The following is a 49,060-nucleotide window of genomic DNA, read 5'->3' as shown; positions in this document are numbered from 1 at the left end:
GCGAGTCGCAGCGCGAACGAAGTGAGCGACCGTCTCGCGTGGTGAGTGGTGCGCGAAGCGCACCCGAGCGGAAAAAAGGTGGTGGACGACCTCGATCTGGAGGGTTCCAATCCCGTAGTGGGTTTCTGCCCTACTGCAACCCTGCGAGATCGCGGCCACAGTTCTCGCAACGATGGTTTCAATCCCGTAGTGGGTTTCTGCCCTACTGCAACGATCCACGATCCGAAGCCCTCCGGAAGCGCCCCAAAGTTTCAATCCCGTAGTGGGTTTCTGCCCTACTGCAACAGTTTGATTATCAGCAACGTAAAACCGTATCAAATGTTTCAATCCCGTAGTGGGTTTCTGCCCTACTGCAACTTCGTGCAATCGTCGTGTGTGCAAGTCGTCATCACTGGTTTCAATCCCGTAGTGGGTTTCTGCCCTACTGCAACAGGGGGTGAATATTCGCGGATAGGTCCTATAAACATTTCTCATTCAGTGAGAGCATCACCGATCTTCATGGACCCCCCCTGTACACAGATGGTATAAAGGTCCACGTAGATCCGGCCCGATAACGTTCCCTTCGATGACCGTTCCAGCATCGATCGCAGCTGATGCGGCCGGATCGATTGCCGTGAATCAGTGTACGGGCGGCTCCGTTTTGAAACGTTCGCAGACAGCACCACGCCGCAGCGCGAAACCACAGTCATCGGGGGTCTCGCTGCCAACTCCACGACGCAGAGCCGGGAGCGGTCGCCTCCGGAGCGATCACCCTCCTGTTCCCAGCCGATCCGCAGGTCCGACTCGGTGGCACACTACAGACACGCCTCTGTCAGCCGCCAACAGCGGTTCAAGCGCTCTCACTCGATATCGTCGCTGACTCTGGAGACACTCGGTCCGTTTCTCACTCCGCGTCGAGTTGCTCGATCAGGCAACCGAGCGTTTCGAGGTCGTACTGGCCGGGAGCAATCGCGTGATCGAGATCGACCGGCGCGTAGCCGATCCGGGAGCCATACAGCGGTGCGACGGCACGGGAGTGGCGACCCACGGCTCCCATCGCCACCGTTGCCACTCGCTGACCAGCCTGCGTGCGCGCTCGCGTGACAGCAAGCAACCGGAGCACGTCGTCGAGCGTCGAAGCAGTCACCGCCAGCTTCCCCACGTCGCCGTACTCGCTGGCCCGAGAGAGCAGGCGCTGCATCTCCGGCCCGCTGGGCGTTTCTTCAAAGTCGTGAATTGAGACGATCACCGACACGTCCCGCTCCCGTGCGTCCTCGATCACCGCCAACCCATCGCCCGCCGCAATGGTCGACAGCTCCACGTCGATCGCCTCGACTCGTGGGTGTTCCACGGCTGTTCGGAGGACGTCAAGCCGATTTGGCGCGTCGCTCGCCGCACCGCCCTCCCACTCGACGCGGTTGGTCGCAATGATCGGCAACACGCCATCGTATCCCGAAAGCTGTTCCAGCGGCTCGTCTGCGAGATCGAGCCGAAACTCTACCGCGTCGGCGTGCTCTCGCCCAACAGACCGGTAAAGATCGTCTGTGGCAGCCGCGAGCACGAACGAATCGAAGTCCATACGACTTCCTCAGAGACGACACGCAAAAACCTCGGGACTGAAGAGCACCCCACTTCTCCAGTGTGAACTACACGAGGGGTTCGACGGGGTAGCCGTTCTCTTCGAGCGAATCGATGAGCCGATCGACGTGATCGGGACCCCGCGTTTCGAGATCCAGCACGACTTCCGCGGATCCCATCCCGATGTCCCGTGCCGTCCGATCGTGCTGAATGCCGTACACGTTCGCACGATTGTCGGCAATGATCCGGGTGAGGTCCATGAGCGCGCCGGGTTGATCTTTCAGCACAGTTTTGAGCTTGACGTACCGACCGCTCTGGACCAATCCTCGCATGAGGACAGTTGTGAGCACATTCGGGTCGATGTTGCCACCGCTCAACAGCGGGACGATCGTCTCGCCGGATTCGTATTCGATCGCGTCAGCAAGCACGGCAGCGAGCGCGGTCGCACCGGCTCCCTCAACAACGACTTTCGAGCGTTCGACTAACAGCGAGATCGCCATAGCAATCTCCGCGTCCGAGACAGTCACAACCGAATCGACCCGTTCTCGAATGACTTCGAACGGTTTCTCTCCGATCCGGCGGGTAGCGATGCCATCAGCGATCGTATCGACGGTGTTCAGTTCAACGATTTCGTCGTTCTCGAACGATTTTGCGGCGCTTGCGGCCCCCTTCGCTTGCACTCCGATTACACGAACGTCGGGATCGATCCCCTTTATCGCCGTAGCGACACCCGCGATCAGTCCACCTCCACCGATCGGCACAACGACGGTGTCCACCTCGGGACAGTCGTCCATGATCTCCAGCCCGATCGTTCCCTGTCCGGCCATCACAGCCGGATCGTCGAACGCGTGGAGATAGGTGCGGTCCTCTTCGCGTTCGATTGCGTGTGCACGGCGTTGGGCCGCCTCGTAATCCCGTCCGTGAAGGACGACGGTGCCGCCGTATCCCTCGGTCGCGTCAACTTTCGAGATGGGGGCGTGTTCGGGCATGACGATCGTCGAATCCACGTCGGCCCTGCTTGCGGCCAACGCCACCCCTTGGGCGTGGTTTCCAGCGCTGGCTGTGACGACGCCGGCAGCACGCTCCGATTCGCTCAGCGTCTTGATGCGGTTTGTCGCCCCCCGCAACTTGAACGCCCCCGTGCGCTGGAATAGTTCGAGTTTCAGCCGAATGTCCGCCCCCGTCTGCTGGGAAAACGTGTTCGACCGTTCGAGTGGTGTCTGTTGAACTGTTCCTTCGATCCGGTCACGAGCAACAAAAACATCGTCGAACGAAAGCATACATGGGATAGCCCTGGCTCAAGGTTACGTCTGGCGTCCTCTTCTTGCCACTCAGATGGAACGAGACACTGATTCACGCCCGCCCTAAAGGGCGGGATTCTCTCGCTGTTTAAAGACCGAGCCAACTGCCGATGACTCCTGATGAAACTGATGGCTGTTCGTGGCCACTGTAACGCTCAAAAACAAGGAGTGTTGAGCGTGTGACAATTGTTCATAGACCTGCCCGGTTATAAACGTCTCCCCACCGGACTGAAAGTGAAACTGGAAATACAAGGGTTCGTTTTCCGCTTTGACCGGTGTGACCCTCCAGAAAGGCAGTCACGTCGAAACACGAGAACTGAGAGACAGACAGGGCGTTATCGGTCGTCGATCGAGGGGAACTCACGTTCCGAATCGCCTGTGTAGCGAGCGCGCGGACGGATGAGGCGGTTGTCGTCGTACTGTTCGAGGACGTGAGCGATCCAACCACCCACGCGTGACAACGCGAAGATCGGGGTGTACGTGTCGACTGGGATCCCCATTTGGTAGTAGGTCGACGCAGAATAGAAATCGACGTTCGGTGCCAATCCTTTCTCGTTTTGGATGTACTCCTCGATAGCGGCGCTGTATTCGTACCACTTCGTGTCTCCGGCAGCGCGCCCGAGTTCCTCTGATTTTTCGCTCAGGATGCGCGCACGGGGGTCTTTGACTTCATAGACCCGGTGGCCGAACCCAGGAACACGACGCCCCTCCGCAAGCGCGTCCTCCACCCACGTTGTCGGATCCTTTGCGCTGTCGTCGACTTCCTTCAACATCGCCATCACGTTCTGGTTTGCGCCGCCGTGGAGCGATCCGCTGAGCGTTCCGACAGCGCTGGTGATGGCGCTGTGGAGATCCGCCAGCGTTGACGCCGTCACCGTTGCGGCGAACGTCGAGGCGTTCAGCCCGTGGTCCGTGTGCAACACGAGCGCCATGTCGAACGTTTCGGCGAGCACGTCGTCCGGTTCCTCGTTGTTGAGCATGTAGAGGAAGTTCGCGGCGTGAGAGAGATCTTCTCTCGGCGCAACTGGTTCATCTCCGTTGCGCAGACGGACGAACGCGGCGAGCGCCGTCGGGATCTTGGCGGTGATACGCCGTCCTTTTCTGAAATTGGCGTCCCGCTCGGTCGGATTGGCGTCGGTGTCGGCGTCCGAAGCTGACAACGACGACACGATCGTTCGAAGCGCAGCCATTGGATCCTCGTCGGCGTTAGCAAGCGCTTCGATGTTGTCGAGAACATCCCCGTCGATGGTCCGTTCGGCAGCCATCGCGTCACTAAACGATTGCAGTTCGTCGCGGTTGGGCAATCGTCCATGCCAGAGGAGATACAACACCTCTTCGTAGCTAGCCTCACGAGCCAGATCATCGATCGAATAGCCGCGATAGACGAGTTGTCCGGCCTCCCCATCGATGTAACTCAACTCGGACTCAGCAACGAGCACACCCTCTAGACCCTTTTTCAGTTCCTCGGACATACTCTTCGATTCCAGAGCTATGCTCAAAAGGATTATCTTTCGTGCAGGATACCCGAACCTCCCCCGAAAACCGTCCATTCGGCCGATTTATCCGCCTACTGGTCCGTGTACGACAGATTCTATCCGTTTCTGATCGTGGGAACGTTCCGGTTCGGCCGATCGATCGGTTGCTATCGCTCACGAGCACGCGGACGCGCCGCTCACCAGCCCAAGAAATCCAACCGCGAACGTTTCTGTCCGGTGGTTCGTGGTGTTGTCGCGGAGGGCGTTCCGAGAACGATGGACAGCCGTATCGAGTCGGTGTCGGGCGTCGGCGGAGGCGGCGATCCGCCGGACCGTCTGCCACGCGGAGTCAGTGGGGGTGCCGGCAGCGACGAACGCCCCGAACAGCGGGTTGCAGAGTCGTCCGATCGGATGGGAACTTGTGGCACCGTCAAGCAGCGCGATGCGATCCGTGGCGAGGGCACACCACGTTTCGACTGCCGCAGCCGGATCGGCAAGCAGTCCGACGACGAACGTGCCCAACACTGCGTTCACTTTGCTGATCGGTGGTCGGGTCGCGTCTCCTCGGAGCAGCGTGACGTTGTCCCAACCGGCGCGGTCGACGCGCCGTCGTGCTCGTTGCAGCATCGCGGGCGTCAGATCGACGCCCACGACGCGGCCGCTTGCTCCCACGCGCTCTCGAAGAAGCGGGAGATTCGCACCCGTTCCACAGCCCACCTCCACGACCGTGTCGCCGCGTGAGAGTTCGAGCGCGTCGACTGCCCGCGCCCGCCACGCGGTGGGCGCGATCGTCGCTGCGATGATGTCGTATACACCCACCCAGCGCCCGTAGAACGATTCGATTCGGTTGTTCGGTGTTGTCACGGCTCAGTCCTTGATCCGACAGCGGTGAGATCTCGGGCGATCGCTGCGACGGTCGGCGCGTCCGTTCCCAACAGATAGATGGCCGGCTCGATGCCCACCCCTCCAGTCTGGTAGAGCGCGTCGATCTGTTCGTCTACCGCTTCGGTAACGGCGATGGACAGCTCGGTTTCCGGATCGAAGGCGGCTGTCGGATGGCCCGTCGCTTCGAGTCGATCAATGATCTCCGGGTCGTAGGCGATGTTCAACGCCCCACGGGCGTCGACACCGGCGTCTCGTGCCATGAGAAGCACGGTTGCCACGTGACCGCTTGCGCCGAATTCCGGCTCCGTGGGAACGGTTGTCCGGCCTTTCACGTCGAGGATCCGTCCCGGAACGGCCGCCACATCGTCGATACCCGTCGCGCCCTGCAGACACTCCACGAGGTTCGAACCGACGGCCGGAATGAGCGTTGCGAAGCCGCTGGTGCGTTCGAGAACGCGCAGCCCCTGTCGGACCGACGAAAGCGTCTGCTCGGTGGCTCGGAGCGTGCTATCAGCGTCGTGAATGTCAAATCCGCCGTTGTAGGCCGACAGCTCCGGCATCGACGCCTCGTGCATGGTGGCGAGCAGATCGCCGCGTTCGAGTTGGCGTATGAGTACTTCCGTTTCCACGAGCGCCTGAACGCGGCTCATTTCCCCCCCCAGCGAGTCCCTCCCCGAGGCGGGAAACCAGATCGAGCACGCGCGTGTCCGTCAACACCGCGTCATGGCGTTCGATCTCTCCGTGGGCGTATTTCGAGACCGCCGACTGGCTGATCCCCAACAGCGCAGCGACCTCGTTTTGGGTGAGTCCACGATCTCGAAGCTCCTCAGCGAGCATCGACCGGAACGTCGGCAAAAACTCCTCGACGACGATTTCCTCAATGAAGCGCATCTCATTGGTCACCCCCGAACTCCCGATCGCCTTGGATTCGGGAGGCCTGTGGTCCGCCCTGATCCTGATATTTCGACCCGCGGTCGGTGCCGTAGGGCCGTTCTGCTCGGGTTGTCAACTCGGTGAACGTCAGCTGAGAGATCCGCATGCCGGGCGTGAGCGCGACCGGCGCGGTTCCGAGATTCGAGAGTTCGAGCGTGATCTTCCCGCGGAACCCCGGATCGCAGAGGCCGGCAGTAGCGTGCACCACGACCGCGAGCCGTCCGAGTGAGGACCGTCCTTCGACGTGGGCGATGAGATCCGGCGGGATTTCGACCCGTTCGTGGGTCGTTCCGAGCACGAAATCCCCGGGATGAAGGATGAATTCACCGTTGTCCTCGACAGTGGTCTCCTCGACGTACTCTTCGACTTCTCGCTCGCTGTTGGGGTGGATGCACGAGATATTCGTTCGTTGAAACTCCAGAAACTCACGACCGAGCCGGAGATCGACGCTGGCCGGCTGGATCTGAAGGTCCAGATCATCGAGCGGCTCGACAACGAGATCCCCGGATTCGATTCGGTCGAGGATGTCCACATCGGAGAGTATCATACATCTACAGCGGCTCCCGCTGGATAAAAGCGAACGGACTCGAATCGGTGTTCTGTCATGCATCCGGAGGTCGGTAGGGCTTTCAGCCCGCCGATCCAGCACACGGTATGAAACAAGCGATCGTCGCCCGAACGGATCTCGGCATGAGCCGGGGAAAACTCGCCGCACAGGTTGCCCACGCGTCGCTGTCGGCCTACGAAGAGACGCCCAGAAAGGACCAGACCGCGTGGAAAGGCGACGGCCAGAAGAAGGTTGTTCTCAAAGCCGACGGAAAACGGACGCTGTTCGCCCTCGCTGATGAAGCCAAGCACAACGGACTTCCACACGCCATCGTCCGAGACGCCGGCCACACACAACTCGATCCCAACACGGTTACAACGCTCGCCGTCGGTCCCGCCAGTGAAACAGCCGTCGACGCCGTGACCGGCGATCTTTCGTTATACTGACGGATTCCACGGGGGCTAATTGAGTCCGAACAGTCCACCGCCACCCTCATCGGAACTGGGGGTTACGGTGGCCGTATCGGAGACGACGCTTCCTTTGTTCGTGTAGGGCATATCGTTTTCATCTAGCTGGCTGTTCCCGTTGGTGTCGTTGTATATCGCTGCCGTGAACGTTTTCTCTTCGTCTATCTTCTGCGGGAGACCGATCTGGATGTCTTGTTTAGTCCCTGCGCCGAGATTCTGCGATGTCGCCACACGGGGGTTGTCTTCCGTGGAGAGAACCACGAAACCGCCGTTCGGCAATGACGCTTGATCGACAGTGACCGTCTGGTCATCCGAGGAAGTCTGATCTGAGAGGGAGACCGTCGGAGTGGGACCAGTACTACCGTCGGTGCCATCGTCGGTGCTGTTATCGGTTCCGCCGTCAGTGCTGTTGTCAGTCCCGCCGTTGGAGCCGTTGTTGGTTCCGTCGTCAGTGCCAGTGCCAGTTCCGCCGTCGATACCACCGCTGCACGCCTTCGACGCCGGCTGATAGCGAGTTCCGTCATGTTGCCCGTTGTTGGTGCCCGGCAACTCGATAACGAGCGCGTTGCCGTTTGTCGCCGGAATGGAGATTTCAGCCGATCCCCCACCGCCTTGCACGGTGATGGAATCGCTCACTCCACCAGCAGTCGAGCTGAAGGAGACGGTTGCGGTTTCTGAGTTCTTGTTACTAACTTCATACCACGCTTCCCCGCTGTTGGCGTCGGTACACATGGGTGTGACCGAGACCTTGTTCGGATCCACCCCTTGGTTGTTCGTCGGCGGTGGCTCTGTGGATGACGGCTCGGCTGTCGACGTTGACGTTTGTACTGACGTTGTCGTCGGTGCCGGTGTGAATCCCGGTGTGTGTGTCTCGGGTGACGCTGTCTCCGTCACGCTCCCAACTGCCGGAGAGAGTGTGCTATTCCCTCCATCCGACGGTTGAGCAACGCTCATGAGACCGACAGCAACCACGATGATGACGATTGCGAGCACGGCAGCCGCGATACCTGCGATGTGGGTTTCGGTTAGATTGTATCTCATTTCCAGGTAGTCTAAAGGATGTCCCGGAAGGATGCGGCGATCAGTCGTCACCAGCTTCGGGATCTGGTTCGTACTTGTACTGAAGCGTTATTATTCACCCGATAACTGATTTCTACACGTTCGGTTGCGGAACTAATCACGAACATCTACCGGAACGACCATTACTGGTATAGATGGGCAGCCACTGTAAAAAAATCCAGCTACAACCAATAATGTTATGTATTCGATCGCATCGAGCGTCACGAGTGGAACACTGATACCGGTGGTGGCTCTGGTAGAACCATGAACGGACATCGGGTGGGACCGTGATGTATCGGTCACAGCCAGCCGAACGGTTGACCGGGATCGAGACGTACGTGAGCAGCACGGATGGGATTGGGGGCCGCCTCCGTGACCGAGTGTCTGATTTCCAGGTTCGGGAGCGCGAGGCGATCGATCCCCAGTCGGTGGACGCCGATACCGGTTCGTACCCCGCTCTCGTTTTCCGTGCAACGCTCAGAAACCGGGACACGAACGGGTTCGTAAACGAACTCGCCAGTCGGCTGGGCATTAGCCGCGAGCGAGTCACGTGGTCGGGAACGAAAGACAAGCGCGCGATCACCACACAGCTGTTTTCGATACGCGATTTCGAGCAGAACACACTGCCATCGGTGTCCGGTGCGGAGCTCGAGATTGTCGGTCGTACAGGCCGACCGGTGTTGTACGGCGACCACCGAGGCAACGACTTCGAGATCGTCGTCCGGGGCGTGCACCCGGATGCCACCGACCGGGCCGCCGCGATCACGACAGCCCTCCAGCAGTTCGGTGGTGAGGAAACGGACGCCGGAAGCGAGACGACGGTGGGCGTGCCGAACTTCTTCGGACCACAGCGATTCGGGACGATACGCCCGGTTACTCACGAAGTCGGGCTTGCTATCGTTCGTGGCGACTGGGAACAAGCCGTGATGACGTATTTGGGGAACCCCTCTGAGGACGAACCGACTGAGACGCAAGCCGCGCGCGAGTACGTCGAACGGACCCACGACTGGGAAGGCGCGATTGAGCGGTTTCCGACCCACCTCCGTCACGAGCGGGCGATCGCGCACCGACTCATCGAAACTGACGTGACCGGCCCGGATCGCTTCCGAGCGGCGCTGACAGCCGTTCCAACGAACCTCCAAACGTTGTTCGTTCACGCGGCCCAGTCGTACTTGTTCAACCGGATGCTCTCACAGCGCTTCGAACGTGGCTTGCCGTTCGATCGGCCCGTCGCGGGGGATGTGGTCTGTTTCCTCGACGACGCAGGACGCCCTGATCCGGCCCAGTGTCAACGTGTGACTGCGTCCCGGACCGAGACGATCGCTCGACACTGTGACCGTGGTCGGGCGTTCGTCACCGCACCGCTCATCGGCAGCGACACGGAACTGAGTGACGGTGAACAAGGGGAAATCGAGCGCGATGCACTCGATGCGGTGGATCTTACACCCAGTGCGTTCGAGTTGCCCGGTGCGTTCGATTCTACCGGGACGCGACGGCCGATTCTCCTTCGGACGGATCTTTCGATCGAAGCGGAACAGACGGATGAGCAGGCGCTTGCGTTCTCGTTTTCCCTCCCGAACGGAGCGTACGCGACGGTGCTTCTGCGGGAGTACATGAAGGTCCCGCCGAGCGAAATGGAATGACACAGGATGAACGCACCGGTCTCATCGTTGCGGGCGGACGGTCGCGCCGGTTTGGAGACCGCGATAAGGCGGTGGCCAATCTGGCAGGCGTTCCGATGATCCGCCGGGTTGCAGACGGGATCGCTCCGGTGATCGACCGTCTCATCGTCAACTGTCGGACTGAGCAAGTGTCAGCGATCCGGTCGGTGTTGGCTGGATACGACCGTCCGGTCCGATTCGTCTGTGAAAGAACGCCTGACACCGGTCCGGTAGCCGGGATCAAGGCGGGCTTGCGCACCATCGAAGACGACGCATACACGTTCGTCACCGCGTGTGATATGCCACTCGTCGACAGCGATGTCGTCGCCCACCTGTTCAATCGAGGACAGGGCCACTGTGCGGTGATTCCGAAAGCCGAAGACGGGCGGCTACAGCCTCTCCATGCCGTCTACCGATCGTCCGAGATGGTGGCCGCGTGTGAGGCTGCACTGGCCGACGGCCAGCGATCGATCCGTGCGGCGGTGGCTGCCCTGAACGCCGTGATCGTTCCTCCGGCTGAGCTTCGAACGCACGGCTCGACCACCACGTTCGAAAATGTCAACACGCCCACAGCGCTTCAGGCCGTCTCCGAACGGTTTGAGTGATCCGGGCCGACCTGGAGCGATACGGTTTATGCTCTGGACAGGACAGTACTCTCTATGAGACGCACGGATCCCCGATACAGGGCGTTCCTCTGGGGCGTCATCGCTGCGCTCGCGTTTCTCGTTCTCGCACAGGGGTACAACCTGCTGGCGACCGAACGGATCACATCGTTCGTGATGGTCGGCGTCGCTGTCGTGGTTGGCTGTGTGTCCGGTGTTCTCGCATACATCACAGAAACAACGGCGTCATTGACTGCGTGAGGATTCTCACCGTCTATCGATTGGTGTTCCGGGGTGGATCTCGAACGTTCCCGTGCCGTGACACCGGACGAGTGCTCGATTCCCGAGTGACAGTTCCCGGAGCGCGTCCGCCCGTGGGTGTGAGCCGAGCGTGTAGGACAGTTGCGTGCTGAGCGGCCACACCCCGAACTGGCCTTCGAACGACAGTGGTTCTTTGAGTACGGTCCCGTCCTGCACAGTGTAGCTTTCGGTTCGAACCGACGGCTCGACCGGCAGTGAGGACGGGCGACCGATCTCGACTGTGAGGAGGTGCTTCCCGTCGACGCTGACGGTGGTCTGGCGGCGTGAGCCACTGTCCGTAATGTCGATCTCGCCAGTGACCTTCGGATACCCCCAGATCTCCACGCCCAACGCACGCGCCGGCTCGGTCGTCACCGGCAAGTACCAGACGTACCCGCCGACGCCCCCCGGAAGCCGCCCACGGAATCCACTGTTCGAGGCGTCCCGGAACGCCGGAACGAGCACGCCGAACTCGTTGTACGGCTCAACCGTTCCGCCGTCGACGCTGTGGTACTCGACGGCGAGAAACGTCACTGCTGCCCTCCTTGGACCGAGACGGACCGGCGACAACCCAGACGGCAACAGTTTCCGGACGCCGTCGAGTGCGGCCGAGATCACAACGCCCGTCATCGTTGCCCTCGTAGACAACGGGAGGGTTACGGTCTGTCCCGTTGACAGTGTCACCCGTTCACTGCCGCTTACCTCATCCGTGTCCGGTGGTTCCATACGTCACTGCTCGGATCGTAGTCGGATAGCTGTTCCGTCGACAGATATGACCGACATCAATCAACTATTTTAATCGTCAGGTAGAACGTCGGACCGCTTGATATGGCTGCGATCGACACCACTGCCCTCACCAAACGCTGCGGTGACACCGTTGTCCTCACTGATCTCGATCTCACAGCGGATGCTGGCGCGCGAATCGCGGAGTACTCGAACAGGACGCGCCAGAAGGTCGCTTACATCCAGGCGGTGCTCACGGCTGGAGCCGAGAGATCACAGACTCTCGAAGACGTGTTTCTCGAACCGACGGCCGACGACCCCGCTGAGGAGACGCGGTCGCCGTCCACGCGGCGCTGACTGTTCTTCCCGGCGGGGTGTTGGCGGCGCTCGTCGTCGCTCCCGCCGCTGCGCGTACCGGTGTCGCCGGTGTCGTGGGCTACGCGCCGTCGTTCCTTCTCGGACGCCGGAATCTCCGCGGCAGCTGTCAACTGGTTCGCTCGACTTGGCACCGAACTCCAAGCGATCAATCTCGGTCAGTTCCGGATCAGCGCTGGCGTTGTTCTCGTGGTCGGTGGCGTCGTCACCGGTGTCTTGCTGTACCGAAACGCAGTCCACCGGTTTCAGCGGTACAGTCCCCGCTGAACGACCAGCACAACGCCGTTCACGCCCGGCGCTCGACGGATTTGACAGCCTCTACCGGCGTCTCGATCGCCTCGAATCCTGTGAACGACGAACAGTCGTGCGTGTCAATGCCGGCGACCGGCCGACCCATATCCAACGCGTGGCCGATCTCCGAGAGCGTTCCCGTGTTCCCAGCAACGGCGATCACCGCGTCGCTGTTCACCACCACGAGGACGTTGCGCGCGTTACCAAGTCCAGTGACGATCACCGTTTCAGCGTATTCGTTGGCTTGGGTTCGATCAGTTCCTGGAAGCAGCGCGATGCTGTCCCCGCCACGCTCTGCACTGCCCCGACAAGCTGCTTCCATTACGCCGCCCCGTCCGCCACACACTACCGTGTGCCCGCGTTCTGCGAGCAGCCGACCGACCGTTCTGGCAGTCGCGTACGCTTCAGTCTCATCTTTCACGCGTCCGCCACCGATTACAGCGACTCTCATCGGTGCTTCGTATTGCTGGCACTCTCATGGTCGTTTTCCCCGAATCACCACTCCATCCCGCCGTTGACGCCAATAACCTGCCCGGTCATGTAGCTCGATTCGGGGCCTGCGAGAAAGCGAACGATGCCAGTGACATCCTCGACCTCCGCAAAGCGGTCGAGCGGAATCCGTTCTTGGAGGTGTGTTTTGACGCGATCAGGCACTGTTTTGAGCATATCCGTTTTGACGAATCCTGGAGCGACACAGTTGGCCGTTGAGCCGGATTGCGCCATCTCTAAAGCGAGCGTCCGTGTGAATCCGAACAGCCCGCTTTTGGTCGTGGCGTAGTTGGCCTGTCCGTGGTTGCCCTGTTGTCCAACCACTGATGAGATGTTGATCAGCCGGCCGTTGTCTGCCCGACGGAGATCCTCGAACAGACAGTGGGTGCAGTTGAACACGCCGGTGAGGTTCACCGCTACCACAGACTTCCATTCTGCCGGCGTCATGTTCTCGAACGTCCGATCGATCGTGATCCCGGCGTTGTTCACTAACACGTCGACAGCTCCGAACGCGTCGTGGATCTGATCACACATCGACGCCACTGCGTCGTACTTCCCGACGTTCGCACGACACGCGATTGCGTTCGCTCCTGCGTCCTCAATCGTGTCGACAACTTCGTGAGCGGCCCGCTCCGATGTCCGGTAATTCACGACGACATTCGCCCCGTTGCGTCCCAACTCCTCAGCGATTCCACGCCCGATTCCCCTCGATGCACCGGTAACGACACACGTCTTGTCCGTGTACATATCCGGGCTATCAGTCCGAAAATGTAAAATTCAATCTACTTATTCTATATATGATATAGTGGTGCACGGAATATTTATTGAGGATGAGGGATCCATCACGGGCGGGTCCTTCAGTCGATCGTATCGAGCCAGCGCTCGATACGCGAGGCACTGACCTGTGCAGCCTCGGCGGCGGTTTCTACGTCCGTGGCTTTGAGATCGGCAATCGTTTCGATCCCGGCGTCCTGAAGGCGTGACGCGTAGGTTCCACCGATCCCCTCGATCGATTGGAGCTCGTTCGATTCGTCTGCTGTCTCCTCGGCATCGGTCTCCTCGTCGTGTTCGCCCGCCGCTTCGACATCGATCGAAATAGCGGCGTCGTCCCGGTCTGGTGTCTCGGTCGTCGTCTCCTCCGTTTCGTCCGTCGGTTCAGGATCGGATCTGTCGTGGAACCACTGGCTCACGTCGGGCCAGACTGCCTCGTGAGCGCTCCCCGAAACGGATAGTCCGATGTGGCCGGTGGGTGACTCGATGACGGAGACGTCCTCGCTGGCAACCACGTCGTTGAACGGTGTTGACGCCGACGCGGGCACGAGGTGGTCGTACTTTCCGATGATCTGCAGCACCGGCATATCGATTTCTGCGAGATCGACCGCTTCGTCCCCGATAACGAGTTCGTTTTCGTACAGCTTGTTGTCCTGGTAGATATCCTCCAGAAACTGAACGTACGTCGTGCCCGGAACGTCGATCCCTTCGGACAGCCACCGTTCCATTCGGGCGAAGTTCTCTACGAAGTCCTCGTTTTCGATGTTGTCGTACAGTCGGAGATACTTACTAACAAAGTTCGAAACGGGATCCATCAGCGCGAATCCGACATCGAGCATTTCCGCCGGCACGTTTCCGTACGCCTCGGTGACATCGCTCGGATCGTAATACTCCTCATCACCCCACTGTTCGAGAACGCCACCGGTGTTGTCGAAACAGAGCCCGGCCGCCATCAACCCGAGCGCGTTGACTGAATCAGGATTGATCGCGGTGTACATCGTGGCCATCGTGCCACCCATGCAGTATCCGAGTAAGTTGATCGACTCCTGTCCGGAGCGTTCACAAACCTCATCGACGCAGTTTGCGATGTATCGATTGACGTAATCGTCGAGCGTGAGCACCGAATCCAACCGGGACGGCTCGTTCCAGTCGATGAGGTACACGTCGTGGCCCGCCTCCAGCAGGCGTCGAATGACGCTCCGATCGGGCTGTAGATCGAGGATGAATGGTTTGTTGATGAGCGCGTACACGACGAGGATCGGAACGTCGCTTTGCGTTTCAGTCCGTGGTTCGTAATGGAGCAGCTCAAGTTTGTTTTCGGTGTACACCACCTCACTCGGCGTCTGGCCCACGTCGACGGACGCCATCTGGTCGGCGCGCTCAGGGGCAACCGAAAACTTCGAAAGCGGCTCCGTCGTCGCCGTGAGAAGTTCACGCTGTGCGCTGAGTGCGAGCGTAAACGGATCCATCGGCGACGAACTGATTTCCGTGTTCGTGTTCGGTGCCATCGTTTTATTCGAGTTGTTCGAGAATCCGGTCGAGTTTCTGCTCAACGCTGTGCTGGCGTCGTTCGAGTTCAACTAGCCGGGTTGCTACTTCATCGACTTCTCCGCGTGTTACGAGACCGAGCTGGGCCAGCGTTTCCTGACTGATCTCCTCGGTCTGCTGTTGGAGTTCCATCATCGTTTCGACCACGTTTCCCGTTCCAGCCGCGAACGCAGAGGTGCTCATCACTTCCTTGAACGCCTCGTTCGCGGTCCGTAGCCAGATGTCACGGAACTCACTCGGCGGTACCTCTTCACCTTCGGCGGCGTCGGCGGTTCGGTCGAACATCTCATCAGCGGCGTCCATCCACGCCTCGTAGGCGTGGCTGTACGCCTCGAACCCTTCCGACAGCATCTCCTCTTCGGGGATCGACTGCTCCATCGCGTCAGCCCACGATTCGACGAATTTCGCCTGTGCCTCTATGTTCTGCTCGACGGATTGGGCCATCGTTCCGTTCAGCCGATCGATCAGCTGATTCCAATGCTCCAGTACGTCATCACCTGCGTCGCTCGTAGCCATTGCTATTCAACTACGCAGCTCCGGATTCGTTCGAGCTCTGCAGTGATTCGAACTGCTTTGCTTGTTTTTCAAAGCGCTCGTGGAACTGTTCGGCCTGTTCTTGGAAGCGCTGTTGGAACTGCTCCGTCTGGGTTTCCATCTCTGCTTGTAACTCCTCCATCTGCCCTCCGACCTGTTCGAACGCGTCGGTCGTCTGCGTTTCAATGTCTTCGTGAGCCGTAAGCAGGATCTCGGTCTGGGCAGCGAGCATCTCAAGGTATTCCTCGATTACCTTGTCGTATGTTTCTGCACCGTTTTCCATCTCTTCTTGTGCGGTCTCGAACGATTCCGCGTGGGTTTCGAGTAGCGTGTCGTACTGTTCATCGACAGTCGTGCGGATCTCTTCGACTGAACTAGCCAGTCCAGGAACTGCTGACTCGACCGTGTCGAGATACGTGTACAGTGCCTTGCGAGACAGCTCGACGCTTTGGCGCTGTGCTTCCTCTTGATTGTCGATGTTCTCGATGAGCGCCCAGTTCATATTCTGGTGTAGCTTGATCGACCGCTCGAACATCTGTCTGCCGTGCTCGAACGTGGTTCGTTGCAGCTCGAACGCTGTGGTTATCGGAGTCATGTACTCACTCATTGGTCTCACCTGTGTCTCGGTTTCGTTTAACTGGGATGACAATGGTCTGAACGATGTCTCCCTCCTCGATGTCGAGCGCCTCTCGCTCGGCATCCGGAATACTGAGTCGGCCGCCGCTTTGCACTCGGGTTTTGAACGTTGCAGTCTGGCTCAGCGCCCCCAGCTGGGTGCCGAAATTAAGCCCGGACGGATCGGACAGCTCAAGGAGCTGACTGAGCATCTTCTGCTGGTTGTCTATCGCCTGCTCGCTGGCCTGCTGCACGCCCCGCGTGAACAGTGCTGGCGGCCACATGGGTCCATCGTTCTCGCCTGTCATCGCCTGATACCATCAAACACCGCCAAAACCTTAAGAACTTCGTTGAAAACCATTCGCTACCATCTAATACCATTCAATGCCGTAACATCTGTCAATATTGCGTGAGGATCCGATGGTTTTTAACCTCCGACCGCCAAGTACCACCGTTCATGAGCTCCGGGTCATCCCCGTCTATACTCCGTGCGTGGACGCGGTCGTCTTCTCTGTTGTTCAACAGTATGATCGAGGCGAACCGGGCCGCTGTCGCTACACTCGGTGTTCCGACCGTCGGATCGACACCCGAAAAAGACCAGATCGAACCCGACAGCGTTCTCGACGAGTGGGACGTTGAGCGATCACTACAGCAGGATGAATCACTCTCCGTTGGTGACTCCGTCCAGTTTTCAAAACCACTTTCGGCGGACGATGTCGATCAGTTTGCGGCTGTCAGCGGTGACACCAATCCGATCCACCTCGACGCAGAACAGGCCGAACAGACGCGATTTGGTGGACGTATCGTTCACGGAGCGTTGCTGTCTGGGCTGATCAGCGCAGCACTCGCTCATCTTCCCGGCAACATAATCTATTTATCACAGGAGACACAGTTTTTGCGGCCGGTTTCCGTGGGTGATCGTGCCACTGCCTCCGTCGAGATCGTCGAAGCGTTTGAGGAAAACCGCTACCGGCTTCGGACGCAGTTGCTCGACGCAGACGATGAGATCGCCATCGAAGGCGAGGCAACGATACTGATCGATGATTCGAACGATTGAGTGGTTTTCTACTTTTCGACGGTGAGTAGCACCGTTCGTTCACGAACGAGTTCGGGGATTCCCACGTCGGTCGCAGCCAGTTCTCGATCCGTGATATCGAAATACGACCGCACACGAGACTCGTCGTAGTTGCCGAGGGTTGATTCAGGGTCAAGCAGTTCATAAACCGCGTTCGCGGCCGCGTGTTCCTCGCCACCGTCGATGAGCACAACGGTCGGCGTGGCTCCCGTTCCGACGCCGATTTCGAGCGCTTGATCGATCTGTCGCCGGCCCGCCGCGTACAACAGCGTTTCGACCGATCGCTGCCGAGCGATGTTCTCCTCCCGTTCAATAGCTCGGTCTGCGAGCGAGAGCGCCCGTCGGAGGTGTGCACGATCGACCACGTATCTGGCATCGAACGCTTGGACGGTGGTTTCGTATTCGGTCCCGATTGCGTTCAGGCGCGAGACGAACGCCGCAACCGTCTCAATGTGGGCGATCCCTTCGACTACCTCCATCAGAAATCACCGAGTTGAGATTGGTCGGCGTCCGTCGTTCGTGCGTCTGTGGTGTCCGTCGGTTCCGTCTCGGGACGGGACCGCTCGCTTGGGTTCACGTTCGTCATGTCTGGCTCGGTGTGGCCGACCTGTTCGAGGACGCGCTCGGCGGTTTTCCGCCGCCCCCGGAGCGCGCCGAGCACGACGCTTTTGTCGGCGTTCCGAAGATCAGCTCGTGTTTCGATGCCCGCTTCGAACAGCCGTCGAGCGCGCTTTCGTCCGATGTGTCGCACATCAGTGAGACCGATGAGATCCTCGCTCACCCCGTGTTCGACGCGTTTTCTAGCGGTGTTGATCGCCGGTGCGATCGATAACTCCAGCTCTCCGGCGAGCCGTTCGGTCGCGCCGAGGAGCCACTCAGCGGTGTCGACCTTCCCACGGATGTCGCCCGGTCCGACGCCGTAGCGATCGGTGATCTCGTCTTCATCGACTTCTCCCGCCCAGTCTTCGAGCAGTCGTGCCGTTTTCAACGCCGACAGCCACTCCTCGAAGCGGGCTTGCTCGAATTCGCTCGGCATCGCTCCGAGGAACTCCGTCTCGCGTTCGTAGGCCGTCGTCGTGTACTCTTCATCCTCGCCAGACCGGAGATACAGCTCGTACATGTCCGGTGTTCGGCAGACGAGTTGGTACAGTCCGAGGGGCGTTACGTCGCTCGCCCCGCGAAGCCCGTCGATGATCTCGGCCGCGCTCATCGGATCGAGATACAGCCGTGAGACGGTGTGTCCGAGGCTCGTCGCGTCGAGCGACTGGGCTCCGTCCTCTCGCTCGGATTCAAGGAATTCGTTCACGAGAAGGTAGTCGATGCAGTCGTCAGTCACCCGTTGCAACTCATCGCTGTCGCTCGTTTGGGTGGCATAAAGGGTTTGGTCGAGGAAGGTGAGCAGCCCCTCGCGGCTGTTTGCCACCCCCGAAGCGACGGTTGCGAGGATGTGCGTGCGTAACGCGGGTTCGGCAGCGAGCTTCGAACGGACCGGCTCGGGATCGGCCCACACGTATTTTTCAAACAGTTCATCCAACTCGTCGTGACTGTTCGCCAACAGCAGCGCCTCGCCGTAGGGGTCGCGTCCGGGTCGCCCCGCGCGTCCGAACATCTGGTGGACTTCGAGCACAGACAACGGAGCCATCCCTCCGACAGAGCCGTCGTATCGCCGCCAATCCCGGACGACCACGCGCCGCGATGGGGTGTTGACGCCGGCAGCGAGCGTCGGTGTTGCCGCTACGACCTTGATGAGGCGGTCACGGAACGCGTCTTCGATGAGCGTCCGGCTTTTCCGAGACAAGCCAGCGTGGTGAAACGCCGCACCGCGCTCAACGGCGCGAGCCAGTTCCGTGTTTGTTTCTGTGTCGCTCGCCTCCCGGATCTCCGTGGCAACCGCAGCGAGTTGGTCGCGTTCCTCCGAGGTGAGTCGCTCATCGGTGACGCTTCCAAGGCGCTTCGTGGCCCCCTCAGCGTTTCGTCGGGAGTTGACGAACACGAGTGTCGAACCACCGTCTGTGAGCGTGTCCCGGACGATTGCGGCCGTGGGTTTCTCCCCCGAATTGACCGATAGCTCCGTCCGTGAGCCGTCATCGAAATGCAGCGCTTGCCCGTAGTGGACACCGGTTTGGAGATCGATCGGTCGCCAGTGGGAATCGATGAGCGCCGCGTCGAGCCACTCCGCGACTTCCTGGGCGTTGCCAACAGTCGCAGAGAGCGCCACTGTCTGGACGTTTGGGTTGCGCCGTCGCAGTTTCGCCAGCGTCACTTCGAGCGTCGGTCCGCGATTCGGATCGTCAACGAGATGCACCTCATCAGCGACGACACACGACAGCTCCGAGATCCACGGCGCGCCGTTGCGAACGAGCGAATCGACTTTCTCGCTCGTGGCCACGATGATGTCTGATGACGCCAGCCACTCACCACTGGATTCGTAGTTACCCGTCGAGACGCCAACCGAAACGCCGTACTCCTCGTACTGCTCGAACTCCCGGTGTTTCTCGCTGGCGAGCGCGCGCAATGGGACGATGTACAACGCTTTCCCACCTCGCTCGACGCTCGAAAGCATCGCTAGTTCTGAGATGAGCGTCTTCCCGCTCGCGGTCGGCACGCTCGCAACCACGCTCTCGCCCTCCGTTACGCCCGCTTCGACGGCGTCGGCCTGTGGCGGATACAGGGTCTCGATACCACCATCACGGAGATGCCTGGGTAGCCATGACGGCACCCCCGGCACCGATTCGACATCCATTATTCCCTGGTAGCTCGGTTTTCCGGTTTAACCCTGCGGTGCAAGGCGCTGTGCCGATATTGATATATTTCAGACACGATCCCGACGGGAAGCTCATCGAAAAACGAAACCGTTACGTCGATACTCCGCAAAGAACCACCACGGGGCTGTGGGTTAGCCTGGTATACTTGCGGCCTTGGGTGCCGTTGACCTCGGTTCAAATCCGAGCAGCCCCATTCTCTTTCGGTCCGATCCGTTTTCTCGGTCCGTGGACGACGATACAGTCACGAGCGATCGCCTTGTTTATCCGTTAGCCACGGATACGATCGATTATGGTGTGTCGGCAGTGTGCGTCGCCGCTCGACCGACCGGGCGATTACTGTTTAGTGTGTCACACGCCGAACGCCGACACTGTCGTACTCGAACTCAGCCGGGAACGCGCTCGCGTGACGGCGCTGTTAGACGAGGAGATTGTAGCCGCTCGTGAGATCACGACGACACCGGAGTCGGGCGAGGATGAGACGGTCGAACTGCGGAACTTCGCCAGCTTGATCGCTGATGATGTCCGCCGAAAACGTCCCGAGGAGGTGTACGCAACCGGTGACCGATCGGTGTTGACGGCTGTCAGAACGCTGCTTCACTACTCGTTGTACCGGATTGAGGGCGAGAACGCCGTCGAATCGGTCATCGAGCGCCGTGGAAAGCCGGCGCTCGATGTGGTCACCGCACCGCTCTCCGAGAAACTCGGCGGATCGCACACGACGCTCATCGGCGGTCGATCCGGGCGGGAAGCGGTCGAGACGGTTGCCGAACATCCTCACGTGAAAAAGCTCGTTCCCGGCCCGATCGACGCAAGCGGTGGCGGATCTCGTTCGGGCGTGCGCGCGAAGGCGACGCGGGCTGATAACAACGGCAACGTCCGATTGCTCGTCCGGGATGGGTCGAGCGTGCAGGAAAACCGGATCGTCACGACGGCCTACGACCGCGACACTGGCGAACGGGTGCGCGAGGATCTGAACGAGGCGCTTCAGGCGGCGACGCTTCAGGAGTGAACACACAGCTGTCGATTCGAACTCAACGGATTTATACCCGTGATCGGATTAGAGACCGTATGGCCGACAATCAGGGACAAATCGGGAGTGCAGGCCGATTCGGCGCGCGCTATGGACGTGTTGCCCGTCGCCGCGTCAACGAGATCGAAGCCGAAATGGAAAACGCGACCGTTGACGGCGATTCAGTCACGCGCATCGAAACCGGGATCTGGGTGAACGAAGAGACCGGCGAGAAGTTCGCTGGCGGTGCGTACCGGCCCGAGACCCCCGGCGGAAAAACCGTTCAGCGGTCGATTCGCGCCGCGCTCTCAGAGGACGACGAATAGCATATACGTCACTGTCCACTGGATCAACGTATGAGTTACAAGTGCTCTCGGTGTAAACGAGACGTTGAACTCGACGAATATGGGGGGGTTCGCTGTCCGTACTGCGGGCACCGCGTCCTCCTCAAAGAGCGCAGCCGCGACGTGAAAGAGATCAACGTCGAGTAACCCCGTTCGTAACGATCGCTTTCACACGTGTTTCCATCGACCGTCCACCTCGCGTTCGAGTACGCTGACGCGGAACGCGCGGCGCTCATCGAGCGCAGCGTCAGTCAAGAAGTCGGTGAGATCAACGGAGATCGAAGTCGTACGACGATCGAACGGGACGACACGACCGTCGAGGTGTCTATCGAAGCCGATGATCTCGTCGCCCTTCGGGCCGGACTGAACACGTGGTGTACTCTTCTTGATGTTGCCGAACGGTGTTCGGCGCGCTGAATTGATCCCGATCGAACGGAGTAGAACACGTGCCTTTTTGCATTGCGGTCCGACAGGGTACGTATGCAGGGAAATCTTCCACCAGAAGCAGAAGAGAAGATCGAGGAGCTACAGGACCTCCAAGAGACTGCTCAGCAGGTTGCCGTCCAGAAACAGCAGGCGGAAACCACGCTGAACGAGACGGAAACCGCGCTTGAGCAACTTGAGGAGATCGACGAGGAGACCGCGATGTACCAAGAAGTCGGTGAACTACTCGTCGAAACGGAGTACGACGAGGCCGAGACGGATCTCGAAGAGAAACAGGACAGCCTCGAAATCCGCGTCGAAACCCTTGAAAAGCAGGAGAGTCGCGTCGAAGAGAAGTTCGAGGAACTCCAACAGGAGCTCCAACAGCTGTTGAGCGGTACGGGCGCTGGCGGTCCACAGGGTCCGCAGGGTCCCGGCGGTCCGGGAATGGGCGGTCCGGGCGGCGACTGAATCTTCGCATGCCAACAGACACGGAGGTAGTGCGGACGCCGCCGACGCGGCAGAGGGCGTGATCTACTCCGAGTACAAACAGTCGCGGGTGAAAGATGTCGACGTGACCGTCTCGTTCGAAGACGGGATCCTCGACCTCGACATCTATTTGAACCCGCCAGACGATCCCGATGTCGATCCCGAGCGGGTCACCAACGACGCCGTGGCCGCTGCCCACGCCGCCGTTGATGAGCTGTTTGCGTCCGAAGCGTAACTACGGTTCGACGCACGCCGGAAGCGCCGTTCGTCACGCGAAGAAGAAGATCAAGGCACTCACAGCGATCACAGCGAGGATGAACGTGCCGGCGAGCGCGCTGCCCATAGAGGTCATGGCGTTCGCGTGGCTGGCAAGCGTTTCGGTGCGGTCGTTGCCGAACACTGTAACCGTCGCGTGTTCGGTGTTCATCCCGGCTTCGACGGGTTCGAGATCATCGACAGCCGCCTCGGTCAGTCGAACGATGAGATTCATGAGCGCCTCGTGAGGGATCTCCGATCCGACCTGATTCTCGGCTTTGACGGTGTTGACGACGTGTGTATCAGTAGTCATTATTTCTGCCACATCGATTGCCACGTCGATGGATCGGTCATCGCCACCATCAGCAGCGAACGCGACGCGCTGGGCCTTCCCGGTGATCGTTTCCACGATGCGATCTCGGAGTCCAGGATCCATGTTGTTGCCGTCGATGAGGACGTACGCCGTCCGCTGGTCGGCAACCTCGACGACGGCGACCCGGACGCCGAGCGGACCGATCCCGTCTTGCGGTCGCCACTCGGTGCGATCCCACGCGACGCCGAGTGACAGCGACTGCTCACCAGCGTCCACGAGCCTCGCGCCGGCCGTGTTCGCTGCGTCGATCAGCGAGAGCGATCGGCGGCTCCCTGGCGTAACGTGGCCGGGATCGAGACCAGACAGTCCGTTGTTGCAGTTGTGGGCGTCAACGAGCATGATCGAATCGAGCCCGTCGCGCTGGGCGTGGGCGGCCGCGGACAGACCGACCGCGTACGCCACGTCGTCTACGAACGCCGGCGAATAGCTCCCGACCAGCAACGCCCCGCCGCTGAACGACTGTCCGACGATCGACACTTCGCCCGCCGTCGTCTGTACACTCGGTGACGCACTCGACCCGTACTCGATCCCCTCGTAAGCCCGGTCTGCGGCGTCGATGACGGTGTCGACTTCCCGCTCGGTAACGAGGTTGAAGTCGTGACCGGCGGTCGCGTGTGGCGGAAATCCGAGTCCGTCCGTGCTTTGGGCGACGCGCTTGGGAAGGTTGCCCCCACCGATCTCTCCCATCGGGCCGGGGTGGATCATCGGCAGCACGAACCGAGCCTTTTCGGTGTGATCGCGCTTCCGTCGGAAGGAAAGAACCGTTACGGGAACGATTGCTTGCTCTCCAAGCTGTTCGAAGAAGTCCTCAAGCTCGCGGGTCCCTTCCGCGATGTGGCCGACGAATCCCCGAATGAAATCGAGGACGCTCACGCCGAGACTGTTCTGCCATGGACGATCGATCACGAGGAGGAACAACCACACTGCGACGGCATACACTACACAGATCGCGGCCAGTAAGAGGAAATCGTCCGGGGCGATCTCCGAAAACCCTTCGGGGGCGTGGCTCGACCGGGCCAAGAACGATCTGACGATCGGGCCACCGATTTCGAGGTACGTGAGCGTCCCGCTGTAAATGAACAGCAGTCCCCCGCCGGCAACGGTCTGAATGCTCGCCGGGATGGCAGCGATGAGCATCGATTTGCGCGAGATCGCCATTACGACGAGTAGCCGAATCGCAAACACGCTTGCGAGCGACGCGATGAGCGTGTCGAAGATGAACCGCTGATCAAACGATGTGAGCGCCGACAGCGCACCCGCAGCCGTCAAGATGACGACCACAACGAGTTCACAGAACAGAGCGAGCAGCGACGCACGGTTGGGTGTGAGCTGTCCGCCGACGCGCTGGTCCACGTACGGCGTGAGAACACTCGCAAGCACGGTCGGTACGCCGACGAAGAAGATTCCTTGCCACGCATCGCCAAGGAGATATTGGGTGTCGAACGCCGCGATTCCCATGAGCGCAGCGATGACTAGCGAGAACGCAACGCTTGCGTACCAACTCGGTGCGCGGAAAATAAACCGCGAGAGTTCAGCGAGGTCACCCTGCGTTCTCGTCATACATGAGCCACCACGGACTACTCACAACGACGGCGGAAGTTCTCGAACAACTCGGTCCCGGCTTCGGTGTGTGCGACCTCTGGATGCCACTGTACGCCGTACAGATCGCGCTGGGGATCGCTCATCGCCTCGATGGCACACACGTCGCTCCGTCCAGCGAGCGAGAAGCTAGGTGGCAACTCGGTTACCTCATCAGCGTGACTGGCCCATACGCGGGTTTCGGGCGCGAGCGAACCGAGGAGCGGATCGTCTTCATCCACCACCTCGACGGTGACATCCGCGTAGCCGCCGTACTCTCCCGTCCCGACTGTTCCGCCGAGCGATTTCGCTATCAGTTGCATTCCAAGACAGATCCCGAGCACAGGAATATCGAGATCGAGATACGCTGCACAGTTTCCGGTGTCGTTCATGTCAGGACCGCCGGAAAGCACGAGTCCATCGGCCTCGATCTCTGCCGGTGGTGTCGTGTTCTCTAGAAGAGTGGTGTCCACACCGAGATCACGGAGCGCCCGATGCTCCAAATGGGTGAACTGTCCGTGGTTATCGACCACGTCGATACGAACCATTAGGCGCGGTAGTTCATCGACACGTATATACCTCCTGAAACGTAGCGCCGGGCGTACCGATCACTCCTATTGGCGTTCTGCCGCCGATTGGAATTCGAATTCCGCTTGTTCGCACGTTCGGCGGGCTTCGCGGGCCGCGATCGCCGCTTTGGAGGGGGAGACAGCATCGTCGACGCGCGCCCACGAATCGTGAACGCGGGCGTGACACCACCGGCAGAGGGTGACGGTGATCTCGTGGGTGGGCGGCTGAGCGTTTTCCTCTGCCTCACGGTCGGCATACGAGAATGATTCGACGGATGACGGGCACCGAACACCTATCACCTTTCCCATCGAGAAACCCGCATGCGAATCGTCCACGAGTCGGGTCGGGTGCTCGCAACGGATGTCGAACTCGCTGATCGGACATCGATCTTCGGACAGCATCCATCGGTGATCGGACGACACTCGATGCCCGAAGCGTCCGCGCTGGCGGTTCGGTTCGAGGACCAACAGCCACGGACTGTTCGTATGCCCTTCATTTTTATGTCACTCGACGTGTGTTGGATCTGTGATGGGATCGTTGAGGCGGCGACCACGCTTCGGCCGTTGATCGGTCATGGGAGTGCTGCCGCCGATACAGTGCTCGAATTCCCTGCGGGAACGCTGGCGGAAAACGGCGTCACCACCGACGATCGGATCGAGCTACGGACCCCGGTCTGAGCTGGCGGATAATTCGTGTGAGCAGTCACGGAGCGGTGGCGGTAGGCGGTAACGCAAGCATGTTCCCCGCGAGCGGTAGCGAGCGGCTTTTTTGCCCCATCTTTGTTGCGTGAGTGGTGCAGAGCGGTGGCGGTGGCGGAGCGGTAGCACGAGTACGTTCCCCGCGAGCTTTGCTCGCGGCTTTTTTGGTCCAGATTTTTTGCGCGAGGGTGGCCTTCGGCCACCCTCGCGGAAAAAAGGTGGGTGTGCAATATCTGTCGGACTCCTCCGAACTATATACGTCCCCCTCACACCCATAGATGGTTAGCATGACCGGTGACCGATTTATTCGGGGGGCACCCCGAAACAACCACTCTCTCAGACTCTGAGGTACAGTTTCTAGATACGACGTTGCGGGACGGCGAACAGGCACCTGGTGTGTCACTCACGCCGACGGAGAAGGCAGAGATCGCCACAAAGCTCGACGGCGCTGGCGTGAGCGTCATCGAGGCCGGCAGCGCTTGTACCGGTGCGGGCGAGCGGGAAACCATCGATCGGGTGACGAGCCTCGGTCTCGACGCGACGGTAACGAGTTTCGCTCGTGGCGTCCAACGCGACATCGATCTCGCGCTCGACTGCGGCGTCGACGGCGTCAACCTCGTGGTACCGGCGAGCGACCGCCACATCGAGGGCAAAGTCGAAACGACCCGCGAATCAGTGATCGAGACAACGGTCGAACTCACTGAGTACGCGACCGACCACGGTCTCTGGGTTGAGGTGCTCGGTGAGGACGGCTCACGGGCGGATCTGGATTTCCTCGAACAGCTGATGGAACGCGCGTTCGAGGCCGGGGCCGATCGGGGCTGTTACTGCGATACGGTCGGGCACGCGACCCCTGACCGAACGCTATCAGTCGTCTCCCGGCTCGCGGCGCTCGGGCCGATGAGCACGCACACCCACGATGATCTCGGGCTGGCAGTGACGAACGCGCTGGTGAGCGTCGCCGCGGGTGCTGATCTGATTCACGCCACCGTCAACGGGATCGGAGAGCGGGCTGGCAACGTTGCGTTGGAGGAGGTTGCCATCGCGCTCGAACACGGCTACGATGTCGAAACGATCGACACGGCCGCGCTGTACGATCTCGCACAGACTGTAGCGGGATCGACAGACGTGCCGCTCGCGCCGAATAAGGCCGTCGTGGGCGAAAACGCCTTCACCCACGAGTCGGGCATCCACACCGACGGCACCCTCAAAGACGAGGCAATGTATGAGCCGTACCCCCCCGAACTGGTGGGTCGTGAGCGCCGACTCGTCCTCGGCAAACACGCCGGACGCGCCGGCGTCCGAGCAGGACTCGAAGAACACGGCATCGACGTGACCGACGAAGAACTCGGCACGATCGTCGATCGGGTGAAAGCGATCGGTGACCGAGGCAGGCGTGTCACCGACGCGGATCTGCTCACCATTGCTGAGGAGGTGCAGGGACGCGACACCGACCGGCGCGTCGAACTGCGTGATCTCACCGCCGCCAGCGGCGGCCCGACACCGACTGCAAGCGCGCGTCTCGCTGTCGATGGCGAGGAGCGGGTCGCAAGCGGTGTTGGCAGCGGCCCAGTCGACGCGGCAGTGAGTGCTGTCAGAGATGCGCTTGCCATCGACGCAACGCTCGAATCCTACCACGTGGACGCGATCACCGGTGGGACCGACGCGCTCGTCACCGTCGAGGTTGAGGTCTCTCACAACGATCGGTCGGTAACGGTTACGGCAAGCGACGCCGATATCACCCGCGCCAGCGTGGTCGCCATGGTCGACGCGTTCGATCGACTGCTCTCAACCACCACGCCGCTACCGATCGCAAACGACTGATCGGGATCGTCCCGCAACGCGATTTTGTGTCGCAATCGTTTTCATAAAAGAACGGGAATATGATATAATGGGTCAAACAGCCCTTTTGAGCCCTCCCCTGCTCGCGGTCATCAGCGGCGTTGCGTGGGCGGTGATCGCGGATATCGGCTACAGATTTGGCCAAACCGAACCGCTCCAGCGGTACTATGCTGGTCGGCTCGTGGCGGTGCTTATCGGATCGATACCGCCGTATCTCATCAACCGTGCCGGGCTATCATTGTGGTTCAGCTTGATCGGACTTTTGGGTTCGCCGGTCGTTTGGATACTGTGTAAACGCCAACTCTCACCCGATACGAATTCTCTCACCATTCACTGATCGCGTGTCAATCCGAGAGGAAACGTGAAGCGAGATCTACCTGAAACCAGTAGATTACGATCACTGAAAAAACGATGTCACCAAGGCAGAATACGATGTGAGTGAGGTACGGTGTCGGAGTGAGATCGACGCGAAGAACCGCACAAACCTTCGATAGAACGGCATACACGACCGGCCATCCCAGCCACAGGAGAAACACGTAGTCGATCCGCTGTCTGAACCCTCGTGCTTCCTGAATTTTGTTTTTCATTCTGTAGCGGACCCAGAGATAACCGAGAGCGAACGAAAGTGACAAAACAATATACATCTCCGTGGTAAACGAAATCGTCCCACCAGTGCTGTCTGGAGTGGTACCAAGACGATAATCGATGTACACGCTCGCCGCCGCCGATCCGATTACTAGAGCCGTGCTGGCCCACTGGATCCCCCCGAGCAACCGAGCAGCCTGCGACGGCGCGTATCGATCGGACATCTTATTCTTGATAATTCTCGTCTCATAAAACATTTGACGGTCGCTTGCCGTCGGACTCCGACGGTTCGTGCACCGCAGCGACTCCCCTGAAAGTGAAGGAGACACGGACGGATGGCAGCACGAAATACAACTGCATTATGTATTATATCCAATATTTATGTAGTAGTTCTGCATGGCAATTATCGGTTACGTGTCTATTTCGCGTTCGAAGACGTATCCCCACCGGTTCATCCCGTTCGATTCGTAGAACTGATGCGCCATCTCGTTGTCGAGGGTGCCGGCCAGCGCGACGTACGCACAGTCGTGGTCTCGCGCCCACTGCTCCACGAAGGAGAGTAACCGCGTTCCGTAGCCCGCCGATCGGTGGGTCTCATCCACCACAAGGTCGTGGATCCACGCGTGCCGTTGGTGGTGGAGCACGCGCTGGACCGAACAGTTGGCCACGGCGAGCAGCGTTTCGTTCTCGTACAGCCCGAACAGCCGATAGCCCGCTTCATCGGCCCAGCTTCGGATGAACTCGTCTTCGGCGTCGGTCCACAACTGCTCCAAGATTCTGACCGCCTCCTCGTACTCCTCGTTCGTCTGTAACTCCCGAATCGTCATCGATGCCGGATCGAACACGCGGACAACTCGTGAATGTTCTGAAGCCATGCTATTCATTAACACACCAGTAGTGTATGCGGCTCAAAACGGAGGGGTTCCCACAGTTGATGGATTTCTATAGGAACATTTTTGATACATCAAACGTTATAGTGGCATTCAAACATGCCTGGAACGGACGAGAATGAATCAGCGACAGAGAAATCTCTCACAGATGTCGACTTTGTGAAGGGTGATGATGGACGAATGTATCTCCACATCGACGCGCCGAAGATGACGACGTTGGTGGAAGTAAACGAAAACGATATTGATAATATTCGGAAAACAATCCAGGAGGGACCGAAACGAGTTAGAACAGGAACAAATAAGCGAAAGTGACCATGGACAAATGCGAAGAATGTGGTAGCACGAACACGAAACGCGGGAAGGGAAACATTATCTTGTGTTTAGATTGTGGTCACGCAACGGAGCCGTGACATCCGTTTCCGCCTGAATTTTCACGACCACCGAGCAAACGTAGCGGAGGCGGTCGCGGAGGCAGAGGCGGTAACGTAAAGGCAGTCACCGCGAGCTTTGCTCGCGGCTTTTTTGGTTCATCTTTGTTGCGTGAGGGTGGGCTGAGTGGTCGCGGTGGCGGAGGCGGTAACGTAAAGGCAGTCACCGCGAGCTTTGCTCGCGGCTTTTTTGGTCCAGATTTTTTGCGTGAGGGTGGCCGAAGGCCACCCTCGCGGAAAAAAGGTGGGTGGTAAGACTCAAACCCGCTGCGGGCAAACCCGGCGTATGGTTCTGTCGCGTTACCGGCCGCTCATAGAGGAATTCGAAGCGTTTCTTGCGGCGTGTGAGCGGCCGCTGCCGTCGGTAGTCCGGGTGAACACCCTGAAGGCGACCGTCGACCGGGTTCGGGAGGCACTCGATTCCGGTGGTTACGCTTATGAGTCCTGTGAGTGGAATCCCGAACTCCTCCGACTGGAAACCAGTCGTCCCGGCAACTCTTGGCCGTACGTTCATGGATGGATCTACGGACAGGAGGAGGTGTCGGCGCTGCCAGCGCTCGTACTCGATCTCAAACCAGGCGATCGTGTGTTCGACGCGTGTGCTGCTCCCGGCAGTAAAACGACACAGCTGGCGGCCCTGATGGAGGATACAGGAACGCTCGTCGCAAACGACGCCAACCTCGGTCGGCTGTCCGCGCTGCGATCGAACGCAGAGCGCTGCGGTGTGACGAACTGCGTCGTCACCTCAACGGACGCCCAGACGTTCTCGTTGGATCCCTTCAACGATGAACCGTTCGATCACGCCCTCGTCGACGTGCCCTGTTCGTGTGAAGGAACGATTCGGAAAAACCCTACGGCGCTCGATGAGTGGAGTCTCGACCGGGTCACCGGCATCGCTGGCGTCCAGCGCGGGATCTTAGAGCGTGCCGTCCAGATGACTCGCGCCGGCGGCACAGTCGTTTACTCGACGTGTACGTTCGCTCCCGAGGAGAACGAGGCGGTGCTCGACCACGTGCTTGAGACCGAGCCATGCCGACTCGTCGAGTTCGACGCGCCGCTCACTACCCGTCCCGGCGTCACCGAGTGGAACGGCGAACAGTACGACCCGAGTGTTCAGCGCGCAAAGCGGATCTATCCCCATCTGAACGACACAGGCGGGTTTTTCTGTGCGAAGTTGGAGGTGGATGCCTGATGGCGGACAACGTCAGTCACAGATTCGACCGGTTGCCCCCAACACCGGCGGACCGCGTTGTTTCCGAACGACCGAGTCGGCAGGAGGTGCTCGAATGGTGGAACGAGCGGTTCGGCGTCGATCCGGCAGTGTTCGAGGACTACAGCTTCTGGGAGAAAGGCGCGGGAAAGCTCTGGGTGTTCGCCGGCGATGTGCCTACCCCGATCACAGTCGAAGCAGTCGGACTCACTGCGCTGCGTGTTCGGCAGGAGCACTGGAAACCCACAACCGACGCCGTCCAGCGCTTCGGACAACACGCAACGAAAAACGTCATTGAACTCTCAGATTCGGAAGCGCGCACCTTCATCGCTGGCGAGGACCAACAGTTGGCGTGGGACGGCGACTGGGGCTATCTGATCGTCAGCCGCTCCATCGCAGGCGACACCGAACCCCTTGGCGTCGGACTGTATCTGCACGGCGAGCTCAGGTCACAGATCCCCAAGGGTCGTCGCCGGGAGATCGACGAGTAGCGTTCGTTGCTCACTGAAACATCGAGTGTCGAGGGATACCGCTCGGAGTGGTGGATCGTCGTCTCGAACGACGTTCGAGAGGATTGAAAGACTGCGTCGGTCGTCGACACGGTGAGCCGGAGAGCGTCGTCCGGTTCGCGCCGCCGCTGGACCGGCATCATCTCGATGTCCGTCATCGTTTGGATGTGATCGTCCCACCGCTCAGTCCCTCCCACGCCACCCGGTAGCCGAGGTGTGAGAGGACGGCACTGGTGTCGTCGATGCCGTTCGTTTCGAGCACGGATTCGACAGTAGCGAGCGATTGGCCGGATTCGATCCGCTCACTGATTTGTTCGAGAACAGCGGGCCGGACGAACGTTCGACCGACGCGGTCGTGGGCCGGGAACGATTTGTCTTCAATTACCGCTTCGCTGACGCCGTGGTTGGCAGCAAGGTCGGCAATCGTCACCGCGTCTTCCTGTGGCGTGAGTTGCTCGGGCAGCGCGGCAGCGCTCTGTTGCAGGAGTTCGGTTTCGTACCGTCTGAGCGCGTCCCGAACGTCTTTCACGCGGACGGAGCCGGTGTAGGTGATCACACGGTGATCGAGCGATTCAATTTGTTCACCGACACCGAGCGATTCGTCGACGGCGACCAGCAACTCGACATCTTCGAGGGCAGCGAGTCGGGAGAGCTTTTTCTCGACGTACTCGGGCGTCCAAAAGCCCATGATCTCGAAGAACACCCGGCGGTCGACGCTGTTAGGGTGCCAGTCGAATGCGAAATCCGGGATCACGACGTGTTCGCCCGCTGCCAGTGGCTCCGGCTCCCGAACGAGCGTCCAATCCAGCTCTACCCCGTGAAACCGCGTGGCGAAGTCGGCCTCGACGCCGCTGTCGAAGGTCATCTCGGTGACGGGCTCGGTTCCAGGGACCGCGATGTCCTCATGCGTGAGGGCAAGGGTGCGCTCGGTGCCATCGTCATCAATCGTCGCTTCGAGGTGCCACTTGGCCGTCCTCGCTACCGTTCGCAGGAGGCGCGCAAAGCGCGTTCCGTACCGGCGCGAACGGCGAAACAGCGCGTCGGGACCGGTGATTTCGACGGTTCGACCCGCTGGCGTGGCTCGAATCTCATAGAGCAGACCCAGCCGTTTGACCGCCGACACGAGGGTTTTGGGATCCGAACTCCGAACACTGACCGCAGTCGCGTCGAACAGCGCCGTTTGGGCGAGCGACAAGTCATACTGGATGAGCAACTCCTCTGGAGACCACCGGGCGTCGAACTCAGTCATGATCTGCCGTGATTCGAGATCGTTGTACAGGATGGCACGGAGTCGGTCGACCGAGATCGACAGGTGGTCTGCGGCCCGTTCGAGCGCGGTAGTGCGTTCGGCTTCAGTGACGACGCCGATCGACTCGGCAGTGTCGAACACCGTCCGACGGGCACGCTGTGGTTCGACTGGAGCTTCGGTTTCAAACGTTGCGTCTCGATCGAGCAGCTTCGCCAGTCCTCGAACCAGCTTGAAATCGAACTCCGACTTGCGTTCGATGCCGGTGAGTGCCTCCGTGAGCCGTTCTCGCGGCTCGTCTGTGTGTCCTTGGTAGGTGCCGATGAGACGGGCTGCAAGCGCGCGATACCCCTCCGCATCCGCTTCGCGTACGAACTGGGGATGATAGCCACCTCCGGCTCGAGACACTCGCAGGAGATCCTTCGTAAGCATGGATTATCGACGCCGTTGGGCGATATTTGTTTCCGTGGTGTTCTCAGTCACGACTTCGTACAACAGTGCGCGCTCGCTCTCGCCGGGTCTGAGGAGTCGACCGAGCCGTTGGGTGAACTCCCGTTCGCTCCCGCTACCGGCGAGTACGACGCCGACGGTCGCGTCGGGGACATCGACGCCTTCATCGAGCACGTTTGCGGTGACGATCCGTGAGTAGTGCCCGTCCCGGAACCGGTCTAAGATCTCGCGGCGCTCGCTCGCAGGGGTGTGGTGTGTGATCGCCGGGATGAGAAATCGCTCGGATAGCCGGTAAACGAAATCGGTCGCAACGGCGAACACGATGACGCGATCGTCACGATGCCGATCGAGGAGGCGTTCGAGCGTCGTGACTTTCTGCTCGGCGTGCAACATGATGTCACGAGCGCGCTGTTTAGCGAGTAGCGCTTCCCGTGCCTGTGGGTCAGTGCCTGAACGCAGCACCAACTTCTGGTAATCGCTTCCCTGCCGAAGAGTGAGGTTCGAATGCTGGAGATAGTCGGTGAACGTCCCCTGTGCCTCTTCATACCGGTCACGTTCGTCAGGCGTGAGTGCAACGCGCAAACGCTTGATGTCGTAGGATGCGAGGTGTTCCCCAGCGAGATCGGCCGCGTCGAGCTGGTGAACGCGGCCGCCGATCAACGCTGCGATCGTCTCGTGTTCTCCATCAGGGCGCTCGAACGTGGCCGTGAGACCCAGCCGCGCTGGTGCGGCGAGCAGTCTGGCGATGTCCCGGTATCCCTCTCCGCCGAGGTGGTGAACTTCATCGAACACCGCTAGCCCGAATCGGTCACCGAGTTCGTCCGCCCTGAGATACGCTGAGTCGTACGTCGAAACGGTGAGCTGCTCGATCTCCTGTGTTCCACCCCCGAGTCGGCCGACTGGCGTCGAAAACTCCGTTCGCAGTTCTCGGTGCCACTGTTCGAGGAGATCGATCGTGGGGACGACGACGAGCGTAGGCGACGAACACGCCTCGATCGCTTTAATCCCGATGACCGTCTTGCCGCTCCCGGTTGGTAGCTCGACCACGCCCCGCTTGCTGTTGTCGTGCCACGCTTCGAGCGCCACTTGCTGGTAGGACCGGAGCTCGTACGCCGAGTCGAACGCCACCGACGGTACGTCGAGCACCCGATCCTCGTAGTCGATACCGCGCTCAGAAAGCGTCTCACGGAGCTGTCGGTATCGATACGCTGGTCCCCGGTGGGTCTGAGATCGCGGGTCGTACTCGACGCCCGGCAACTCCGAATCGACACCCTCAATCCGAATCGTTCCGTCCTCGAACGAAAGCACCGCCACAGCCAGCCGTGGGTGCTCGCCGGCTAAAACTCCTCCCTTCGGAGCCGATCCGGCGCGGAGCGACCGCTCAGCGCCCGAGTCACTCCATTTATCTTTCCGTGTGGTCTCAATACGGTGTGGCCATCACGGACAAGATCTATCTGAAAAACCACCGCCAGATCGTCTCACAACTCGATACGTCTCTCCCGAAAAGCGTGTTCGCAGGCGCGACGATGGACGTGCTCTACTCCGGAGCAGGGCTGTCAAACCTCGACACGGCGACCCGAGACAGGCTACTCGATTTTGCTACTGACTTTCTCGACTGCGAAACCGAGGCCGAACTGTACACTGGCTACCCTGAACGGCAGTTCATCCGGTATCTCCTCTCGTTGCGCGAACAAGGTCTCGGTCCCGACGCGATCGTCGACGTGATGGGCGATGATTACATGGTGTACGCGTATCCCGGAGACGTGCTTTCGTTTCTCGATGACTCCGTGCGCACCCTCGAAGCGGTCGAGGATCTCGCGCGCGTCGAGAACAACGACGCTCACGCAACCCGCGTCAGTAACCGTATCGACGATCTTACCTAAACCGGTCGGACGCGATAAACAATCAGGTGGTGGTCCACCTATCCAAGCCGATAGGTGTCGTCGCCGTCGGAGTCCTCAAGATCGTCGAGAACGATGATATCTTCGTCGTTGTACTCATCCAGTTGTTGGGTCAGTTCGGTCACGTACCGTTTGTACTCATCGAGTTGCTCGCGGAGATGTTCGGCTTCGAGTTCGAGCCGCTCGTGCTCGCGGACGAAGCTTTTGGGGACTTCTACTTTCGGCGGGAACGTCTCCTGCTCTGGCGTGTCGTCACTGACCTCGTGTTCGGGAACGATCCGAACCTGTCCGTCGTGGGCAACGAGTTGATCCACGTAATCGCGGAACACAGCTGATAAGGAGATGCCTCGTTCCTCAGCGATGTCGCGTAACACCTCGAATACGTCTTCGTTGACACGGAACGAGATCGTCTTATTCTTGTTGCCCATCGTTGACCATATACACTCTCCATCCACTTAACCGTTCGTCAGACACTGTGATGAAATAGTACGTCCACGCGAGCAAAAAGGTTCGAGCGCCGTTACGGCGTCGGATCGGCCGTCTGGGATTCCGCGTCGGTATCGAGTTCTTCGAGAACACTGATCGCGTCCTGCTTATACTGTTCTGGCGATCGTTCGTATCGTTCGGCGGCCATCTGATCGTACTCAGTCGGGTCCGTCTCCGCGTCGGACGCCCGCTCGACGGTTCGGAGCGCAGTTTCGACGACCCAGCGGTCACGAGTTCCGGCGTCGGTGATCGAGATCGATTCGGGGCGCAAAGAGACGTTCATCTCGCCGTCGTCCGTCTCGTACGTCCGGGGTTTCCCGACGATCGAGACGTACACGGGCGGTTCGGCCTCGCGCAAGACGGTGGCTGCCTCGGGTTGGTACTGTCCGGCGTACACGAAGAACGTTCCTGACGGATCGACGACCCGCCCCTGCCAGTATTCGCTTTCCGAACCGACATCCTGGGTTTCGGTGAGCGTTCCGGCGACGAACACGCGGTTTGCGCGCTCGCCCGTCGGGAGGAGCGCATAGACGGGCGCACGATCTTCACTGGATTCTTTGAACGTGTACGTCGCGTCGTTGAACTCAGTGGCGAACACCCGACGAGCAACCTCCCGCCGTGGCTCACTGGTGTCGCTGTTTCCGTCGCTGCTCGTCGTGTCGGGGCTGTTCTGCTGGGCGTCCGACCCATCGTCCGTGGTCCCGGTGCTGTCTGTGTCGGTGTCTCCTTCGGGATAGTCGATCTCGCCATCGTCAGTTTGCGACCATGCCTCCGATTGATCCGTGTCGGGCTGTTCGTTGCTCATTTCAGATCGACCTCGCTTTAGTGAGTGCTTGGTTCGTATCCATCGCTCCGAGCCGCTCGAATTCGTTGACGAGCAAGTATCGACCGAGCATCGGGCCGCGAACCCGGTAGTACTGACCGAGCGTCGTCGTTTTCATCTCATCGGTCACGACGCTCGTGTCTAATGCGTCCATCGCCATATCCTTGGCACGGTCCAGCGTGATGCCGGTCAGTTCCTCGGTCGCTTCTCGGTCGAACACGAGCTCTTGGACCGTCGAACCATCGTCGAGCACACCCTTGATGCGGAGATCGAACTCGCCGTCGACCTCGCCGTGCTCCGAACAGCGACCGTTCTGTAACACCCGCGTACAGTCTTCTTGTGGACACCGCTTGATGAGGCCGCTGCCGCGTTGGATGTCCACGAGCGCGCCCTCTATTTCGGTCGTATCGTCGCCAACCTCGATCTCCGTGTCGAGTTGTTCGATACTCGTTGTCCGGTTGAGCTTCACCGAGAATCGGCCGTTATATTCGTCGGTGACGACGTTACCGAGTTGGTAGACCGCCTCTTCTTCAAGCAGTGGAAGATCGCTCGTCGCAAAGGAGACGAACTTGATTCGGCCGGACTCATCGCCCAGCAACCCAACCTGAGCGATTGCGTCGTTGCGGGGTTCCCAGAGTTCAACAACCTTCGCCCGAACGTCGATCCATTCCTCGTCGGTGTCGATCTCGGCTACCGGGGTCAGGTCGTTTGACCCATCGGACAACTGCTCTCGGTCCATCTCCGTCTCTGAGAGGTAGTTGCTCACGAGACTCCGTCTGGCTTCCTCCGGTGGCACCTTATACTCCGAGACGAGCGTCTCAAGGCGTTCTTCGATCTCATCGACATCCACGTCGAGGTGGTCGGAAAACTGCGCGTGTACTGATTCCGCTAACTGGCGTAGTTCCGTCATTGTGCTCCGTCTCCGCGTGTTTTCGATGGGAGACGTACTATAGTTGGTTCTCGATAGCATAAAAACTGTCGTAAGCAGGGTGAAAGTGAAACGTCGCCTCACGGGGTAGTGGGGGATGGACTGATCGACCGACAGGTCGGGACGGTTTTTATGATCGCCGCACCAACACTCACACATGTCCTCTCGTCAGCGACTCGAACTGCTGTTACGCTCGACGTTTCGGTCGGCTGGTTCCCAGTGGGCGAAAGCGAGACAGGCGTATGGCTCTTCGAAAAACGCGGCGTCGTTTGATCTCCCGACGGACGATGAGGGGAACGCACACATCGTCTGCCGGCGGCACGTCGAGCGACGGGCGGTCCCCCTCGACGAAGCGGGTCGCCCGCCGTGTTTCGATCCCGACCATCAGGACTGTCGGGGCTGTGTCGAGGACATTCAGGACGGACTGATCGAGACGTGGTGACTGTGTCGTTGCTGCGGCGGTGATGGTCCCGAGGTGATTTGTTCGCCCCCCCACAACCGCCCGCCATGCAGATCGCAGTTGTACTGGCTGGGGGTGTCGGAACACGCATGTACCCCGCGAGTTCGGATGAGTGTCCGAAACAGTTCCTTTCGTTCGGTGAGGACGGGATGTCGTTGCTGTCCCGGACGGTCCAGCGCGTCGAAAACGCTGTCGACGCGGTGTACGTCCTCACCCGGCCCGAATACGCCGATCGGATTTCCGAGCACGCCCCCGACGCGACGGTGCTGACCGAACCGCAGGGCAAAGACACCGGCCCGGCACTCGTGTATGCCGCTCATCGCCTGCGCGATGTGGGAAGCGATCCGGTGTTGCTGTGCGTTCCCAGCGACCACTACGTCGGTCACTCGTTCGCGTCGATTTCTCAGCGCGCGATGAACGTCGCCCAAGAGACGAACGAACTGGTGACGCTCGGCATCGAACCGACGCGAGCGGCCACGGGGTACGGTTATATCAATCCTGATGAGAAACGCGGCGACCACTTCACTGTCGACGGCTTTCACGAAAAGCCCGATCCAGAAACGGCGTCTCAGTACATTTACGACGGCTTCTACTGGAACGCAGGCGTGTTTTCCTGGACTCCAGAGGCGCTTCTCGACGCTGCTCGTGACACCGAACTCAGACCACTCGTCGAGGCACTGCAGTCCGGAAACGAACAGGAGGGATTCGACGCGGTCGAGTCAGTGAGCATCGACCACGCCGTGTTGGAATCAACCGACGGACTCAGGATGGTGACCGCTGACGTGCCGTGGGACGATCTCGGGTCGTGGGACGCTCTCAGACGGGTGTGTGACACCGATGAAAACGGAACCGTCGCGCTTGGTGATGTGCTCACGATCGACACCGACGACTGTGTTATCGCCGCTGGCGATGAGAGCCAGATCAGCGCTGTCGGTGTTTCTGAGCTCACCATCGCGGCCTACGACGGGCGTGTTCTCGTCGTTCCGACCGACGAAACACAACGCGTTCGTGACGTGGTCGACGAACGCAGCGAACGATAAGCGGAGTGTCCCCTGTCGTTCCGATCCCGGCCATCGGTAAAGACGACACGGACGAGTGGACTACGAACCCCAGAAGTTGTCCCGACTCCCGAGCCGTTGGCGGTCGAGGGTCCGCCCGTCATCGGTCTCGGTTTCAGTTTCAGTTTCGGCTTCGGCTTCGGCTTCAGCTTCGGTTTTGGCCTCCTCCTCGTCGGGTATCGAAAGCCGCTCGAGTTCTTCCGCGCGGGCGTGATTCGATCTGACGGTGGTGATACGCACTCGTGCCCGCGCCTCGGGCAGCACGCCGTCGACGAGAACGATGAATCCCTCTTCCGTTCGACCGACACCCGCTCCGCTCTCGTGAATATCGGTTACGTCGACGACAATCTCCTCGCCGGGTTTGACTGGCTGGGACTTGAGTTCACGGATGGGCTGTTCGTAGTGGGTACACCACTCCGCCCCTCCGCGCTCGCTGTAGTGTTGACACCCCATACCCTCGATCCGCTCGGTGTAATGGGGACACTCGTCCGCGAGTGGACAATCCGACATACGGATACCAATAGGGCTAGCGTATAAATCGTTACGACACGCACTGCACGCTCCATTCTGGGCCGTTAACGGCCTGACATGCCCGCCGTAGAATCGAAACGCGGCTCCGTTTCGTGTCGAGATCGTTTATGGGCTGGAGTTTCTACGTGGATCTAATGACCGAGGCGGCTGCCCTTCCTGAGGACACTGATGGCGTTCGCGTGGCGCTCATCGACTGGTATGCGTCTGACCACCGCGATTTCCCGTGGCGACGAACCACTGATCCGTACGAAATCCTCGTGTCGGAAGTGATGAGCCAACAGACACAACTGGAGCGGGTCGAAAAAGCGTGGGCGGCGTTTCTCGATCGGTGGCCCACAGTGTCGGCACTCGCCACAGCGGAACGGGGTGCGGTAGTGGCGTTCTGGTCTGACCACCGGTTGGGCTACAACAACCGAGCGAAATACCTCCACACCGCAGCACAACAGATACTCGATGAGCACGACGGCGAGTTTCCCGCCTCACCCACGGCGTTACAATCGCTACAGGGCGTCGGTCCCTATACGGCCAACGCAGTCGCCAGCTTCGCGTTCAACGACGGCGACGCCGTCGTCGACACGAATGTCAAACGTGTGCTGTATCGGGCGTTCGACGTGGCAGACGACGACAGTGCGTTCGAAGACGTTGCGAACGCCCTTATGCCGGATGGCAAATCACGGGTGTGGAACAACGCCATCATGGAACTCGGCAGTGTCGCGTGTCAGAAGAAACCTCGGTGTGAGGATGCGGGCTGTCCGTGGCGCGAGTGGTGTCATGCCTATCAGACCGGTGACTTCACCGCGCCCGACGTACCCACACAACCGAGCTTCGAAGGGAGCCGTCGGCAGATGCGGGGCCGCGTGATCTCGATTCTCAAAGAGTACGACGAACTTCCACTCGATAGCCTCGGACCGCGCGTCCGAGTCGATTACAGCCCCGACGGCGAATACGGCCGGGAGTGGCTCCGAGAGCTGCTTTCAGATCTCGAAGCCGATGGTCTCGTCGAGACAGACGAGCACGACGGCGAGACGACCGCCCAACTCCGTCGCTAACGGACCCTATACGGTGTGCTACTCCGATTCGAGAAGCGCGATCCCCTGCTCGATAACGGCGTCAGTAACGAACAGTGTCGTCTCCGGTCACCGACTGTATCACCATGTGTTCATTTCACACGTAGATATATCACACGCAGCAACGTCGAAAAGTCAAATATAAGTCAGACACTCTCGATAGCCAGTTCGATGGCAGTGTTGCTACAGGCTGAGGCCATCGATAGCGGTCGGATCTGGTTACTGCTTGGGACGGTCGGACTGGTCCTCACGACCGGCTATTTCCTCAAGACCGGATGGGGGGAAACGGATACGACGAAACGCAAACTATCGGTGCTCACCATCGCGGTCGCCGCTATCGGTGGTCTCGCGTACCTGCTGTTGGCGCTCGGCTACGGCATGACGACAGTACGGTACGGCAGCGAACCACACACAGTGTATTGGCTCCATTTCGTTGATTGGCTTCTCACCACACCGCTGATACTGCTCGCGCTCGTGTTGCTCGCGGCCGGGACGCGCCGGACAGCGGCCGCACTCGTTGGCTTTGACGCGTCGATGGTGGTGCTCGGTCTCGCAACGGCGCTCACCAACCGAGGAATGGGTGGACTAAACGCAGAGACGTTCCGGTTCACGCTGTTGGGGGCGAGCGTTCTCGCCTATCTCGGCGTTTTCATACTGCTGGTCCGTCCGCTCTCGCGCGCTGCTGCCGAGCAGTCGACGGAAGTCGCAATGCTGTTCAGTATGGTCCGGAATCTCGTCATCGTCCTCTTCGGACTGTATCCAGTCGTGTGGCTACTGGGTCACGTCCTGAATCTCCTTCCGACAACGGGGCTGTTGCTCGCGTATCTCCTTCTCGATCTCCTCGTGAAAGTCGGAATCGGGATCGTGCTCCTCCGCGCGGACGCTCCGACCGACGAATCAACGAACACGAAGCCTCGAACGCTCGGGGGGTGAGGCGGCGTCGTGACTGATCCCTGCGACTGGTCTCACGGAATGAGCTGCTCGCCGTCGTCGTCATACACGGTGATGGCGTCGACGGGGCAAACGCGGGCCGCGAACTTCGCGTCGAGTTCGGCGTCCTCAGGCACTGTCTGGACGAACGTGTCCGGCTGTTCCTCTTCACCGTCAACGAGAACGGCTTTCCCCGCCGTTTCGTCCCTCTCGAACCCTTCCCACTCCGCGACACACTGAAACATCCCAATGCAGGTGTCACGATCGTATTCGATCTTCATGTGTCACAGTTGGAGACGCCCGGCAAAGTGTTGTCGGAGCCTGTTCGCCGGGATGACGGTCCGCTGTGTCTCGTAAGCCGTATCCCGAGCGACGACGTGGGTCCCACAGTATGAGCCTCGACGATCTTTCAGAGGACATCGAATCCGCGTATTCGGATTTCGATTCGGAACTTTCAGTTTCGCTCGACCGGGAAACGCGCAACGAACTCGCTGTTTTGCAAACCGTTCTCGATCCCGATGACTCCGACGAACTCGTTCGGCGGGCGATCCACATGCTGTTTCAAACCTCTGTCGACACCGGCTCGATGGACTTTCACCTCCGGCGTGGCTACGATGTCACCTACGACGAGTATCTCTCGGGAATGACGTTCGAAGAGATGACAGGTGCGCCACAACCACCCGACAACGACGGCCGCCGATACCAGTTCTGAGGAGGACGCTTGCGTCTGATCCTGATAGCCCTTCGATTCCTACTCCCACAAGACATATTACAGACAGGTATGTAGTTATTATATGGAATTAATAACTATAGCATTCATAGTTATCTTTAGCTACATCGTATTCAAAGCACTGGTGGGGAGACTCGGATCGAGGAGTCGATCGAAATCCGGGACGAACGTGGCCTACGGGGAGGATGATGGGGACAGTGGCGGAGATAGTGGCGGCGGGTTATTCGGCGGCGGTGATGGCGACGGCGGTGGCGGCTTCGGTGGTGGCGGCTTCGGCGGTGGCGGCTTCGGCGGTGGTGGAGACGGTGGCGGTGGCGGTGGCGGTGGTGAATGAACTGCTGTACCGTTGGTGGCTTACGCGCGGACGCTTGAGGCGGCGTTAACGAGAAGATCACACGCGAGATCGATTTCCCGTTCGGTAACGTTGAGTGGTGGGAGCAACCGGAGCGTTTTGTGCCCACAGCCGAGTGTGAGCAGGCCGCGTTTGAGCGCGGCCTCGATGACCTTTTCGCGGCGTTGTTTCGTCTCGAATTCCACCGCGAGCATCAGCCCGATCCCTCGCACGTCCACGACGCCGTCGATATCGGCGTCTTCGAGTCGTTCTCTGGCTTGTCTTCCGCGTTCTGTCGCGTTCCTGAGCAGGTTCCGCTCCTCGATCGCTTCGAGCGTAAACACGCCCTGTGCAGCCGAGAGGATGTCCCCCGCGCCCCATGTCGAGGAGATACGGGCTTGCTCGTCGGGGAACACCTCCGATCGGGAGATCGTCGCCCCGACTCGGAGTGCCTTCGCGCTGGCAATGATGTCCGGTTCGATCGAGAAGTGATCCGACCCCCACATCTCGCCGGTGCGACCGACACCGGCTTGAATCTCATCAGCGACGAGGAGGAGGTCGTGCTCCGCACAGACCGCTTCGATCTCCGACATGAACGCCTCGTTCGGAATCCGATAGCCACCTTCACCCTGCACGGGTTCCACGATGAGATACGCCACCTCGTCAGCGGCGACGTGCCCCCGTTCGGGATCGAGGAGCGTCCGGAGTTTCGACCCGTCATCGGTGAAAAAGCCACAGCCACATCCGTGTTCGGTGTCAACGTCGGTGTCCGTACAGAACGGCAGCTCGTGAACGCCCGCGAGTTCCGGGTAGCGTCGTCGGTGAACGGCTTTCGAGCGGTTGAGCGACAGCGCCCCGAGCGTCCGACCGTGGAACGCTCCTTCGAACGTGATTCCGTATCTGCCTCGCGTGTGGTCGTATGAGATCTTGATCGCGTTCTCGACCGCCTCCGCACCCGAATTCGAGAGAAACACCGTATCCAGCCCGTAATGAGCGGTGTGTTCCGTGAGACGTTCCATCAACTCGGTTGGGCCGGGAAGTCCCCGTTCACCGACGTTCTCACCGCTGACGTAGAAATCCTGTCCCGCGATTGTCAGTGGATCAACGAGATCGAACTCCCGAAGCCGTTCAACGATCTCGGGATCGTTGTACCCCAGCGGTGCCGCACCGACGTGGCTCGTGAAGTCCATGAGAACGTTGCCGTCGATGTCGGTACAGAACGGTCCGACTGCCGCCGCATCCGGATCCCACACGAAATCATACACGTACGTGCTCGGTGCCGCGTGCTGATGATGGCGCTGTGCCCACTCGCGTGCCCGCTCGCCCGGCATCGATCGAACCGTCGGGGTCGCCGTCTCTCGGTTCATGCTCCGCGTTGGTTTCCCATGGGTAAATAATGGATTGGGTTTCGTGCAGTATTTGCGATAGCGTGCCTTGGTTGTGATCACCACCCATAACGAGGTTCTCGTTCAGTTCCCGTGGCTATCGGTCGATGGTCAGTAAGCGGGGTTCTCAGATGAACAGGAGACCGATCCCGACGCCGAGCACCGTGAGCGCGGTGCTCCACGCCGCCACCCGGTAGCCAAACGACCGAGACGGACCGGCAAACGTGAGCGCGGCTTTCACGAGAATGCTCACGAGGGTGGCTCCCAACACGGCAAGGATCGCCGTGTTCGCCCCGATCACAGTGCCGTTGTACAGAACAACCGCGGATGTGGTGGCTCCGGCGCTCGATACGAGACTACCGAGCAGGGCCGCGATCACGAATCCAGCGTCACCGAACAGTGCTTTGGCGATCGCGCTGCCAACCAACACCACCGCGAACAGCGCACCGAATCCGAGCGCGTTCCGGAGTGAAAACGGGCTGTCGAGATCGAGATCGATCCGCTGGGCCCAGTCTGCCGTGAGTCCAGCGATGATGACGCTGCTGAGAACGACAGCACCCAACGGGATGACGAGTCCGAACACCGGTGACCGATCGTCAGCGAACACCACTACGATCGCCAGATTTCGCAGCGCCATCGCCGCGTTCGCCAAGAGAATCGCCGCGACGGCGTAGGAAACGGCGTGTTCGTGTTGGCGAACGTGATCGATCATCGCACCGACGACGGCGGTCGAAGAGACTAACCCGCCGAAAAAGCCGGTGACGACGATTCCTCGTCCGCCGTACGATCTGACGATTGCGTAGTTAGCGATACCGATCGCCGCAACGCTCACAACGAGCAGCCACACTACGCGCGGTTCGACTTGGATCGCCAATCCGGCGAGATCCACCGTCATTTCCCCTGCTGGCAGGATCGGATAGACGACGAACGCCAACACGCCGAACTCCACTGCTGAGCGCAGTTCTGCCTTGGTGAGTCCCCACGCGAAATCGTGTAGCTCTCGCTTCAACACGAGTAACAGCGATGAGAGGATCGCAACTGTTACGCCCGCCAACAGCAACCCCGAACCGACGAGCACACCGACGCCGTAGGCCACCAGCATCGATACCGCCGTCGTGAGTGAGAACCCATCCTCTGCACTGAGCAATCCTCGTAGGGCGAGCACGCTGCCTTGTACGACGATCAAGACGCCACCGAGCACCAACAACCACGATCGATCGAGTACGGTGAACACCGCTCCCAACAACGAAATGAGCGAAAACGTCCGGACGCCTGCCGATCGATGAGACCACTCCCGTTCGAGTCCGAGGAACAACCCGAGTGCACCCGCTAACACCAGTCGAACGAGTGTCGGATCCGGGACCGCCATTCCGGGTGCCATACAATACCATACATAGTGTTATATATTAAGCATCACGGTGTCGAGAGGTCTATGCGCACGCAGCACATCGGGACAGCACGGGAGCGGTCACACACGGCCTCAAGAGAAGAAGGTTGTGGCGCGATTGCCGGACGATCCAAGTAGTGGGATGGTCGACAGATCGGGCGGCTCAGAATCCCTTGTCCATCAGTTCACGGGCGATGATGTTCTTCTGGATTTCAGAGGTGCCCTCGTAGATCTGGGTGATCTTGGCGTCGCGGTAGAGGCGTTCGACATCGAAGTCGTTGACGTAGCCCGAGCCACCGTGGATCTGGACGGCTTCGTTCGCGGCGTCGACAGCGACGCGGGAAGCGAACTCCTTGGCCATCGACGCGAGCGTCGTGAGCTGTTCGTCAGAGTTCTCGACGCTCCAGGCGGACTTGTACGTGAGCTGTCGGGCAGCTTCGGTACGGGTGTGGATATCCGCGAGTTTGTGCTGGATCGCTTGGAAGTCCCCGATCTCACGCCCGAACTGTTCGCGTTCCTGTGCGTAATCGAGCGCCCGCTCGCAGGCTCCCTTTGCGATACCGATACCCTGAGCAGCGACCATCGTCCGGGTGATGTCGAAAAACTGCATGAGTTGGAGGAAACCCATCCCGCGCGTTCCGACGAGGTTCTCCTCGGGAACGCGCACGTCATCGAAGATGAGTTCGGCCGTGTCGCTCGCTCGAATCCCGAGCTTGCCGGTGATCTTCTCGCTTGTGAAGCCGTCACGATCGGATTCGACGATGATCTGAGAGAAGCCATTGTACCGGCCCTCCGCCTCCGGATCGGTTTCACACATGGCGACGAAGAAATCGCCCACCGAACCGTTGGTGATCCACATCTTGTTCCCGTTGATCACCCACTCGTCGCCGTCCTTTTCCGCACTGGTCGATACTGAGGAGACATCCGAACCAGTGTCGGGTTCGGAGATCGCCGCGCCCATGATGGCTTCCCCGGTAGCGATCGGTTCGAGGAACCGCTCTTTCTGGTCTTCAGTTCCGTATTCGATGAGCGCGTCACTGCCGAAGGTCGTCGCCGTGATCGATAGGGCGATTCCGGGATCGGCGGCGAACAGTTCCTCGATGATGATTGCTGTATCAAGTGCGCTGTAGCCAGCACCACCGTACTCCACTGGGATGTTCGCACCGTTGAGACCCATCTCCGTGGCCGCTTCGAGAACATCGAAGGGGAACTTCTCTTCTACGTCGTACTCCTGCGCGACGGGTTTGACCTCGTTTTCTGCGAACCGACTGACTTCCTCTCTGATCTGCTCTTGTTCATCGGATAACTCGAAGTCCATGCCCTTCCCTCGCAGTGGTTAAAACATAACAATTTTGCGCAGGTGATAAACCCATAAACGGTTGTTACACGGCCAATGGGAAACGTTGAACACCGCAGCCATGGACTCATTAACCGTCATGGACGTAGATGATATCGAGACGATCGCAGTGCTCGGTGCCGGGAACATGGGCCACGGTATCGCTGAAGTCGCCGCGCTTTCGGGGTATACGGTAGCGCTTCGGGATATCAAAGAGGAGTTCGTACAGAACGGCTACGAGCAGATCGAGTGGAGTCTCGGCAAACTCGCTGAAAACGATCGGATCAGCGAGGAAGAATCAGACGCCGCACTCGACCGGATCACGCCGTTGGTTGATGTCGAGGAGGCCGTCGACGACGCGGATGTCGTCATTGAGGCGGTGCCCGAGCAGATGGAGATCAAACAGGACGTGTACGGGGAAGTCGAGGAGTACGCCTCTGAGGAGGCGATCTTTGCGACCAACACCTCATCGCTTTCGATCACTGATCTCTCGGAGGTGACCGAGCGCCCCGAGCGGTTCTGTGGGATGCACTTTTTCAATCCGCCGGTGCGGATGCAGCTGGTCGAAGTCATCTCCGGTGAGCACACCGACACCGAGACGCTCTCGGTGATCGAGGATCTCGCTGACTCCTTCGACAAAACGCCTGTTCGCGTGCGCAAGGACACGCCGGGGTTCATCGTCAACCGCATTCTCGTGCCGCTGATGAACGAGGCGTGCTGGATGGTGTCCGAAGACGTTGCAACCAAAGCCGAAATCGACAGCACGGTAAAATTCGACATCGGGCTGCCGATGGGTGCGTTCGAACTCGGTGATCAGGTCGGCAACGACGTGACCTACCACGTTCTCGAATACATGCACGACGTGCTCGGGGACGCCTACGAACCAGCCCCGTTGCTGGAGACGGTCGTCGAAGAGGAGCGCTACGGCAAAAAGAGCGGCGTGGGCTTCTATGAGTACGAAGACGGTGACGGGGCGCAGATTCCCACCGACGCCGGACGCGAGGCGATCGAACACCGCTTGCTCGCCGTGATGGCCAACGAAGTCGGCAATCTCGTCGGTGACGACGTGGCTCCCGCAGAGGACATCGACGAGGCCGTAATGCTCGGTGCCGGCTACCCTGAGGGTCCCGCGAAGCTCGCTGACGACGCCGGACTCGACACGCTCGTTGACACGCTTGATGAACTGCACGAGGAAACCGGTGCCGACCGGTACGGTGTCTCCGATGGCCTGCGAAGCCACGCTGATGCGGGTGGCTTTTACGATCAGGTGGAAGCCGACGACGCCGTGAGCTACGAGATGATCCGCGTCGAGTACCCCGGCGAGATGGTCGGTCACATCGTGCTCGACCGTCCACACCGGATGAACACCGTCAACATCGAACTGTTGGAGGAGCTTGAGCAGGCGGTCGAAACGTTCGAAGATGACGACGATGTGCGCGCGATTCTCATCACTGGCGAAGGCGACAAGGCCTTTTCCGCCGGTGCAGACGTGCAATCGATGGCCGCGAGCGCCGAACCGCTCCAAGCGATCGAACTCTCGCGGACGGGCCAACAAGTGTATGGCAAACTTGAATCCAGTTCCCTGCCGGTCGTTGCCGGAATCGACGGCTACTGCCTCGGCGGCGGGATGGAGATGTCGATGTGTGCTGACATGCGCGTCGCCTCCGAGCGGTCGAAATTCGGTCAGCCCGAACTCGATCTCGGGCTGTTGCCGGGTTGGGGCGGCACGCAGCGCCTCCAGCACATCGTCGGTGAGGGACGGGCCAAAGAGATCATCCTCACTGCCGAGCAGTACGAAGCCGAAACGATGGAAGGGTACGGCTTCGTGAATGAAGTCGTCTCGAACGAGGATCTCGAAGATCGGGCGTTCGAACTCGCTGCCGATCTCGCCGCTGGCCCGCCGGTTGCGACGCGGTTCACGAAAAAGGCGATGTTGCGTGGCTGGGAGGACACTGACGCCGGTCTCGAAATCGAAGCCCAAGCGTTCGGCCATCTCATCGGTACCGACGATCTCATGGAGGGCATCACGGCGTTCATGGGCGACGGTGAACCCGAATTCGAAGGCAAGTAATCGGACAGAGTTACCTCACCTGCCCATCGACGCTGTTGTATGAGCATTCACGAAACGGCCGAACTCGAACACACGACGCTTGCTCAGGAGTCTTCCGTCGAGATCCGCGAGTACGTCACGGTTCACGATTCGTCTATCGGCTCGGATTCACGCATTTACGAGCGCGTTTCGATCAAGAAGTCCGATATCGGTGACTCTGTAGACATCAACGCCAACACGTACGTCGAGAACGCTCAAGTCGGTGATCACGTCCAGATCGGCCCGAACGCCTCGGTCGTCGGCGTTACCCACGATCTCACCGGCGAGGGCATGGAACACCGCAACGACGTGTTCAAGGAGATCGTGATCGAACCCGGCGCGTTCGTCGGTGCCAGCGCGGTCGTGTTGCCAGGCGTACAGATCGGGGAGAACGCCGTGGTCGGCGCGAACGTCACTGTCACCGAGGATGTGCCGGCCGGAACGGTCCTACGCGGCACTCGGGAGTAGCAGCGTTCAGAAGTTGTTTTACTGACATAACAGCATACATTACATCAGTACCTTTATGTGTGAAGGGGTAACGAACAGTAAATGAGAACGCTTGCGTGCGCCGTGGGGCGTGTGCGTTCGTGTTGAACGCGCCGGGTGCTGGTACCACCCGACGCAGGGTTCTCAGCCGTAAGCGAAAACCCATGATTGGGAACGCAACAGAGACATGTAACGGTGTCGAATCGTATCAGAAATATGAACAGCCACCTTTTTTCCGCTCGGGTAGCTTCGCTACCGCT

At 59.9% G+C, this 49,060-nt stretch carries 56 protein-coding genes, 1 tRNA gene, 3 pseudogenes and 1 CRISPR repeat array; of the genes and pseudogenes, 28 read left to right on the top strand and 32 right to left on the bottom strand.

Going from position 1 to position 49,060, the window contains the following annotated elements:
• Positions 1–103: 103 nt before the first annotated feature.
• Positions 104–431: direct repeats of the CRISPR family, unit length 37 nt; unit sequence GTTTCAATCCCGTAGTGGGTTTCTGCCCTACTGCAAC.
• A gap of 452 nt (positions 432–883) precedes the next feature.
• From EIK79_RS08140 to dcd, 6 genes and pseudogenes are all read right to left on the bottom strand, one after another.
• Positions 884–1,558 (bottom strand): type I 3-dehydroquinate dehydratase, encoded by a 675-nt coding sequence (locus tag EIK79_RS08140; RefSeq protein ID WP_124954624.1) that lies wholly within the window; start codon positions 1,556–1,558, stop codon positions 884–886.
• A gap of 67 nt (positions 1,559–1,625) precedes the next feature.
• Positions 1,626–2,837: a threonine ammonia-lyase gene (gene ilvA, locus EIK79_RS08135; RefSeq protein WP_124954623.1), complete on the bottom strand. Its 1,212-nt coding sequence runs from the start codon at positions 2,835–2,837 to the stop codon at positions 1,626–1,628.
• Positions 2,838–3,193: 356 nt separating this feature from the next.
• A complete protein-coding gene (gene citZ / locus EIK79_RS08130) occupies positions 3,194–4,330 on the bottom strand; it encodes a citrate synthase (protein WP_124954622.1) in 1,137 nt (378 codons plus the stop codon).
• 177 nt (positions 4,331–4,507) lie between these two features.
• Positions 4,508–5,197 (bottom strand): class I SAM-dependent methyltransferase, encoded by a 690-nt coding sequence (locus EIK79_RS08125; protein ID WP_185715562.1) that lies wholly within the window; start codon positions 5,195–5,197, stop codon positions 4,508–4,510.
• A pseudogene (locus EIK79_RS08120) lies at positions 5,194–6,109 on the bottom strand (thiamine-phosphate synthase family protein). The gene EIK79_RS08125 and the pseudogene EIK79_RS08120 overlap by 4 nt, the downstream one beginning before the upstream one ends.
• A 1-nt stretch (position 6,110) precedes the next feature.
• Positions 6,111–6,698 (bottom strand): dCTP deaminase, encoded by a 588-nt coding sequence (gene dcd / locus EIK79_RS08115; protein ID WP_124954621.1) that lies wholly within the window; start codon positions 6,696–6,698, stop codon positions 6,111–6,113.
• 107 nt (positions 6,699–6,805) lie between these two features.
• Between dcd and pth2 the strand changes: the two genes are divergently transcribed.
• Positions 6,806–7,144, top strand: a complete 339-nt coding sequence (gene pth2 / locus EIK79_RS08110; RefSeq protein WP_124954620.1) for a peptidyl-tRNA hydrolase Pth2 — start codon at positions 6,806–6,808, stop codon at positions 7,142–7,144.
• A 15-nt stretch (positions 7,145–7,159) separates the two neighbouring features.
• On the opposite strand, the gene EIK79_RS08105 is transcribed toward pth2, so the two are convergent.
• Positions 7,160–8,206 carry a DUF7282 domain-containing protein gene (locus tag EIK79_RS08105; protein ID WP_124954619.1) on the bottom strand — a complete coding sequence of 349 codons (1,047 nt, stop codon included), beginning with the start codon at positions 8,204–8,206 and terminating at the stop codon, positions 7,160–7,162.
• A gap of 308 nt (positions 8,207–8,514) precedes the next feature.
• Between EIK79_RS08105 and truD the strand changes: the two genes are divergently transcribed.
• Genes truD through EIK79_RS08090 form a run of 3 tightly spaced genes read left to right on the top strand, consistent with a single transcriptional unit; the run spans position 8,515 to position 10,748 of the window.
• Positions 8,515–9,867, top strand: a complete 1,353-nt coding sequence (gene truD, locus EIK79_RS08100; protein WP_124954618.1) for a tRNA pseudouridine(13) synthase TruD — start codon at positions 8,515–8,517, stop codon at positions 9,865–9,867.
• On the top strand, positions 9,864–10,490 hold the full coding sequence (gene mobA, locus EIK79_RS08095; protein ID WP_124954617.1) for a molybdenum cofactor guanylyltransferase: 627 nt from the start codon (positions 9,864–9,866) through the stop codon (positions 10,488–10,490). The genes truD and mobA overlap by 4 nt, the downstream gene beginning before the upstream one ends.
• 54 nt (positions 10,491–10,544) lie before the next feature.
• On the top strand, positions 10,545–10,748 hold the full coding sequence (locus EIK79_RS08090; protein ID WP_124954616.1) for a hypothetical protein: 204 nt from the start codon (positions 10,545–10,547) through the stop codon (positions 10,746–10,748).
• A 6-nt stretch (positions 10,749–10,754) separates the two neighbouring features.
• Here the strand turns inward: EIK79_RS08090 and EIK79_RS08085 are convergent, their stop codons facing one another.
• Positions 10,755–11,513, bottom strand: a complete 759-nt coding sequence (locus tag EIK79_RS08085) for an acetoacetate decarboxylase family protein (protein WP_124954615.1) — start codon at positions 11,511–11,513, stop codon at positions 10,755–10,757.
• Between the two features lie 102 nt (positions 11,514–11,615).
• Here EIK79_RS08085 and EIK79_RS08080 point away from each other — a divergent pair, with 102 nt between their 5' ends.
• Both EIK79_RS08080 and EIK79_RS08075 read left to right on the top strand, forming a co-directional pair.
• A complete protein-coding gene (locus tag EIK79_RS08080) occupies positions 11,616–11,867 on the top strand; it encodes a hypothetical protein (protein ID WP_124954614.1) in 252 nt (83 codons plus the stop codon).
• 69 nt (positions 11,868–11,936) lie between these two features.
• Positions 11,937–12,152 (top strand): hypothetical protein, encoded by a 216-nt coding sequence (locus EIK79_RS08075; protein ID WP_124954613.1) that lies wholly within the window; start codon positions 11,937–11,939, stop codon positions 12,150–12,152.
• Between the two features lie 19 nt (positions 12,153–12,171).
• Here the strand turns inward: EIK79_RS08075 and EIK79_RS08070 are convergent, their stop codons facing one another.
• From EIK79_RS08070 to EIK79_RS08045, 6 genes are all read right to left on the bottom strand, one after another.
• Positions 12,172–12,627 (bottom strand): TIGR00725 family protein, encoded by a 456-nt coding sequence (locus EIK79_RS08070; protein ID WP_124954612.1) that lies wholly within the window; start codon positions 12,625–12,627, stop codon positions 12,172–12,174.
• Between the two features lie 44 nt (positions 12,628–12,671).
• Positions 12,672–13,412: a beta-ketoacyl-ACP reductase gene (locus EIK79_RS08065; protein ID WP_124954611.1), complete on the bottom strand. Its 741-nt coding sequence runs from the start codon at positions 13,410–13,412 to the stop codon at positions 12,672–12,674.
• A 110-nt stretch (positions 13,413–13,522) separates the two neighbouring features.
• Complete coding sequence (gene phaC / locus EIK79_RS08060) at positions 13,523–14,944, bottom strand: class III poly(R)-hydroxyalkanoic acid synthase subunit PhaC (protein WP_303645418.1); 1,422 nt, start codon at positions 14,942–14,944, stop codon at positions 13,523–13,525.
• A gap of 4 nt (positions 14,945–14,948) precedes the next feature.
• Positions 14,949–15,500 (bottom strand): poly(R)-hydroxyalkanoic acid synthase subunit PhaE, encoded by a 552-nt coding sequence (locus tag EIK79_RS08055; protein ID WP_124954610.1) that lies wholly within the window; start codon positions 15,498–15,500, stop codon positions 14,949–14,951.
• Between the two features lie 10 nt (positions 15,501–15,510).
• Complete coding sequence (locus tag EIK79_RS08050; RefSeq protein WP_185715561.1) at positions 15,511–16,113, bottom strand: hypothetical protein; 603 nt, start codon at positions 16,111–16,113, stop codon at positions 15,511–15,513.
• 4 nt (positions 16,114–16,117) lie between these two features.
• Entirely contained in the window at positions 16,118–16,441 is a 324-nt protein-coding gene (locus tag EIK79_RS08045; RefSeq protein ID WP_124954609.1) for an AbrB/MazE/SpoVT family DNA-binding domain-containing protein, read from the bottom strand.
• Positions 16,442–16,590: 149 nt separating this feature from the next.
• Between EIK79_RS08045 and EIK79_RS08040 the strand changes: the two genes are divergently transcribed.
• Complete coding sequence (locus tag EIK79_RS08040; RefSeq protein WP_124954608.1) at positions 16,591–17,190, top strand: MaoC family dehydratase; 600 nt, start codon at positions 16,591–16,593, stop codon at positions 17,188–17,190.
• Positions 17,191–17,198: 8 nt separating this feature from the next.
• Here EIK79_RS08040 and cgi121 read toward each other — a convergent pair whose 3' ends face one another.
• Entirely contained in the window at positions 17,199–17,687 is a 489-nt protein-coding gene (gene cgi121, locus EIK79_RS08035) for a KEOPS complex subunit Cgi121 (RefSeq protein ID WP_124954607.1), read from the bottom strand.
• Positions 17,687–19,951, bottom strand: a complete 2,265-nt coding sequence (locus EIK79_RS08030) for an ATP-dependent DNA helicase (protein WP_124954606.1) — start codon at positions 19,949–19,951, stop codon at positions 17,687–17,689. Before EIK79_RS08030 ends, cgi121 begins: the two co-directional genes overlap by 1 nt.
• Positions 19,952–20,093: 142 nt before the next feature.
• Between EIK79_RS08030 and EIK79_RS08025 the strand changes: the two genes are divergently transcribed.
• The 7 genes and pseudogenes from EIK79_RS08025 to EIK79_RS07995 all read left to right on the top strand — a co-directional run bounded on the left by EIK79_RS08025 (position 20,094) and on the right by EIK79_RS07995 (position 22,473).
• Positions 20,094–20,166, top strand: a tRNA-Pro gene (locus EIK79_RS08025).
• A gap of 96 nt (positions 20,167–20,262) precedes the next feature.
• Entirely contained in the window at positions 20,263–20,982 is a 720-nt protein-coding gene (locus tag EIK79_RS08020) for a DUF2103 domain-containing protein (protein WP_124954605.1), read from the top strand.
• Positions 20,983–21,041: 59 nt separating this feature from the next.
• Positions 21,042–21,308 carry an eL43 family ribosomal protein gene (locus tag EIK79_RS08015; RefSeq protein WP_124954604.1) on the top strand — a complete coding sequence of 89 codons (267 nt, stop codon included), beginning with the start codon at positions 21,042–21,044 and terminating at the stop codon, positions 21,306–21,308.
• Between the two features lie 30 nt (positions 21,309–21,338).
• Positions 21,339–21,473 carry a DNA-directed RNA polymerase subunit P gene (locus tag EIK79_RS08010; RefSeq protein ID WP_124954603.1) on the top strand — a complete coding sequence of 45 codons (135 nt, stop codon included), beginning with the start codon at positions 21,339–21,341 and terminating at the stop codon, positions 21,471–21,473.
• Positions 21,474–21,500: 27 nt separating this feature from the next.
• On the top strand, positions 21,501–21,743 hold the full coding sequence (locus EIK79_RS08005) for a KEOPS complex subunit Pcc1 (protein WP_124954602.1): 243 nt from the start codon (positions 21,501–21,503) through the stop codon (positions 21,741–21,743).
• A 63-nt stretch (positions 21,744–21,806) separates the two neighbouring features.
• Positions 21,807–22,220: a prefoldin subunit beta gene (locus EIK79_RS08000; RefSeq protein ID WP_124954601.1), complete on the top strand. Its 414-nt coding sequence runs from the start codon at positions 21,807–21,809 to the stop codon at positions 22,218–22,220.
• An 8-nt stretch (positions 22,221–22,228) separates the two neighbouring features.
• Positions 22,229–22,473, top strand: a pseudogene (locus EIK79_RS07995) (DUF3194 domain-containing protein).
• A 33-nt stretch (positions 22,474–22,506) separates the two neighbouring features.
• Here the strand turns inward: EIK79_RS07995 and EIK79_RS07990 are convergent.
• The 3 genes and pseudogenes from EIK79_RS07990 to EIK79_RS07980 all read right to left on the bottom strand — a co-directional run.
• The gene (locus EIK79_RS07990; protein ID WP_124954600.1) at positions 22,507–24,426 is read right to left on the bottom strand and encodes a DUF2070 family protein; all 1,920 of its coding nucleotides are present in this window, start codon (positions 24,424–24,426) and stop codon (positions 22,507–22,509) included.
• 17 nt (positions 24,427–24,443) lie between these two features.
• The gene (locus EIK79_RS07985) at positions 24,444–24,992 is read right to left on the bottom strand and encodes a GMP synthase subunit A (protein ID WP_124954599.1); all 549 of its coding nucleotides are present in this window, start codon (positions 24,990–24,992) and stop codon (positions 24,444–24,446) included.
• Between the two features lie 66 nt (positions 24,993–25,058).
• Positions 25,059–25,274, bottom strand: a pseudogene (locus tag EIK79_RS07980) (DUF7097 family protein); the annotation flags it as partial.
• A gap of 60 nt (positions 25,275–25,334) precedes the next feature.
• On the opposite strand from EIK79_RS07980, the gene EIK79_RS07975 reads away from it, so the two are divergent.
• From EIK79_RS07975 to EIK79_RS07965, 3 genes are all read left to right on the top strand, one after another.
• Positions 25,335–25,691, top strand: a complete 357-nt coding sequence (locus EIK79_RS07975) for a DUF192 domain-containing protein (protein WP_124954597.1) — start codon at positions 25,335–25,337, stop codon at positions 25,689–25,691.
• A gap of 315 nt (positions 25,692–26,006) precedes the next feature.
• The gene (locus tag EIK79_RS07970; protein WP_124954596.1) at positions 26,007–27,536 is read left to right on the top strand and encodes a (R)-citramalate synthase; all 1,530 of its coding nucleotides are present in this window, start codon (positions 26,007–26,009) and stop codon (positions 27,534–27,536) included.
• A gap of 67 nt (positions 27,537–27,603) precedes the next feature.
• Positions 27,604–27,891, top strand: a complete 288-nt coding sequence (locus tag EIK79_RS07965) for a hypothetical protein (RefSeq protein ID WP_124954595.1) — start codon at positions 27,604–27,606, stop codon at positions 27,889–27,891.
• Between the two features lie 7 nt (positions 27,892–27,898).
• On the opposite strand, the gene EIK79_RS07960 is transcribed toward EIK79_RS07965, so the two are convergent.
• Both EIK79_RS07960 and EIK79_RS07955 read right to left on the bottom strand, forming a co-directional pair.
• Positions 27,899–28,363 carry a hypothetical protein gene (locus tag EIK79_RS07960; RefSeq protein WP_124954594.1) on the bottom strand — a complete coding sequence of 155 codons (465 nt, stop codon included), beginning with the start codon at positions 28,361–28,363 and terminating at the stop codon, positions 27,899–27,901.
• A 186-nt stretch (positions 28,364–28,549) separates the two neighbouring features.
• Complete coding sequence (locus tag EIK79_RS07955; protein WP_233738041.1) at positions 28,550–29,014, bottom strand: GNAT family N-acetyltransferase; 465 nt, start codon at positions 29,012–29,014, stop codon at positions 28,550–28,552.
• 729 nt (positions 29,015–29,743) lie between these two features.
• On the opposite strand from EIK79_RS07955, the gene EIK79_RS07950 reads away from it, so the two are divergent.
• Both EIK79_RS07950 and EIK79_RS07945 read left to right on the top strand, forming a co-directional pair.
• A complete protein-coding gene (locus EIK79_RS07950; RefSeq protein ID WP_124954593.1) occupies positions 29,744–30,649 on the top strand; it encodes an RsmB/NOP family class I SAM-dependent RNA methyltransferase in 906 nt (301 codons plus the stop codon).
• A complete protein-coding gene (locus EIK79_RS07945; RefSeq protein ID WP_124954592.1) occupies positions 30,649–31,158 on the top strand; it encodes a DUF7122 family protein in 510 nt (169 codons plus the stop codon). Before EIK79_RS07950 ends, EIK79_RS07945 begins: the two co-directional genes overlap by 1 nt.
• Here EIK79_RS07945 and EIK79_RS07940 read toward each other — a convergent pair.
• From EIK79_RS07940 to EIK79_RS07930, 3 genes are read right to left on the bottom strand one after another with little or no spacing between them, the layout of a single operon-like run.
• Positions 31,117–31,356 carry a hypothetical protein gene (locus tag EIK79_RS07940; protein ID WP_124954591.1) on the bottom strand — a complete coding sequence of 80 codons (240 nt, stop codon included), beginning with the start codon at positions 31,354–31,356 and terminating at the stop codon, positions 31,117–31,119. The two genes, EIK79_RS07945 and EIK79_RS07940, sit on opposite strands and share 42 nt — an antisense overlap.
• A complete protein-coding gene (locus EIK79_RS07935; protein WP_124954590.1) occupies positions 31,331–32,854 on the bottom strand; it encodes a DUF790 family protein in 1,524 nt (507 codons plus the stop codon). The genes EIK79_RS07940 and EIK79_RS07935 overlap by 26 nt, the downstream gene beginning before the upstream one ends.
• Before the next feature lie 3 nt (positions 32,855–32,857).
• A complete protein-coding gene (locus EIK79_RS07930) occupies positions 32,858–34,186 on the bottom strand; it encodes a DEAD/DEAH box helicase family protein (RefSeq protein ID WP_124954589.1) in 1,329 nt (442 codons plus the stop codon).
• Positions 34,187–34,302: 116 nt separating this feature from the next.
• Here EIK79_RS07930 and EIK79_RS07925 point away from each other — a divergent pair, with 116 nt between their 5' ends.
• On the top strand, positions 34,303–34,755 hold the full coding sequence (locus EIK79_RS07925) for a DUF5814 domain-containing protein (protein WP_124954588.1): 453 nt from the start codon (positions 34,303–34,305) through the stop codon (positions 34,753–34,755).
• A gap of 38 nt (positions 34,756–34,793) precedes the next feature.
• Here the strand turns inward: EIK79_RS07925 and EIK79_RS07920 are convergent, their stop codons facing one another.
• The 3 genes from EIK79_RS07920 to EIK79_RS07910 form a co-directional block, all read right to left on the bottom strand.
• Entirely contained in the window at positions 34,794–35,201 is a 408-nt protein-coding gene (locus EIK79_RS07920) for a ribbon-helix-helix protein, CopG family (protein WP_124954587.1), read from the bottom strand.
• 92 nt (positions 35,202–35,293) lie between these two features.
• Positions 35,294–35,857 (bottom strand): RPA family protein, encoded by a 564-nt coding sequence (locus EIK79_RS07915; protein ID WP_124954625.1) that lies wholly within the window; start codon positions 35,855–35,857, stop codon positions 35,294–35,296.
• 208 nt (positions 35,858–36,065) lie between these two features.
• A complete protein-coding gene (locus EIK79_RS07910) occupies positions 36,066–36,992 on the bottom strand; it encodes a replication factor A (protein WP_124954586.1) in 927 nt (308 codons plus the stop codon).
• 175 nt (positions 36,993–37,167) lie between these two features.
• Here EIK79_RS07910 and EIK79_RS07905 point away from each other — a divergent pair, with 175 nt between their 5' ends.
• Complete coding sequence (locus tag EIK79_RS07905) at positions 37,168–37,452, top strand: DUF7091 family protein (RefSeq protein WP_124954585.1); 285 nt, start codon at positions 37,168–37,170, stop codon at positions 37,450–37,452.
• Between the two features lie 65 nt (positions 37,453–37,517).
• Positions 37,518–38,510, top strand: coding sequence for a mannose-1-phosphate guanylyltransferase (locus EIK79_RS07900; protein ID WP_124954584.1), 993 nt, complete (start codon positions 37,518–37,520; stop codon positions 38,508–38,510).
• A gap of 60 nt (positions 38,511–38,570) precedes the next feature.
• On the opposite strand, the gene EIK79_RS07895 is transcribed toward EIK79_RS07900, so the two are convergent.
• Entirely contained in the window at positions 38,571–39,038 is a 468-nt protein-coding gene (locus EIK79_RS07895) for a TRAM domain-containing protein (protein ID WP_124954583.1), read from the bottom strand.
• A 155-nt stretch (positions 39,039–39,193) separates the two neighbouring features.
• On the opposite strand from EIK79_RS07895, the gene EIK79_RS07890 reads away from it, so the two are divergent.
• The gene (locus EIK79_RS07890; protein ID WP_124954582.1) at positions 39,194–40,108 is read left to right on the top strand and encodes an HhH-GPD family protein; all 915 of its coding nucleotides are present in this window, start codon (positions 39,194–39,196) and stop codon (positions 40,106–40,108) included.
• 189 nt (positions 40,109–40,297) lie between these two features.
• Complete coding sequence (locus EIK79_RS07885) at positions 40,298–41,059, top strand: bacteriorhodopsin (RefSeq protein WP_124954581.1); 762 nt, start codon at positions 40,298–40,300, stop codon at positions 41,057–41,059.
• 32 nt (positions 41,060–41,091) lie between these two features.
• Here the strand turns inward: EIK79_RS07885 and EIK79_RS07880 are convergent, their stop codons facing one another.
• Positions 41,092–41,337 (bottom strand): ferredoxin, encoded by a 246-nt coding sequence (locus EIK79_RS07880; RefSeq protein WP_124954580.1) that lies wholly within the window; start codon positions 41,335–41,337, stop codon positions 41,092–41,094.
• A 110-nt stretch (positions 41,338–41,447) separates the two neighbouring features.
• Here EIK79_RS07880 and EIK79_RS07875 point away from each other — a divergent pair, with 110 nt between their 5' ends.
• A complete protein-coding gene (locus EIK79_RS07875) occupies positions 41,448–41,768 on the top strand; it encodes a hypothetical protein (RefSeq protein ID WP_124954579.1) in 321 nt (106 codons plus the stop codon).
• Between the two features lie 142 nt (positions 41,769–41,910).
• Positions 41,911–42,120: a hypothetical protein gene (locus EIK79_RS18040; protein ID WP_185715560.1), complete on the top strand. Its 210-nt coding sequence runs from the start codon at positions 41,911–41,913 to the stop codon at positions 42,118–42,120.
• 20 nt (positions 42,121–42,140) lie between these two features.
• Here EIK79_RS18040 and EIK79_RS07865 read toward each other — a convergent pair whose 3' ends face one another.
• From EIK79_RS07865 to EIK79_RS07855, 3 genes are all read right to left on the bottom strand, one after another.
• The gene (locus EIK79_RS07865; protein WP_124954578.1) at positions 42,141–43,484 is read right to left on the bottom strand and encodes an aminotransferase class III-fold pyridoxal phosphate-dependent enzyme; all 1,344 of its coding nucleotides are present in this window, start codon (positions 43,482–43,484) and stop codon (positions 42,141–42,143) included.
• A gap of 145 nt (positions 43,485–43,629) precedes the next feature.
• Positions 43,630–44,883 carry an MgtC/SapB family protein gene (locus EIK79_RS07860; RefSeq protein WP_124954577.1) on the bottom strand — a complete coding sequence of 418 codons (1,254 nt, stop codon included), beginning with the start codon at positions 44,881–44,883 and terminating at the stop codon, positions 43,630–43,632.
• 169 nt (positions 44,884–45,052) lie between these two features.
• Positions 45,053–46,207 carry an acyl-CoA dehydrogenase family protein gene (locus tag EIK79_RS07855; RefSeq protein ID WP_124954576.1) on the bottom strand — a complete coding sequence of 385 codons (1,155 nt, stop codon included), beginning with the start codon at positions 46,205–46,207 and terminating at the stop codon, positions 45,053–45,055.
• A 118-nt stretch (positions 46,208–46,325) separates the two neighbouring features.
• On the opposite strand from EIK79_RS07855, the gene EIK79_RS07850 reads away from it, so the two are divergent.
• Entirely contained in the window at positions 46,326–48,296 is a 1,971-nt protein-coding gene (locus EIK79_RS07850) for a 3-hydroxyacyl-CoA dehydrogenase/enoyl-CoA hydratase family protein (protein ID WP_124954575.1), read from the top strand.
• Between the two features lie 39 nt (positions 48,297–48,335).
• Positions 48,336–48,782, top strand: coding sequence for an acyltransferase (locus EIK79_RS07845; protein WP_124954574.1), 447 nt, complete (start codon positions 48,336–48,338; stop codon positions 48,780–48,782).
• Positions 48,783–49,060: the final 278 nt, after the last annotated feature.

Source organism: Halocatena pleomorpha, from assembly GCF_003862495.1.
In the GTDB taxonomy this organism is placed as follows: Archaea; Halobacteriota; Halobacteria; order Halobacteriales; family Haloarculaceae; genus Halocatena; species Halocatena pleomorpha.
This window is presented reverse-complemented; position numbering and strand designations above follow the sequence as displayed.

Coding starts and splice junctions, on each gene's coding strand:
- truD (WP_124954618.1), top strand. CDS start 8,515: ATGTATCGGTCACAGCCAGCCGAACGGTTGACCGGGATCGAGACGTAC.
- EIK79_RS08010 (WP_124954603.1), top strand. CDS start 21,339: ATGAGTTACAAGTGCTCTCGGTGTAAACGAGACGTTGAACTCGACGAA.
- EIK79_RS07990 (WP_124954600.1), bottom strand. CDS start 24,426: ATGACGAGAACGCAGGGTGACCTCGCTGAACTCTCGCGGTTTATTTTC.
- EIK79_RS08080 (WP_124954614.1), top strand. CDS start 11,616: ATGGCTGCGATCGACACCACTGCCCTCACCAAACGCTGCGGTGACACC.
- EIK79_RS07950 (WP_124954593.1), top strand. CDS start 29,744: ATGGTTCTGTCGCGTTACCGGCCGCTCATAGAGGAATTCGAAGCGTTT.
- cgi121 (WP_124954607.1), bottom strand. CDS start 17,687: ATGGAGGTAGTCGAAGGGATCGCCCACATTGAGACGGTTGCGGCGTTC.
- EIK79_RS08050 (WP_185715561.1), bottom strand. CDS start 16,113: ATGACTCCGATAACCACAGCGTTCGAGCTGCAACGAACCACGTTCGAG.
- EIK79_RS08065 (WP_124954611.1), bottom strand. CDS start 13,412: ATGTACACGGACAAGACGTGTGTCGTTACCGGTGCATCGAGGGGAATC.
- EIK79_RS07885 (WP_124954581.1), top strand. CDS start 40,298: ATGGCAGTGTTGCTACAGGCTGAGGCCATCGATAGCGGTCGGATCTGG.
- EIK79_RS07945 (WP_124954592.1), top strand. CDS start 30,649: ATGGCGGACAACGTCAGTCACAGATTCGACCGGTTGCCCCCAACACCG.
- EIK79_RS08045 (WP_124954609.1), bottom strand. CDS start 16,441: ATGACAGGCGAGAACGATGGACCCATGTGGCCGCCAGCACTGTTCACG.
- EIK79_RS08085 (WP_124954615.1), bottom strand. CDS start 11,513: ATGGAACCACCGGACACGGATGAGGTAAGCGGCAGTGAACGGGTGACA.
- dcd (WP_124954621.1), bottom strand. CDS start 6,698: ATGATACTCTCCGATGTGGACATCCTCGACCGAATCGAATCCGGGGAT.
- EIK79_RS07865 (WP_124954578.1), bottom strand. CDS start 43,484: ATGAACCGAGAGACGGCGACCCCGACGGTTCGATCGATGCCGGGCGAG.
- EIK79_RS07895 (WP_124954583.1), bottom strand. CDS start 39,038: ATGTCGGATTGTCCACTCGCGGACGAGTGTCCCCATTACACCGAGCGG.
- EIK79_RS07920 (WP_124954587.1), bottom strand. CDS start 35,201: ATGGGCAACAAGAATAAGACGATCTCGTTCCGTGTCAACGAAGACGTA.
- EIK79_RS07850 (WP_124954575.1), top strand. CDS start 46,326: ATGGACGTAGATGATATCGAGACGATCGCAGTGCTCGGTGCCGGGAAC.
- EIK79_RS07985 (WP_124954599.1), bottom strand. CDS start 24,992: ATGGTTCGTATCGACGTGGTCGATAACCACGGACAGTTCACCCATTTG.
- EIK79_RS07910 (WP_124954586.1), bottom strand. CDS start 36,992: ATGACGGAACTACGCCAGTTAGCGGAATCAGTACACGCGCAGTTTTCC.
- EIK79_RS08090 (WP_124954616.1), top strand. CDS start 10,545: ATGAGACGCACGGATCCCCGATACAGGGCGTTCCTCTGGGGCGTCATC.
- EIK79_RS07955 (WP_233738041.1), bottom strand. CDS start 29,014: ATGGCTTCAGAACATTCACGAGTTGTCCGCGTGTTCGATCCGGCATCG.
- EIK79_RS07880 (WP_124954580.1), bottom strand. CDS start 41,337: ATGAAGATCGAATACGATCGTGACACCTGCATTGGGATGTTTCAGTGT.
- EIK79_RS07935 (WP_124954590.1), bottom strand. CDS start 32,854: ATGCTTACGAAGGATCTCCTGCGAGTGTCTCGAGCCGGAGGTGGCTAT.
- EIK79_RS07960 (WP_124954594.1), bottom strand. CDS start 28,363: ATGTCCGATCGATACGCGCCGTCGCAGGCTGCTCGGTTGCTCGGGGGG.
- ilvA (WP_124954623.1), bottom strand. CDS start 2,837: ATGCTTTCGTTCGACGATGTTTTTGTTGCTCGTGACCGGATCGAAGGA.
- EIK79_RS07890 (WP_124954582.1), top strand. CDS start 39,194: ATGACCGAGGCGGCTGCCCTTCCTGAGGACACTGATGGCGTTCGCGTG.
- pth2 (WP_124954620.1), top strand. CDS start 6,806: ATGAAACAAGCGATCGTCGCCCGAACGGATCTCGGCATGAGCCGGGGA.
- EIK79_RS08015 (WP_124954604.1), top strand. CDS start 21,042: ATGGCCGACAATCAGGGACAAATCGGGAGTGCAGGCCGATTCGGCGCG.
- EIK79_RS08055 (WP_124954610.1), bottom strand. CDS start 15,500: ATGGCTACGAGCGACGCAGGTGATGACGTACTGGAGCATTGGAATCAG.
- EIK79_RS07900 (WP_124954584.1), top strand. CDS start 37,518: ATGCAGATCGCAGTTGTACTGGCTGGGGGTGTCGGAACACGCATGTAC.
- EIK79_RS08070 (WP_124954612.1), bottom strand. CDS start 12,627: ATGAGAGTCGCTGTAATCGGTGGCGGACGCGTGAAAGATGAGACTGAA.
- EIK79_RS07905 (WP_124954585.1), top strand. CDS start 37,168: ATGTCCTCTCGTCAGCGACTCGAACTGCTGTTACGCTCGACGTTTCGG.
- EIK79_RS08000 (WP_124954601.1), top strand. CDS start 21,807: ATGCAGGGAAATCTTCCACCAGAAGCAGAAGAGAAGATCGAGGAGCTA.
- EIK79_RS07845 (WP_124954574.1), top strand. CDS start 48,336: ATGAGCATTCACGAAACGGCCGAACTCGAACACACGACGCTTGCTCAG.
- EIK79_RS07875 (WP_124954579.1), top strand. CDS start 41,448: ATGAGCCTCGACGATCTTTCAGAGGACATCGAATCCGCGTATTCGGAT.
- citZ (WP_124954622.1), bottom strand. CDS start 4,330: ATGTCCGAGGAACTGAAAAAGGGTCTAGAGGGTGTGCTCGTTGCTGAG.
- EIK79_RS07855 (WP_124954576.1), bottom strand. CDS start 46,207: ATGGACTTCGAGTTATCCGATGAACAAGAGCAGATCAGAGAGGAAGTC.
- EIK79_RS08105 (WP_124954619.1), bottom strand. CDS start 8,206: ATGAGATACAATCTAACCGAAACCCACATCGCAGGTATCGCGGCTGCC.
- EIK79_RS08030 (WP_124954606.1), bottom strand. CDS start 19,951: ATGGATGTCGAATCGGTGCCGGGGGTGCCGTCATGGCTACCCAGGCAT.
- EIK79_RS07965 (WP_124954595.1), top strand. CDS start 27,604: ATGGGTCAAACAGCCCTTTTGAGCCCTCCCCTGCTCGCGGTCATCAGC.
- EIK79_RS07860 (WP_124954577.1), bottom strand. CDS start 44,883: ATGGCACCCGGAATGGCGGTCCCGGATCCGACACTCGTTCGACTGGTG.
- mobA (WP_124954617.1), top strand. CDS start 9,864: ATGACACAGGATGAACGCACCGGTCTCATCGTTGCGGGCGGACGGTCG.
- EIK79_RS08020 (WP_124954605.1), top strand. CDS start 20,263: ATGGTGTGTCGGCAGTGTGCGTCGCCGCTCGACCGACCGGGCGATTAC.
- EIK79_RS08040 (WP_124954608.1), top strand. CDS start 16,591: ATGAGCTCCGGGTCATCCCCGTCTATACTCCGTGCGTGGACGCGGTCG.
- EIK79_RS07975 (WP_124954597.1), top strand. CDS start 25,335: ATGCGAATCGTCCACGAGTCGGGTCGGGTGCTCGCAACGGATGTCGAA.
- EIK79_RS08140 (WP_124954624.1), bottom strand. CDS start 1,558: ATGGACTTCGATTCGTTCGTGCTCGCGGCTGCCACAGACGATCTTTAC.
- phaC (WP_303645418.1), bottom strand. CDS start 14,944: ATGGCACCGAACACGAACACGGAAATCAGTTCGTCGCCGATGGATCCG.